The following is a 50,053-nucleotide window of genomic DNA, read 5'->3' as shown; positions in this document are numbered from 1 at the left end:
CGGAATGTCGCGACGTGCGCTGGCGGTGGCGATGCCGGCTCCCATCAATCCGGTGCCCAGCACACCGACTCGCGCGATGTCACGCGGCGGGACAGCTCGCAGGTCGATGCCTGGATTCCGTTCCACCGCATTTCCACGAAAGAACACACCGATCAGGTTCGCCGCGGATGGCGATTGCATGATCTCCAGAGCGGCATCGCGCTCCACCTGCAGCGCCTGAACCAGAGGCAGGTTGATCCCGTCACGAATCGCCTTCAGCGCCACCAGGGGAGCCGGATACTGGCTGCCGGATTTGCCGCGGATGTAACCTTCCGCAACGGAAAACGTGAACGCGACCTGGTCGCCGGTCATCCCCAGCGGCTGACTGCGAAGCTGCCGGGCCTTCTTCCACGCGTCGTCCTGCCGCAGGATATCGATCAGTCGCCGGCCTTCTTCAACAAGCTGCGATTCCGGCACGACATCAAACACCAGGCCCAGTTCCACCGCTTCAGCGCCGCTGACAGTTGCTCCGGTGGTGATCATTCGGATGGCGTGGTGAACTCCGATCAGCCGCGGTAGGCGCTGAGTTCCGCCCCAGCCGGGAATGATGCCCAGCTTGGTTTCCGGAAGAGCGATCCCCGCCTTGCGGTTGGATGACAGCAGTCGCTGGTCCATCGACAACACCAGTTCGGTACCGCCGCCCATGCAGTGACCGTCAATCAGTGCCACGGTGGGAAACGGCAGCCGACTGAAGCGGTCGAACAATTCGTGGCCGCGCCGGACTCCGTGCGTCACCTGTTCAGCGGTTGCATGGACCAGAGCGGCAAGTTCACCGAGATCCGCTCCGGCGATGAACTGCCCCGGTTTGCCGCTGAGAAAGATCAGGCCGCGCACATCGCTGCGTTTTTCCAGTTCCGCGACAACTTCAAACAGTTCACTGATGACGGGTGCCGAAAACGTGTTGACCTTCTGTTGCGGGACATCAAACGTCAGCGTGGCAATGCCGTCATCGGCGGTCGTGAGCTGAAACGCGGCAGCCATGTGGAATCCCTGCGACAGTGCGGCGGTAAAGGTTCAGTGCAGCAGTAAATGTTCATCTGGTGGCGACGTTCTGACGGACAGCAGGCCTTTTCGTCGCCACGGAATTTGTCGCCACACCAATGAAGGCGGCTGCAGGGATCACCCGCAAAGCCCGAGCGTTCCACCTGCAGCCACGAAGCAATAGAAAGCGGAGAGGGGGAGATTCGAACTCCCGGTACCTTGCGGCACGCCGGTTTTCAAGACCGGTGCAATCGGCCACTCTGCCACCTCTCCGGCGAGCGCGACGGAATGCTAAAAGGATGTTTCGTGACTGTCAACAAGTGCCCCGCCGGCAACAGGGACGTAATCGCCAGCAGGTTCCGCGATGACATCCGCCGCATGCAACAACGAACTGCCGGCTGGCGTCAGACGCGACGGCACCGCATCCGACATCCCGCGCGGTGCATCGACTGGCAGCCCCGGCGTCGTCCGATCAGTCGCCGCCGTCGATGACGCGATCGATCATGATCCTGTATTGCCGACATTTGGATCGCAGAGTCGCGCGGGAGATGCCCAGCAGCCGTGCGGCCTGAAGCTGATTGCCGTCAACATGCTGCAGCACTCGGGGAATCACCTGCCGTTCCATCAACTGCTGCGCTTCGCTGAAGATCGACTCACTGGCCGACTGCAGGCGTTCTTCGACGAAGCGACTCCAGTCCGTAATGTCCGCGTGGCCGCCGGAGACTTCGCCGGCGGACTCGGACGACGTCGCGAGACCGCCGGACGAACCCGGTTCCACCGCGCGCACGGAATCCGGCAGGAAAGAAGGCACCAGCACCGGGCCGGTGGCTTCCAGCAGGGCATGTTTTATGACGCTTTGCAGTTCGCGAACATTGCCCGGCCAGTGATATTTTTCCAGCAGCCGCACGGTTTCCGGAGCGAGCCCGGTGATGTCCCGGCCAAGTTCCCTGGCGAACAGCCGGCAAAAATGTTCCGCCAACAGCCGGACGTCGTCACCGCGTTCTCGCAGCGGCGGCAGTTTGATGGTGAACACATTCAGGCGGTAGAACAGATCGCTGCGAAAGCTGCCGGAAGCAATCATCGATTCCAGATCGCGGTTTGTGGCGGCGATCAGCCTGACGTCGGTTTGAATCGATTCGTTCCCGCCGACGCGTTCGAATTTCTGATCCTGCAGAACTCTCAGCACCTTGGTCTGAGTCAGCGGTGTCATGTCGCCGATTTCATCCATGAACAATGTGCCGCCGGAACACTGTTCGAACTTTCCGATGCGTCTTCGTTCGGCGCCGGTGAACGAACCTTTTTCGTGACCGAACAGTTCGCTTTCCAGCAGCGTTTCCGGAATGGCCGCGCAGTTGATTGCCAGGAACGGTTTTGAGGAACGGTGGCTGTAGTTGTAGATCGCCCGGGCGATCACTTCCTTGCCCGTACCGCTTTCTCCCAGAATCAGAACGGTGACATTCTGCGGCGCGACACGTCCGACCGCGCGATAGACCTCCTGCATTGCCGGGCAGTTACCGATCAACAGATCGCCGCTGGTGTCAGCTGTCTGATCGGACGGCAGAGTCGCCGGCGTCCGCATCAGTCTGCTGGTTTCGGCAGCCGATTCCACAAGCGGAATCAGGGTGTCCGGGTCGAGCGGCTTCAGAACGTATTCGAAGGCCCCGGCTCGCATCGCGTCGATGGCGGTGCCGGCGGTCCCGTAGCCGGTCATCAGAATCACGGGAACCCGCGCGTCCGCGGCGTGGATCCTGCGGAACAGTTCCAGTCCCGACATGTCCGGAAGCCGGATGTCAGACAGGACCACATCCGGAGCCTGCGTCTTAAACAATTCGACCGCGCGGTCCGCCGACGATGCGGTGATCAGGTCGAACTCCGGTGCGGGAAACGCATAACGAAAACTGTCAAGGATCAGCGGTTCGTCATCCACCACCAGCAGCCGCGTCGTCTCGCGCTGTTCATTCTTCCGGCCAGTCACGACATGTCCTGTAATGCGTTTCGAATTTCGTTCAGCAGTTGTTTGTCGTCGTACGGTTTGGAAAGGAATCCGCAGCATCCTTCCACGCCCCCGCCGTATTCCGGCCGCTTCAGTCCGCTGCTGGCAATGATGCGCACATCGGGACGCAATCCGCGAAGAGCGCGGATTGTCTCCGGGCCATCGATTTCCGGCATCATCATATCAACGATGACCAGATCGATCTCGGCACTGCGCCGACGGAATGCGGCAATTCCCGCAGCTCCGCCGACGGCTGTCAACACGTTGTAGCCGCGAGTTTCCAGAGTCGCCCGCACGACCAGCAGGATCGATTCTTCGTCATCGATCAGCAGAATTGTCTGGCCGCTGCCTTCCGGGACGCTTTCCGTCTGCAACCGGGACTGCAATTCCGCCGACCTTACCTGCGCCGGAAGGTACACGGTGAACTTTGTTCCCCGGCGCGGCTCGCTGTACACCGACACGTTGCCGTTATGGCTTTTGATGATGCCCAGACATGTCGCCAGTCCCAGACCGGTGCCTCGGCCCTGTTCCTTGGTCGTGAAGAACGGATCGAAAATCTGGTCGACGACGTCCGGAGGAATTCCGGTCCCGGTATCGCTGACGGACACGCAGACATAGTCACCGGGACTCAGACCGACGGCGGACGCGCTTTCGTGCAGCGTCGTGTTGTGAGCCTCAAACGTCAGCGTGCCTCCTTCGGGCATGGCGTCGCGAGCGTTGATCGCAAGGTTCATCAACACCTGGGAAAGTTCCGTCGGATCACCGTTTATCGGCCACAGCGACTGTTCGACGTCCGTGCGAACGGCGACGGACTGAGTCAGAGTGTGTTCCAGGATGCCGCTGGCTTCTTCGATCAGAGTTTTCATGTCGACGACTTCGCGGGGACCGGAGGTTCCGCCGGCGAACGACAGCAGTTGCCGAATCATGGCCGCCCCTCGTTCAGCACTGGAAGTAATCGTGTCCAGCAGACCCAGCCGCTGCTGTTCGCCCGGTTCGCGCCGCAGCAGCCTGGCTCCCATCGTGATTGGTGTCAGCACGTTGTTCAGGTCGTGAGCGATACCGCTGGCCAGAGTTCCAATGCTCTCCAGCCGCTGCGACCGGCGTTCAATCTGTTCGCGCCGCTTCTCTTCCGTGATGTCGATATCAATGACCAGTTGCGACGTCGGCTGACCGGAATCGTCCACGATCAGCGACCGCCGGGATTCAACCGTCAATTCACGTCCGTCGCGGGCATTGATCCGTCGCTCGCCGATCCAGACACCGCTGTTGAGCAACTCCGACAGAATTCCGGATTCATCGCCATCCGACGGCAGCTGCAACAGCGAAGCACCCATCCGGCCAACGGCTTCCGATGCGTCCCAGCCGTACAATTCCCGTGCTCCGTCGTTCCAGCTCTGAATCCGGCCCTGCAGGTCGCGAACATGAATCGCATCTCGGACGCGTGACAGAATCGCCATCTGTTCGCGAGCCCGCGTGCGGCCGGTTTCGCGTTCCGTGACGTCGCGCAGAATGACCGTGAACAGCGGTCTGCCGTCGATCAGAGACCGCGACACGACGGCTTCCGCGGGAAACTCCGTGCCGTCCGCTTTCAGTCCCTGGATGATTCCGCCATCGCTGACGTTTCTGCGGGGCGGCCCGCCGGCAGCGTCGACGTCCATCAGCGGCTCAAGCTCCGCAAGGTACCGTTTCGGAAACAGAATTCGAAACGGCTGGCTCGTGGCATCACGTTCCCGGCGCTGAAACAGGTCTTCGGCGTTGGGATTCAGCATGACGATGCGGTGCTCATGGTCGACTGCGACAACGGCATCCATCGACGCGTCAATCACGGCCTGCAGCCGCGATCGTTCCGTCTGCAGTCTCGCGCCGGCGCGATTGCGTTCTGCGCGCTCCAGATTCGTGAACACTGCGGCCGCCGCGAACGTGCTGAGAGTCAGCAGCAGGCCCAGAGAGATAATCAGAAAGTGCCGGTTTGCCAGGCCGTCTGCGAGCAGCTTCAGCCGCTCCATCTCCAGTTCGCGTGCGGCCAGCATTTCGCCGATCTCACTGCGAATCAGGTCCATCAGCAGCTTTCCGCGATCGGTGGCCACGATCTCGCGGGCTCGCAGGAAGGCTTCCGATTCCGGTGCGTGCATTCGGGCGGCGACCGCTGCTTCCAGAATCGCCTTTTTTTCGCCGACAATCCGCCGCAGTTCGGCAACACGATCCGGATCGACTTCTCCTGTTGCCGCATAGCCATCCAGCGCGTCAAGGTGTTCCACGACACGGCTGAGCCCGACGTGGTACCAGGCCAGGTACCGGTCGTCTCCCATGATCAGAAAACCGCGCTGGCCGGTTTCCGCGTCTTTCATGGCCTCCAGAACCGAACGGACCTCCCGGTGAATCTGAAAATTCCGGAAGATCTCATCGCTGGTTTCGGCGGCATACCAGGCCGTATTGGCCCCCGCAAGAAAAACGACGATGACGCCGGCCGCGGCAATTGTCAGCAGGATGTTGACCCAGTTGACGTAGTATCGAGCTGTTTGGGGCATGGAAGGCATCATTCCAAAGGGCGACGACCGCTGAATCTCCTTCGGCGAAGGAAGCCGCGCCGGCATTATTGGCGTTCGCGTTCGTCGGGTCACCTTTCCGGCACAGGAAATGCGATTCTTTGCGCCGTTGTGGCGTCATTCGCGACAGCTCCTTTCCATCTATCGTCCGCACGGTGCGATTCATGTCGATTCCCTCACCCGGCGAAGCCTTCGAAGCCGCCCGAGACAATTGGCAAACCTGCGACTGGGCCACGGAATTCGGTCCGCTGAAACTGCGAGTCCAGGGGCTCCGATCAGCGCAGGCCGAGCGACTCGCGCTGGCGACAAGCGGCCGGGAATCGTCCGAATGGCGAAAAGCCGCCGGCTGGCTGCAACAGATTGAGAATACAGCCGCGGAAGCCTGCCAACTGGCAAGACGCGCCGTCAAAGCGCATGACGAAGGAGACATCGCGGTGGCCGCGGCATTGATCAAACAGGCCTGCGAACTGGAAGCTCAATGGCATGCGCATCTGATCTGGAAGACTACTCGGGACGCCATTTTATCCGCCGGCAGAAGCTCGCTGCGAGTTCCCACAGAAACCGGTGAATGAGCCGAATCGGATGGTCGCCGAATTGTCAGCCTGCGCGAATGCGTGCCACTTGCATGACTGGAGTCGGGACATTGTTTTCAAGACTCCCGCTGGATGCGTGCCGAAGGGCTTCGCAACAATAATCGGTACATCGTTCCCGGCTGAAATCCACAGCGATTGGCACAACACGTGCAAATCTCCTTATCGGGCGGGTCTTCGACTGCGCATTCCGCGCTGATACAGGCTTGCTCCACACATCTCACGAGCCTCGCGCGTCACGTGCCCGTTCAGATGCTGACTCACAGCAAGACGATATGTCACACTCACGCGGTCAAGGGAGTGATTCCGATGCTGGTCCTCACACGCAAGACGAACGAAGTCATCTGCATTGGTGATAAGGTTCAGGTGGAAGTTCTGGAGGTCCGCGGCAACAAGGTGCGGATCGGCGTGCGTGCCCCGCGTGATGTCCTGGTGCTGAGAAAAGAAGTGACCGACAAACTCCACGACCCACGGCCTGACACGCCGGCAATAACCAGACTCCGCGACCCGGAACCCCTGACAACGCCAGGCTGATCGCTGCCGACGGCAACTCATGTCGCGACCGGTCGGTTGCTCACGACACCCCCGCGCCGTCCCGGACGAACTCAAAAAAAAACCGCCAGCGGCGTGATGGTCGCTGGCGGTAGGAATTGCAATGCGGAGAGGGGGGGATTCGAACCCCCGGACCCCATTTCTGGAGTCACATCATTAGCAATGATGCGCATTCGGCCACTCTGCCACCTCTCCATTTGCGTCCGCGAATGGACGCCGCAGGGATCGTTGAAATCCGTTCCGGCGAGCCAGCGGATCGGAAGTATCTCGACAGTCTCACTTCATTTCAAGTTCGCCGGGCTTCCGGCTGAACGGTGCCGGATCGCTTCACACCGGATGCCGGAAAGCGTCGCGAACCGCGGGAATTCGCATCAGCGGGTGGCCAGTGGCTTCTGTTTTTCGCCGGGCTGTTCGCGAAGAACTCGATTCAATTCGTGAGCGTCGATCGGCTTCAGCAGGAAGCGATCGATCCCGGCCTTCGCGGCGCGCTGACGGGCTTCAACGGTGTTTAGTCCGGTCAAAGCAATCAATCGCGGCGGACGACCGTCGGCCTGCTGCCGTATCTGAGCGGCCGCGGTGAAGCCGTCGATGTCGGGAAGCGTCAGGTCCAGCAGCACCGTGTCCGGCTGTTCCGTATGAGCCATCGCGACGGCCGTTTTTCCGTCGTGAGCCACCAGCACCAGATGACCGTGCATTTCCAGCAGCATCTTTTGAATCTGCGTGGCATCGCGGTTGTCATCGACCAGCAGCACGCGCTGTCCTCCCGAGCGGACCACGTCGGAGGCGGCGGACTTTTCGGCGGCCTGCCGCTGGTCCTGTCTGAATTCGTGTCGCTGCACGCGAATCTCGCCGCTGGACATTTCCGACGTGTACCGGTGCAGCGTTTCAATCAGCACGCGACGATCCAGCGGTTTCGTCAGATAGTCGTCATAACCCGCTTCCAGACACTTTTCGCGGTCTCCCTGCATGGCGTGGGCGGTCAGGGCGATGATCGGCTTGGTGAATCCCATCGACCGGAGTTCGCGAGCGGTCGTGTAGCCGTCCTTCACCGGCATCTGAACATCCATCAGAATGACGTCGACCGCCATGTTCGCTCTGCCGAGTGCGACGACCTGGTCGATGGCCTGCTGGCCGTTGGTCGCGACGCTGACGTCGCCGCCGGCTTCTTCGACAAAGTGCTGAGCCAGATGCCGCACTTCGCTGCGGTCGTCCACGATCAGGACATGAGCCTCCAGGTTCGGCGGCATCGAGAAATGGCCCGACGTGGAGAAGATCCGGCTGTCGTCCAGGTGCGGTTCAATCAGGCGGACGTTTTCCAGCGAACCGGTGTCGATGGTGACCGTGAATGTGCTGCCCCTGTCGATCTGACTGACGGCGGAAATGTCGCCGCCGAGCATTTCCGTCAGGCGGCGGCTGATCGTCAGACCCAGCCCGGTGCCGCCGAACCGCCGATTGATCGATGCGTCCAGTTGAGTAAACGGCTGAAACAGTTTCCGCTGCTGCTCCTTGCTGATTCCGATGCCGGTGTCGGAAATGTCAAACTGCATCTGCTGCTTTTCGGGGCGGCACCGCACCACCAGCTTCACACTTCCGTTATCCGTGAACTTGATGGCGTTGCCGACAAGATTGACCAGGACCTGCCGCAGCCGGATCGCGTCGGTCTGGATGGCATCCGGAATGCTGCCTTCGAATTCCACGATCAGCGGAATCTGCTTTTCCTGAGCACGCACGTCCATCAGCAGCCGCACGTCGCTGATAAGCGAGACCGGAGAAACGCGCTGCCGGTTGACTTCCAGCTTGCCGGCTTCAATCTTGGACAGGTCCAGAATGTCGTTGATGATCTCAATCAGAAAGCGGCCGTTGCGGCGAATGGTTTCGACGCAGTGCAGGTTGTCAGGATTGGTCAGGTGCTTGCTGAGCAGATCGGCGTACCCCAGGATCGCCGTCATGGGAGTGCGAATTTCATGGCTCATGTTCGCCAGAAATTCGCTCTTCGCCTGGTTCGAGGTTTCCGCCGCGCTGCGAGCTTTCAGCAGGGCGGCTTCGACTGTCTTGCGTTCCGTGATGTCGATAACCGTGCCGATCGCGCGGCGGGCGATCCGTCGGCCATCGCGCTTGATGAACAGAGTCCGGCCCTTCATGCGCACCCAGCGAACTTCGCCCTTGGGAGTCACCACGCGGTAGTCCACCGCGCATTCGCCGTTGCTGGCCGCGTGTGTGGAAGAACGAATCGCCTCGGCAACCAGATCGCGATCGTCCGGATGCACCAGGTCCGGCACGTGCCCGGCCTTCAGTCGCACTGGAGCACTGTCCGGCAGACCGAAGATGTCCTTCATTTCCGGCGACCAGACAACCGTATTCGATTTGAAGTTGATGTCGTACGTTCCGAAACCGGCGGCCCGGGCGGCGATTCTCAGCCGTTCCTCGCTGATTCGCAGAGACTGCTCGTCGCGGCGGCGGTCCGAAATGTCAATTCCCGACGGGATCATGTGAGTGACCCGGCCGGCATCGTCAAACATCGGTACCAGTTGAAAGTCGATCGTCATCAGGCGGCCGCCGGCGACGCGGATGTCCACGTCGTACCGCGAAATCTTGCCGGACGCCGCGCGGCGGATCGCGGCTCGCAGCCGTGACTGCACCTGACGGTCGTAACTCCACCAGTATGTGTCGGCGAAGTGTTTTCCCAGAACGTCCTGCGGCTGCACGCCGGCGGCCTTCAGCAACTGGCGGTTGGCTTCCACCAGCGTGCCGTCCACCGTACAGACACCGACGAACGCGAACAGCGAATCCAGCGTCTTGCGAAGAAACTTCTCACTGTCGCCGATCAACTGTTCCTGGCGTTTGCGTTCGGATATATCCTTAACCACGGATGTCACGCCCAGCACCTCACCGGCTTCATCAATCACCGGGTGATAACTGACCAGCCAGGTATGATCGGTTTCCGGATTCGCTCGGGTTCGGCCGGTGATTTCGATGTCCGTCACCGGCTGCCGGGTCCGAATCACCTCCCGATACATCCCTTCGATGGATTCGACCAGATCCGGCGGCAGAATTTCATGCATCAGCCGGCCCGCGTGATCCTGAACCGGAACACCGTTGATGTCTGCCAGCACATTGTTCACGCTGACGTACCGCAGGTCGCAGTCGACAAATCCCAGACCCACGCCCGAATGCTGATACACCGCCTGCAGTTGAGCCAGGCCCCGGCGAGCCTTGCGTTCCGACTGCCGCAGGTCACTGACATCGGAAAACGTGACGATGATTCCCGCCGGCTCGCCGTCCGAATCGCGGTATGGCAGGACTCGCCGCATGAACGACCGGCCGTCCAGAAGTTCCACCGCGTGCTCGATCGCCGTGGACGCTTCCGCCAGCGCCGCGGATTCCGGCAGCGCCGGCATCGTGACGGCGTTGTGAGTCAGGTGCCAGATCGGACGGCCGATGTCCGTCTTGATCAGGTTGTAGACCTGTGTGACGGCCGGAGTAAATCGCTTGATGCACTGTTCGTCATCCAGAAAGATGACCGCGATTTCCGTGCTGCGAAACAGGTTTTCCAGGTCACTTTGAGCCTGGTCCAGGGCCTTGCTGGTGGCCTGTGCCCGGTCGTCAGCGGAAGACGGCGCGACCGCCTTCGCTGTGCCGTTTGCTTCGCGTCCGTTTGCTTCGCATCCGCTGGTGTCGGTTCCGTTCGACTGCGATGCGTTCGGCTGCATTCCATTCGGCCGGGGGGCCGTTGGCGATGTGTCGACCGGCGACGATGATGTTGGCATTCGCGTGCTCCAGGCGATCAAATCACAGTGCCGTCACAAGCTGCGTGAGCCGTGCTGTTCCCGTCCCGATTATGACAGGTCCGGCCGTTTCCCACGAATATTTGTCCGGCGAATTGACCGGAAAAGTTCGCATGACGAGTTGTTTTCGGTCAGCCGGACGGATTCTGTCGGAGTTATTCCCACCGGTTCGGGAGCGGTGGCGTATGGAAACAGCAGCAGACAGAAGCACCCCAACAGAAGAACGATGGAACGCCGCCCCCGCGCGGCACCGCCGAATCGGTTCGCCGAAGGGCCGTGTGAAGAGGCTCGGCAACTGACACCGCACCGGGCTTCGCAGTCCGGCGTGTCGCAGGGGACGTGTGAATTCTGTTCGGCGTGTGCCGCGGAAGTCGGCGGGGCTCGGAGGCCTCACCGATTGCGAAAATTCTTTGAGAAGGCCTGGAATTCACCGGTACAATTTTCGTTTGTCGCGGTTTTTTGCCGGCGGGAGGCGGGCTGGTGCGAAGATCTGAATTCACCGAACGCTGTGTTCGACCGCAGTATCCGACTCTTTTGGCGGAGTGCGGTTCCCGTCGGCGAGCGTTTACGCTGATTGAGCTGCTGGTTGTCATCGCCGTCATTGCGGTCCTGATCGCGCTGTTGCTGCCGGCGGTCCAGCAGGCTCGCGAGGCTGCTCGCCGGACTCAGTGCCGCAACAATCTGAAGCAGTTCGGCATAGCGCTGCACAATTTCCACGACGTGCATCGTCACTTTCCCGCCGCTGCCCTGGCGATGGACACGGACGCTCCGGCCCTGAGTTCCCTGCAACTGACGGCGAACCGGCCGAATCCCGGAACCAGCGCTCACGTCGCTCTGCTGCCGTACATGGATCAGGCCAACGTCTACAGCCGCATTCATTCGTGGCAGGGTTTCGATCCGCTGCCCGTCTCCGACACCCGCCGCCAGCCGTGGTGGACGCGCGACTGGGAGATCGCTCAGGCAAAGCTGTCCGTGTTTCTGTGCCCGTCAGACACCGGCCAGTCGGCGACCGGGCAGTTTCTGGGACTGCATGTTCGCTGCAGTCCGCTGATCGGCGGTTCCGATCCGCTGAAATGCGACCCGCACGGAATCTTCGCCCGTTACGAATCCGGTTATTGGTTCGGTCGCAGCATTCCGGAAGTCGGCCAGACGAATTACCTGCCGTCGGGCGGTGTCCCCGGCGGGCACGTTCCGAATTCCTGGCGAGAATGGCGCGGGATGTTCGGGACCGGAGTGACCACCAGTTTTCGCGACATCACGGACGGAAGCAGCAACACGTTCGCGTTTCTGGAAACGGACGGAGGCCCGCTGTATTCGTATTTCTGGATCGACAACGGAGCGTTCCCGGTGGTCTTTGGATTCGCGAAACGGGGAACTCCGGACTTCCGCGACTTCGCCCGCATCAGCAGTCCTCACGAAGGGGGATTCCAGGCGCTGCTGGGCGACGGTTCCGTGCGTATGCTGTCTCAACACATCGATTCAGCAACACTGTGGCGCCTCTCCGCAATCGCCGACAACGACGTCGTCGGCCAATTCTAAGTCCGCCCGGCAAGGCCTCGGCCCCCCGTCATTCCCGCGCAGGCACCCCCGTCATTCCCGCGACGGCGGGAACCCAGCCGCTGCGCCCCGTCCGCTCCGACAGCGCCCAGTGCGCGGCAGATCAGCCGGCAACTCTGCAGTCGCGCGCTTGACACATTGAGGCTCGATGTCGTGAATTGAGCGTGTTTGCGACATGAACTATTCTCCTGACGGCGATGTATCCGGGGACTGGGAACGTCGCCAATGACCGAATCAATTGCTCACCGGACCGGCGGTCAGTGTGCCGACACGCCGGGCCTGAAACGCATTTCTGCAGCCACCGCAGTATCCGGGTCAACTCAACAAAGAAATCTGATGATGCGTTTGAACTCCCTGCCGGGGCTTGTGTTGTCGAGCCTGTTGCTGTCGCTGCTCACATGCGCCGCAGAGGCCCGGGCTGCTCAGGCGAGTCCCAACATGCTGGTGATCCTGGCGGACGATCTGGGTTACGCCGATCTGGCGTGTTGCGGTTCACGGGACATGAAGACGCCGCACCTTGACCGCTTGTTTTCGCAGGGCATGAAGTTCAGCAACTTCTACGCGAACTGTCCGGTGTGTTCGCCGACTCGCGCGGCGCTGCTGACCGGTCGTTACCAGGAATTTGTCGGCGTGCCCGGAGTCATCCGGACTCATGCTGAGGACAACTGGGGATACCTGGACCCGGCCGCGGTGCTGCTGCCGAAGATCGCTCAGTCGGCTGGATACCACACCGCGATTGTCGGCAAGTGGCATCTGGGGCTGGAATCGCCGAACACTCCCACGGAACGCGGCTTCGACCTGTTCCGCGGATTTCGCGGCGACATGATGGATGACTACTACAACCATCGCCGTCACGCCATCAACTACATGTTTCACAACGAAACGGAAGTCGATCCGGAAGGACACGCCACCGACCTGTTTACCAATTGGGCCGTCGAATACCTGGCCGACCGAAAGGGCACTGAACAGCCGTTTCTGTTGTATCTGGCCTACAACGCTCCTCACACGCCGATTCAGCCGCCGAAGGACTGGGAACAGCGGGTTCTGGATCGCGAGTCAGGCATTGATCCGCAGCGAGCGAAGCTGGTCGCACTGATCGAACACATGGACGACGGCATCGGTCAGGTACTGAAGGCTCTGCACGACAACGGTCATTCGCAGAACACGATCATCGTGTTCACTTCGGACAACGGAGGCCAGCTAGGCGTCGGAGCGAACAACGGACCCCTGCGACGGCAAACAATCCATGTACGAAGGCGGATTGAAAGTGCCGACGGCCGTCGTCTGGCCGGAAACGATCAAGCCCGGCTCCGAAACCGCCTTCGCAGCGATGTCGATGGACATTCTGCCGACGCTGTTCGACGCCGCGAATATTTCCATCAGCCACGAAATCGAAGGCCGCAGTTTTCTGCCGACGCTGACAGCTCAGGACCAGCCCCCACTAAGAAGCCAGTGGTTCTTTACTCGCCGCGAAGGCGGACTGCGATACGGCGGCAAGACGATCGACGCGGTGATCGAACGTCCCTGGAAACTGCTGCAGAATTCTCCCTTCGAACCGCTGGAACTGTACCACCTGGCGGATGATCCCAAAGAACAGCGAAACGTCGCGGACAGTCACCGCGACGTTGTCAATCGGCTGAATTCCGCCATGAGACAGCAACTGCAGCGCGGAGGCCGCGTACCGTGGCAGGCTCCGGAACGGTGAGCGCTGGCGCGAAATTCGGAAAGCCTCGCTGTGCGGTGTTGTGTGCGGCGGTGGGTTTGTGAAGGCGGAGCCTTCCCGGCAGTGCGTTCCTGGGCCGGAGCCCTGCAGCGAGGAATGCGGACGGGATCCCTGGAACGTGGGTTGAAGCGAACGTGATTCGAATAGATCTTTTGAAAGTGGAATGGACATGTTGCATGCCGTGATCATGGCGGGAGGAAGCGGGACTCGCTTCTGGCCGGCCAGTCGCGTTCGGATGCCCAAGCAATTGCTGAAGCTGGCCGGTGACCAGACAATGATTCGGCAAACCGTCGATCGCTGCAGCGGGTTTGTCGACCCGCAGCGGATCTGGGTCGTAACGAATGCCGTTCAGGTTAAGGAAACGCGGCGGCAGTTGCCCGAACTTCGCCCGGATCATGCACTGGTGGAACCCGTCGCTCGCAACACGGCTCCCTGCGTGGGACTGGCGGCCATCTGCGCGCTGCATGAGGATCCGGATGCCACGTTATTCATCATGCCGGCGGACCACGTCATTTCGCCGGTTCCCGTGTTTGAAGCAGCCGCCCGCCGGGCGGTCGAGCTGGTGGACGACAACCCGCAGCGGCTGGTTCTGTTCGGCGTGCCTCCCACAAGTCCGGCCACAGGCTACGGCTATATTCATCGCGGCGAAGCGCTGAACACCGATCAGACGGCGTTTCGAGTGCAGGCGTTCACGGAAAAGCCTCAGCGCGACGTCGCTCAGCAATATGTCGACGCCGGAGACTACTACTGGAACTGCGGAATTTTCTGCTGGAAGGCTCGCACGATTCTGGACCGGTTGCGGGAATTCGAACCGGACATGTTCGATCGTCTGCAGCGTCTGTCGAAGGTCATCGGCACCGAGGAATGGACCACGACGCTGGACGCGGAATTTCCCCAAATGCACAGCATCGCCATCGACTGCGCTGTCCTGGAAAAGGCGGACAGCGTCTGCGTCATCGAATCGCCGTTTGTGTGGGATGATGTCGGAAGCTGGCTGGCCGTGCCTCGACTGGCGGGAACCGACGCGGACGGCAACACGGTCGACGGGAAAGTTCGGACTCTGGACACCAGAAACTGCATCATTCGTTCTTCAGAGGGGCATTTGGTGGCGACGCTGGGGATGGAAGACTGCATCATCATTCACACTCCGGACGCTACACTGGTCGCGCGGCGCGAGGATTCGGAGCGAATCAAAGATCTTCTGGAACTGCTGAAAACCCGGGGCGATACGGAAGTTCTGTAATTTCGCCAGGCATCAGTCCGCGCGGACGAATGACGCATCGGAATGCATTCACTCTGAGAACCCCTGATGAACGACGACCACGCGACATCTGAAACGACCGGCGCCGAACATTCGCGCGACGGCGCATCGGATGCCGACGGTGTGCGATCTGCCTCCGACGCCGCAGAAGCACAGTCCGCGACGGTCGAATCGACGCCGACGGGGACGGAAATCCGCATTTCCGGAATGAACCTGTCAGCCGGCGGTCGACCGCTGCTGGTGGACAGTTCCGCCACGTTTCCCGCCGGGCAGGTGACTCTGATTCTGGGCTGCAGCGGAGTCGGAAAGTCGCTGCTGCTGAGAATCCTGGCGGGCCTGATCGACGCCGAACACTCCGCGATCAACTTTTCGGGAACGATCGATTTCCGCGTGAACGGAGTGTCCGAACGGCGCGACCACGCCGATCAGCCGGTGGCGGTTGTCTTTCAGAGTTTCGCACTGTTCGACGAACTGACTCCTTCGGAAAACGTCGAGATCGCGCTGGACCACTGCCGGCCGCGCGCAGCGGGTGAATCGTCAGCGGCGCGAGCAAGGCAACTGCTGCAGGAACTGGGTGTTCCCATTGATCGAGTCACATCAGTGCTCAGCGGTGGGCAGCAGCAGCGGCTGGCGATCGCTCGCGCGGTCGGCATGGAAACAGATGTCGTGCTGTACGACGAACCGACGTCCGGTCTGGACGCACGCACGGCCGAACAGGTGGCCGACCTGATCCGCGATACGCAGCGAAACTTTCGCCGCACGACCATCATCGTGACTCACGACTATCATTCGCTGCGACGGATCGCTGATCGCGTCGTCGTACTGAACCATCACACGCGAAAACTGGACGAACTCCCCGAAGACAAATGGAACACCCTTCCGGAAATTCTGGGATCGCCGCCGGCCGCCGATGATGCATCCGGAAAGAAAAAGACTGTGCCGCAGCGGATCGCCGGCACTGTCCGTCACGCGCTGGCCGTGACGGGTCACAGTCTGGAACAGGCACTGCTGCTGCCGTGGTCTCTGCTGCCTTTGTGGAAAAGTTTTCGCTGGGGACTGCGCAGCACGTGGCATTATTTTCGGCTGGTGTCCGGCATTTCCGCCTGCGTCTACATCGCGATTGCCGGCATGATCATTGGCTTCGTCGCTCAGGATTTTATCTTCCGTTATCTGCCGTTTCGCCAGTACACCGAACCGCTGCTGATCGAAAACCTGCTGCACGCCACCGGCTTTTCGCTGTACCGATTTCTGGTGCCGATCCTGTGTACGATTCTGATTTCCGCGCGATCCGGCGCCGCCGTGGCCGCGGACGTCGGCAGCAAGGTTTACGGCAATCAGATCGACGCCATGAAGACCATCGGGATGAATCCGGAACGATCGCTGCGGACACCGATTCTGTACGCGTTTCTGCTGGGAGTACCTCTGCTGACGATGCTTAGCTACGCCGTCGCCAGCCTGACCAGCGCCTTCGCATTCTTGTCGACGCACGCGGATTACGGTGTCGCCTACTGGGACGCTCACTTCCACAAGGAACTGCGGCTGCCGGAATCCGTTTTCTACAAAGGCAGCAACTGGCTGATTGCCAAACTGCTGACCTGCGCCGCGGGCATCGCCATGATCGCATGGCATTGCGGGTCGTCGCCAAAGCAGTCCGGTCCGGAAATCAGCAAAGGCGTGACTCAGACGATCCTGTGGTCGACGCTGTTCACGCTGCTGGTGCACTTCGTGTATTCGCTGTTCGAATTCACCGCACCTGTTTGACGTCGACCCACGTGAATTCGCCGTGCGCATCAAGCGGTGCGAATCTGACGACTTTGTCGATTGCGCAAGCCTGCGCTGATTGGCGGATGGTATCCGTCGTTTTGTCGCGTTGAGAAAAAGCGACACGCCGGGAAATGTAAGCTAAGAACCTGTGTCACGCGCGGGTCTCCCCTACCGAACATTCCCGGATCGAATTCATGACGTCATCATGCATCGCCGTCGAACCACGGCCCGACATCGTTCGCCCTTCGGCCGTGATCGACGCGGAACAGGTCGCGACTCACTTCCACGGACGCAGTCCCGTTCATAACAGCGGATTCGCGGTCGCGGCCTTTCTGCTGGGATCGGCGCTGCTGAGTTCCGGAGCCGCCGGGCTGATCAATCAGGTCATCTGGCAGCGAGCTTTGAAGGTATTTCTGGGCGGCAGCGAAACGGTTTGTTCAACCGTCGTCGTGCTGGTGTTCATGGCGGGACTGGGCGCCGGATCGTGGTGGAGCGGACGGCGGTCGGCCGGTCTTCGAAATCCTCTGGCGACATTCGGTCGCATCGAACTGCTGCTCGGAATCGTCAACCTGGGCATCTGCGGAATCCTGGCCGCTGATCTTTCTCACACGGTCTTCGCGGCTCAGAAAGCGGCTCTGTCGCTGGGCGTTCCGCTGCTGCTGATGTATGCCCTGGGAGCCGTCGTGGCCCTGTGCGTACCCTGCTTTCTGATGGGAGCCACGATGCCTCTGGCGGCTGAAGTCTGCCAGCGGAATCTGCGGCTGCAGGATTCGCGGCTGCTGGGCTGGCTGCTGTTCATTAACACTCTGGGAAGCGTTGGCGGAGCTGTCGTGTCCAGCGGCTACATGCTGCCGGAACTGGGTCTGTCACGTTCGCTGATCGCCGCCGCGGCGTTGAACATTTTCGCGGCCGGGCTGCTGTTCGCGGCGGTTCGAGTCGTTGCCCGAAAACCCCTGGCAGCGGAACCCGCTGACCTTTCGAACGCCGAATCACAGCACTCCCGCAACTGCGCGACATGGCGGCCGAGCGAATCCGATCTGCTGGCGCTGGGCCTGGGATTCTGTTCGCTGGCTTATGAAATGCACCTGTTTCGACTGATGCCGCTGAAGCAACAGCCGCTGCCGTTTACCTTTGCGGCTGTGCTGAGCGGTTTTCTGTTTTTCTGGAGCCTTGGTGCCGCGCTGAGTTCCCGGCGTTGCGGAATTTCCATTTCGCGAGGTCTGCAGCTTTGCGCCGCCGGTTGTTTGCTGAGCATCGTGTTTGCCGGCTGGGATTCCTGGTCACCGATTAACGGCGTGCTTTCGCTGATCACTTTTGTCGCCGCACGTTCTCACTTCTTTCTGCCGTGCCTGCTGTTCGGATACCTTTTCAGCCGAGTCACCGAGGAAGCGGCGAAGTCATGGGGCCGCGACGTGGGACGAATCTACGTCTGGAACACCATCGGATCGTGCCTGGGCATCCTGCTGATGACGTTTGTGGGCTACGAAATTCCGTTTTACCTTGCGATCATCGCCATCGCTCTGATTCTGCTCTCGCTGCATGCGTGCGTGCGTGATCACGACGGACGTCTGCCATCGGCGAGATCCGGTCTGGCGTCACTCGGCGCGGCGATGGCCATCGTGGTGGCGTGCCTGGTCACCGACACCAGCCGACTGCTGCCCGGACACCGGTTGTTCTGCGGACGCGACGGAGTGATCGTCGTGCTGGAAAACGGCGACATGATCTGGGACGGCCTGTGGCACTCGTCGATTTCCGACGGCACCAGTCATCTGGGCACTCACAACTGGAACCTTGCTGTCCTGCCGGCGGCCTGTCACACCGAATCCCCCGTCCGCGACGTCTGCGTCATTGGAATCGGGACCGGTATCACCGCCGCGACTCTGGCGAAACTGGATTCCGTCGAACGAGTCGATGCCTACGACATCAGCCGAGTGCTGGAAGACGTCTTCGCCGCCTATCCGGACGGCACGCTGAACATCACCAGCAATCCGAAAATCAACCTGATCTGGCAGGACGCCCGGTCGGGGCTGGAATTGAACCCGACAAAATACGATCTGATTCAGACGCAGCCGCTGTACCTGAAGCAGGCCGGCAGCGGCCTGCTGAATTCCGAGGAATTTCTGCGACTTGTCAGTCGCCGGCTGAAACCCGGCGGAGTCTTCTGCCTGTACTGCAACGGCACTCCGGAACAGGCGTTTCTGGTCAGAGAAACCGCGGACCAGGTCTTCGCCTATCGCGAAACGTTTTTCAACGGGTACCTGGCCATGCTGTCGAACGATCCGATTTCGCTGTCCGAAGAATCACTGCGCCACTGCCTGAACAGCGGCGACCCGATGTGGACCGAAGTCCGCGGCCATGCCGAAACGTCGACCGCCGAAAAAATCGCGGCTCTGCGAGACGTGCCGCGACTTCCGGGATTCGATCGCCAATTGACGGTCACCGACGACTGCCCGATCGTCGAATATCCGGTGACTCTGCAGAAACGCATCGCCGCCCTGAACCTGCCGTTCCAGCTTCCGGCACCGGATTCCAGCCACTCCTCCCGAACTGACGCCACCGGCGGGAAGCAGCACTAAGCCGTTCGGCAGGTACCACATCTTCGCAAACGTTTTGCGGCGCAGCCGTCGGAAAGTATTCGTTCGACGTCCTGCAGCATTCTGTACTGGCCGCGGCGAACGCTGATACTTTTCGCACTTCTTCATGCCGCGAGCCAGAATACCTCAAATTGCCCCGCTCGGGGTATAACGTCGTGCGTCCGGGCTGAGTTTGTCAGCAGTTTCCAATCGCTGCGCGACACGCTTTCTTCGAAGACGTGCTACCCGCGGGAAGAAGCAGGACTGATGCCAAAGTCTGGGCAAACGCGTGTGCCTCGTCCAGGAATTCGTCACCATTCCACGATCCTCGCGCCGTGACGGAACGCTGCGTGAGTTGCTTGTTCCGACTTTCGGTTTTGCGACAATTCGCGGTCACACACTGAAACTCACGGAGAGCGATCACGATGATCGATGCCAAAACGGATTCCGCGACCGACCGACCGACCGGAAACTCCCGGCCGTTTGCTCATCTGCACTGCCACACGCACTACAGCCTGCTGGACGGAGTCAACCGCATTCCGGATCTCGTCAGGCGAGTCAAAGAGTTCGGCATGAACTCAATCGCCATGACGGATCACGGCAACCTGTACGGGGCGATGGAGTTTTATCGCACCTGCCGAGATCACGACATCAATCCGATCATCGGGTATGAGGCGTACGTGGCTCCGGGACGCCGCACCGATCGCAGTGCAAGCCGGCAGAAGGAAGCTCAGTCGCATCTGACGCTGCTGGCGATGAATCGCACGGGGTTCGACAACCTGATCAAAATGGCGTCGGCCGCCTATCTGGAAGGCTTCCACTACAAGCCCCGCATCGACAGAGAACTGCTGGCGGCTCACAGCGACGGCATCATCTGCCTGAGCGGCTGCGCGTCGAGCGAGCTTTCCAAAGCGCTGCTTGCCGACCGGTCCGACGACGCTCGAATGCTGGTCGAATGGTACATGAAGATCTTTGGTGACCGGTTCTATATGGAAATCCAGGACGCCGGGTTTGAAATCCAGAAGCAGTGCCTGGAAATGACAGTGGATCTGGCGAACCAGATGGGACTGCCGCTGGTCGCCACCAACGACGCTCACTATCTGACTCGCGATGATGCCCGCGTCCAGGACGTGCTGCTGTGCGTGAATACTCGCACCACGCGCGACGACCCGAAGCGAATGAAGATGAGCAACGACGGGCTCTACATCTGCAGCCCGGATGAAATGTATGCCACGTTCAGCGGCCTGGAACACGCCGTCGCGCGGTCTCAGGAAATCGCTGACCGAGTCGACATCGAACTGCACGACCGCAAACTGTATCCGGTGTTTCGTCCGCCGGAAGGAAAGTCGGATATCGAGTATCTGAAGGAACTCTGCCATCAGCGAATGCACGAACGCTATGGCGATGAGCTGACTGACGAACACTGGAGTCGCCTGGAATATGAATTGAGCGTTATCGAATCCAAGGGCTATGCCAGCTACTTTCTGATTGTCTGGGACTTTGTGGAATTTGCCCGGCGTAACGGTATTCCCTGCGGTGCGCGAGGTTCCGCGTGCGGAGCGATCGTGGCGTTTCTGCTGCGGCTGGGTGATGTCTGCCCGCTGAAGTATGACCTGCTGTTTGAACGTTTCCTGGATCCCAGCCGCAACGAGCCTCCGGATATTGATATCGATTTCTGCCGCGACCGCCGTCAGATGGTGATTGACTACACCAAGGAAAAATACGGCGAAATGAACGTCGCTCAAATCGGCACGTACGGCACGCTGAAAGCCAAAAACGCCATTCGCGACGTCGGCCGCGCGCTGAATGTGCCGCTGCCGCGAGTCAATGAGCTGGCCAAACTTGTTCCCGACACGCTGAACATCAAGCTGAAGGACGCGCTGAAGGACAGCCCTGATCTGCAGGCCGCATATGACACGGATCCGGTCGCGCGCGAACTGCTGGATTATGCCATGGCCGTCGAGGGACTGGCGCGAAGCACCGGAACTCACGCGGCCGGAGTCGTTGTGGCCGACGTCCCGCTGAACGAAGTCGTGCCACTGCAGAAGATCACCGGCAAGCAGGATATTATCACTCAATGGGATGGTCCGACGATTGAATCCATCGGTCTGCTGAAGATGGACTTTCTCGGCCTGCGAAACCTGACCATCCTGGACAAAGCTGTACAGAATGTTCAGCGCACGCACCCGGATTTTGACCTGGAACACGTCAAGAACAATCTGGAAGACGAAGCCACATTTGCGCTGCTTCAGCGAGGCGAAACAAAGGGCGTGTTCCAGTTGGAATCCGGCGGAATGCGGGATCTGCTGACAAAGATGAAGCCCGACTGTTTCGCCGACATCATCGCCACATCCGCGCTGTATCGGCCCGGTCCGCTGGAAGGCGGCATGGTGATGGAATACGTCGATGTCAAGCACGGCCGCAAGCAGCCGCGAAAGGTGCATCCCGTCGTCGACGAAGTCCTGGCCGAAACCTACGGCGTGATGGTTTACCAGGAACAGGTGATGCGGATCCTGAACCGCGTCGGCAATGTCGAACTGGCCAATGCCTACAAATGCATCAAGGCCATCAGCAAGAAGAAGCAGTCCATTATCGACAGCTTCCACGACGAATACATCGCCGGAGCCGAAGCGAACGGAATCAGCACAAAACTGGCGGACGAACTGTGGAATCTGATCGTGGCGTTCGCCGGCTATGGCTTCAACAAATCACACAGCACCGCTTATGGTCTGATTGCCTACGAAACCGCCTATCTGAAGGCTCACTTCCCCGTGGAGTTCATGGCGGCGCTGCTGAGCTGCGGAATGGAGAGCACCGATCGTATCAGCGAACACGTGGACGACGCCCGCCGGCAGAACATCGAAGTCCTGCCGCCGGATGTGAATCGGTCGGATGTCGAATTCGGCATTCTGGACGGAAAGATCACGTTCGGGATGGGAGCCATCAAGGGCGTCGGAGAATCTGCGCTGCAGGCGATCGTCAATGAACGAACAGCCAGCGGTCAGTTTCGCGATATTTTCGATCTGACCGAGCGCGTGGATTCGAAAGCTCTGACGAAAACCATGCTGGAAACGCTGATTAAGGTCGGTGCGCTCGACAGTCTTCCCGGCAACCGGGCACAGCAGATGGAAGTCGTTGAACGAGCGGTGGCGTCGGCAGCGTCGCGGGCAAAGGACAGAGCCAGTGGTCAGATGAGCCTGTTCGGAGGCGACGATGACGATGCCGGTGAGGAAGAAGATTTTCAGGTGGCTCTGCCGGATGTTCCCGACTGGACTCATTCGCAGAAGCTGGCGTTTGAAAAAGAATCGCTGGGCTTCTATCTGACGTCTCACCCGCTGACTCAGCACAGCAAACGCATTGAGCGCTACGCTCAAACAAAGAATCGCGAACTGGGCGATATGGAAGACGGTGCGGTGGTGACGATCGCCGGCATGATCGGCTCCATCAAAATCGCAACCGCGAAGAAGTCCAACACCAACGGCCAGAACCGGTACGCCAATTTCGATCTGGAAGATGCGACCGCGATTGTCCGCTGCATCGCCTGGCCGGCGGACTATTCGCGGTACGAAGACGTGATCAGAACGGAAAACGTGGTGATTATTCAGGGCAAAGTTGACCGCCGCGGACGCGAACCCAACATTGTCGTGAACCGCATCCTGACGCTCGACCAGGCCGATCGCGAATTTACGACTCAAGTGGCCATCAAGTTTGAACGCGGGCTGCATAACCGGGACGACCTGGAAAACGTCCGCCAGGTTCTGGCACGCTTTCCCGGCCAGACCGACGTGGTGATTCTTGTGGATTCGTTTGAGGAAACCGGTGAATCGCCGGATGGTGAATCGGCACTCGTCGCGGAACCACCCGGTTTTGAAAACGATGCCGGCGGTACCGCCACACTGACAGTTGCCGAGCCCCGCAAGCGGCTGCGTTACATTCTGACGACGGGCCGGGACTGCCAGGTTTCCGTCGGACCGGAATTCCAGCGAGCACTGGCGGAGACGATCGGCGAAGGCTATTTCGAACTCAAAGCCGCGAAAGCCAGTCGGCCAGCGTCCGGATCAATCGGTCGGTGACCGGTCGGCTGTCGACGAAGTGGATCTGACCTTCCCGCAGATCCATGCATTGACAGCCCTGCAGATTGACCGGAGACGGCGGCCCGTCAAATTCGACGAAATGAATTAACGAACGGCATCGGCGTTTCGTTGCGCTTGCGCGTTTCGGAAAATTGTTGTTCAAGCGCTGTTAAGTTTCGAAGACCGGGGCGGATTGCCTGACATCACACAGTATCCCGTGGTGAAAGGACAATCGCATGGCATCGCTCGACGCTCTCCGGAATTCCTATGACGCGATCCGTTGCGATGCGGAACTGTTCGCCGGAGGACTTCGCGACCTGGCGCAGCGCGCCGCCGTGTACCGCCGCCTGTTTCGTGATTCCGGACGAAATCACGTCTTTCCGCTGATCGCCGCACATGGCGCATTGTGGGCGGGCGACCACTTTCGTTTTGGAATGAAGCTGGGAAGCTGCTGTTCCTGGCTGCCCACAACATCTTTGACACTTCGAACCGAACGACTCCGGCAACTGTCGGAATTCGCCGACGCGTTCCGGGACATCAACCGGTGCGTGTGCATCGAAACCTACACGACCTGGCACTTCACTGCGGAATTTGGAAAGCACCCGGATGCCGATCAGCTTGTCCCGCGGGAACTGTTGACAGCATTAAACGGTTGCCACGCAGCCCGGCGCAACGGCCATGAACTGTCGACAGAACAGAAGCGCCATGTCTTTCAGACGTTCTTTCTCAACGAACAGGACACCGTTGTCGGGCCTCGCATTGAAGCCGCGCTGCGGGCGTTCGACTGGCCGATGATGAAATTCATAGCAATACGGCCACTTGTCCGCTTCGCATACTTCGGCCGCCGACGGCTGTTCTTTCGCAATTTTTGCGACCAGCGGGAGCGGGTCACAAATGGACTGCGAGCGTTTGACATCGCAGCGGCAGCCGGCTGGGATCACGTCGAATCGGCTTTGAACGAGTACTGCATTCTTCCGGCATCGTTCTCCTCGAACGCTGACGTGCCGATTGCGGCCGTCGGTCGAATGGCTTTTGCCGGTGCAAATTCACGGTAGTCGTCACGAAGACCGGTCACTGCAGGACAGGCGCCGGTGTTTCCTGCGCCACTGCGGGCTGAACTTTGCTGTGAATCGAACAATCGCGTCAGAATGGCGTCTTACGCGCCAGCGCGAGGTTCGTGCGTCGACTGCGCGGCGGATCGTGGTTTCCAGGTCAGCAGAAAAACGCCGCAGCAGATCATCACCGCGGTGAATCCCCACAGCGGCATGCGCAGTTGAGCAATCCCGGCGGTGCGCTGGTCATACGCTTCCTTTTCCCAGCCGGCGCTCAGCTTGCCGATATCGGTACCCGGTTCGCCGTCGACCACGTACACCATCAGTGACGGCGAATCTCTGTCGAACTGAGCGAACGCTGATTCGCGATTCGTTGTCCGATCATGCAGGCGATATTCAATGGTGACGCACAGAACCAGCAACACGATCAAAAAGGCAATGGAGACTCGAATGGTCATGCGCTGTTCCCCTGAAAGAAGGCGACTGCGGAGTATCACCACGATCCCTGATCAACGACCAACGTTCCTCGGGTGAGTACGATCTCAGACACGCCTGGCACTGCCCTGCTGCCGGTCATTAGAAACTCAGCGGCCCGTTTTGTCGTTCGCGAAGTACCTTCCAAATCGGTTTTGAAGAAAATCGGCCAGGACGACATCTTCCTGTTTCACCAGACCGCGCCGCGGCAGCCGGCCGTTGACATGCAGGTCCAGCACCGCGCAGATTCCGGCGGCGGTGGTGAGTTGAATGGCGGCCCAGTGACGTTCGCCGACGTGCTGGTGATAGATCTTTCGGGCATCACTGACCTGTACAAACTGACCGTCGCGAGTTCCCGATACCGACACGAATGTGATAACGACGTCCTGGTAAGTTACGGGAACGGCGTCTTCCAGAAGTCGTTTCAGTTCCTGCCGCTTATCCGACATCTTCAGGTCTCGGATCAGAAACTGCATCAGGTTTCGGTGACCCGGATAGCGGATCGTGCGGTAGTTCAGTTCGCTGACCCGACCCAGCAGCGTTTCGCACAGGCTGCCCAGCCCGCCCGACGTGTTGAACGCTTCGTAGCGAACACCATCCAGAGAGAATTCCTGCAGACCTTCCAGCGCCAGAACGTCCAGCAACTGCCCGTCATGAATTGCCGAACACGGGTTGCAATACTCGTTGATCAAACCGTCGGTCGACCAGGTCAGATTGTACTTCAGCCGGTTGGTGGGAAACTGAGGCAGCGCTCCGACTCGCATGTGGACCTTGTCCAGCGATTCGAACCCGGCGGCGATGTCATGTGCCACGATGGAAATGAACCCGGGAGCCAGGCCGCACTGCGGCATCACGATGGTTCCGTCGCCGCAGCGTTCGGCCGTTTTTCGCACGGCCAGCGTGGTCTGGACATCTTCGGTCAGATCGAAGTAACTGACACCGGAATCCACGGCGACTTCCGCAACCAGAGGATTCACCGAAAACGCAAGTGCGGAAATCACACTGTCGCGGCCGGTCATCAGGCGCTTCAACTGCTGCGGATCGGAGGCATCGGCGCGAACGGTGGGTACCGGGACGAATTCCGACGTGAGTTTCGTCAGCGCGGATTCGCTGGCGTCCGCAACGACGACGTCGTAGTCACCGGAATCATGCAGGAACGCAGCAATCGCTCGTCCGATTTTTCCGGCGCCAAGAAGAAGGACTCGGTGCATGGCCAGTCCGGCAATCAGCAGGTGACAGCGCGGATTGAAAGGTCATCGATTGTCCGGCCGGCGCGCTGACAGGCCGAGCGGACATGACCAGTTCGTCTGAAGCATGGTCGCCATGCCGGACCGCAAATAGAACGGCCTGGCGGTCTGTGATTGAACGAGAAACTCGGGACTTTATCCGGAAACGGTTTGACCACGAACCCGGTGCCATCCGGCTATGGACTCGTCAGGAACCGGGGATCCGTCTTTCGGATGATGTCATTGATCCCGGTCTGATTGAAGCCGCGGTATCCGTCATTGCGTTCCAGGATTTCCAGATGGGAACCCACAACGCCGGACGCCGCGAATCGATCGGCCTGTTCGGGCGTGATCCAGCCCTGCTGAAGCGCGGCAGCAATGCGGGAGTCTTCGACGGCCCAGACTTCGCCTTCCGTGAAGCACTGCCGCAGGTGCGGAAAATCGGTGAAGGGAGCCATGCAGCGGATTCCGAACTGTTCCAGTTGCCGGCGAGCGTTGTCGAATTCGAACTGGCATTCCAGGTGATGCATGCCGGCTTCGAAAATTGCTTCGCCGTGCAGATAACACCACAGGCCGATCGTTCCGACAGAATCCCGCGGCGGCAGCGGTTCGTGAGCGATGTCGCCGGTAATTTCTTCGGGGCTGAGGTCCACGTCGGCGAAGATCACGATTCCGGTGACCGGCTGTTCCAGAACCTGAGCACCCCAGCCCGCGTCGGCTCCGGCATAGAATCGTTCGCGGCCGTGAAAGCCCAGCAGTTCCAGGATTCCAACCAGATGATGAAACGCGGCGCGGCTGGATCGGTAGGTGTGGTGATCGTGATTTCCCCAGCCGAGTCCCAGCGTCTGCTGCCGCATGTACTGCACACGGGCGGCACGATTGCGAGACTGCCAGTAGGCTCGTTCGGCTTCGAAGAACAGTTCACAGGTCACGTCGACTCCGATCCGGGAAATCATCGACGTCAGCAGTTCGCGAGTCTCACGAAAGGCGGTTTCGCGGTCTTCAAAACGGCGCCGGCGAGTCCGAAGCTGCTCACGACACATCTCCGTCAGCAGTTTGTCATGCGGCGACCGTTCAACGCCTTTTCTGGACGTGCGGCACCCCTGCCGTTCCACGACTCCGAAACTTCGGGAACTGCCGGAACGAACGCTGGCCGTCCGCCACAGGTCCAGAGGTTCTCCTCCGACGTCGCAGGCAAACCGGTGAGCGTTGGCGGTGACAAAATCGCGAACACTGTCGACTCGCAGCAGCAACCGTTCGTGTTCACGAAAGACCACCGGCGGCAACAGAGCCTCCGGATGACGAAACCAGCCGTCGTCGTCGCGAACATACCCGGCTTCTTCAATGCCCGTCACATCGCGCAGTTCGAAGTGGTCGATCCAGTCAACCAGCCGCGTACCCGTTTCGTCGCGCAGCAGGTTCTGAAACTCCGCAGCGGCGGGATTGTCCGCCAGGAATTCATCAACTCGCTCCCGAACCCAGGCCGCAGCGCGAGGCTGAGTTTTCCAGGAATGCTGCTCTGCCATGACTGCGACTCCGGGGGGCGAAGGTTGGGAGTTGAGAGTTGAGAGCTCAGATTTGAGATTTGAGATTTCAGATTTGCCCCGGCCGGTTCCGCGCTGTTCGCGCCGGAGGCAGATTCCTGAACGCGACCGATCCCTCACTTGCCGGCAGGCTTCTTCTGTTCCGGGACAAGTTCCAGCACCACGGGAGTGTCCGGCGGCGGGACACGATCCGTCCACGCTTCGTATGACTGACCGCCGTCGTCGGCGGAACTGGCTTCCCGGACATCAATCGTCGCGGCGGCGAAGTTGGCGACGCAGATCAGATAGCCTTCTTCCGCGGCGTAGCGTTTGTTCCCGGCGTTGTCGACTTCGTACTCATGACTGCCCGCAAACACAAACTCCGCCGTCATCGGTCGCGACTGGCTGGTTTCGTAGAACTTGTTGATCGCTTTGGTGTATTCGGCGTCGTCCCAGAGTTTCAACAGATCCCGCCGCTGGTCCTGCGACATCGGCCCGTACCACAGAATTTCCTTGTTAAACGGATCGTACCTCAGTTCCAGATGCGGCAATTCCACATTCGGCGGCGGCGACGGAAGCGGATGCGAATAGTAGTGATAGATCGAATGTCGCATCCACGTGCGCGCGTCGACGCGACGAAGATTGCCCGCCTTGTCGACCCAGTTCACGAACGTGTTGATCGTTGGTCCTTCGGGCGGCGTAAATTCCGGCGAAAACGCCACCGGCTTTCCCGGTTTCATTCCCAGCGCCAGCAATGCGGAATGAACGACGAACGCCTTCGATCGCACCCACAGAATCGATTCGTGGTGCTTAGTGCCTTCGGGACAGCACAGCATCTCCAGAGGACAGTCGTTGCAGGCGATCTGAGTCCTGAGCAGCACTCGCTTTTTCTTCAGGTCAAGGAACACTGTCTGTTCGGGATTCAGAGCCTTGCCGCTATCGAGCAGTTCCTGCAGTTCATCCGGCAGCGGCGCCAGCGGAATGGGCTCCTGCGGCCCTCCGGGAAGCGGCTTTTCCGCGACAGGAACGACCTTCGCGTCCTGTTTCGGGGATTGAGCTCCTGCGGTTCCTGCAAGCGACGCAGCCGCGATGATTGCGATCAGAAACCGGTATTGAGCGATCGACATGGGGTTGCATCTCGTTGAAAAGCGACAGCGTCGGGTCTGACACAACAAACTGCGGCGAACGCGCGGGCAAAGTGTCGTCATCACGCAACCGGCATCTTCACCATCTGCAGCCCGCCTTACAACATCGGTCGAGCCAGAACGGCGACGATGATCGCCGCGAGTCCGGACAGTCCCGCCAGCGCTGTCATGGGAGTCACATATTTTAGACCTTCGGCTTCGGTCATGCCGCTCATTTTCGTGATGACCCAAAACCCGCTGTCGTTCATCCAGGACACCGGTTTTGAACCGCAGCCGACGGCCAGAGCCACGTACAGCGGATGGACTCCCGCAGCACCGCCGGCGACCAGACTTCCGAAGATTCCCGCTGACGTGATCATGGCCACCGTGGCCGAACCCTGTGCCGTTCGAACGGCGGTCGTTACCAGAAACGCGGCCACCACCACCATCACCGGCGACGTGCCGGGAAGTTCCTGAAGCATTTCCGCAACGCTGGTCTGATTCATCATCCGCCCGAACGAACCGCCGGCCGCCGTGACCAGAATGATCGTTCCGGCGCTGGCGACGGCGGCTTGCAGAGACGCCGAAAGCTGGACTCTGGACGGTCTTCGCGTGAAGACGTAGATCACGACGCCGACACACGCCGCGATCAGCAGAGCCAGGTTCTTTTCTCCCAGCACGCCGACCGCCTCCCGAACTCGAATTCCCGCCGGATCGTTCAGCAGCCATGCGGAAACGTTCCAGCCGGCAATCGTCCACGGTTTCTGCGCACTGACGGCCTGGTCCGTGAGTGCTTCGGCCGTGATCAGCAACACGGGCAGGATGATTGGCATCAGCGATAGCAGCAGCCCGGGAGACGGTCGCACTTCTTCGTTCGGTTCCGCAGCGGATGTCGTCGATGGCTCGCTGTCGTCGCGCAGCGGGAGTTCGCAGCGGCGGTTGATCCATGCGGCATAGCCCAGCCCCGCCGACGCGCTGAACAGGCCGACCAGCATGCCTCCAAACAGCATCTGCGGAAAGCCCACACCGAACGCTTCCATGACAAACAGCGGGCCGGGAGTCGGCGGGACCAGAGAATGCGCCATCGTGGCTCCGGTGACGATTGACAGCACGTACAGCAGATAGTTCTTCCCCGTTCGACGCCGCAGAGCCTTTCCCAGAGGAATCATCAGCAGGAACACAGTGTCGAAAAACACCGGGATTCCCAGTAGAAACCCACTGAACAGAAAAGCGGCCGGCGCTTTCCGTTCGCCGACAAGTTCCAGCGACCAGCGCACGATGCGATCCGCCGCTCCGCTGTCCAGCAGACATCGGCCGATGATCGACGCGGCCACAATCAGTATTGCCAGCTTGCCACAGTAATCACCCAGCGCTGACGTGACTCGGGAAATGAAACTCGAACCCGCCAGCTTGCTTCCGGCGGATATGTTGCTTTCGCTGCTGAGAATCAGACGAGTTCCAGGCGCGCGCAGCGAACTCACGAACTGCGAGTCTCGCGATTCGTCAACGGTCAGCGAATAGACGTCGTCACGACCGGCGCCCGGCGCGTCGTGGCCAGTCGAATCAGAATTGACTTGCGCGTCGCGGATCACGCCGGCTCGCTGCAGTTCAAAGCCCGGTCCCGGATCAACGAACAGAACCCACGGCCCGGACGTCGGCAAAGCTTCCGACGTGGCGACGGTGCTGCCGTCATCGCTGATCGTGACATCGTGAATCGCGTCGGGCACAACGACGGAACGAGTCAGCAGTCGCGACGGAGTCAGCATGGCCACAGCGAGAGCCGCCAGAATCAACGCGACAAATGCGTGCAGCCGCAGACCCAGAATCCCGACGATCACAATCGCCAGCCCGATCGCCAGAATCAGCAGCGTTGCCATGATGAATGACCGAGGAAATGAAACAGGGGGCGGGCTCGCCCTGGCTTGACCAGGCGTTTGCGGTGCAGCATTTCCGGCGCATGGAAGCCGGTGATGGCCACAAGCTGTGAATTGCCGACGCTCCTTATACCTGAATTGCCCCACAGGTTTTAGGCGATCGGCCGATCAGCACGCGACGATCCGCGGTGCGCAGGTTTTCATCACAAAGCGTGGGCGCGAAGCCCGGCCGGCTCAACGCTGCAGCACACGGACTCGCGGCTGTGCCATTCGTGATGGATTCCGCGCATCAGCATGGCGCTGTCGAAGACTGCGGAACCGGCGGGAAAGTGGTCGCGGCGATCAAAAAACGACGACGTCAAACGACTGATGGCAAGCGGCTGGACGTTCCAGTTCACAGTTCGCAGTTCCAGTCCGTCGAACCGGCCGTTTGGCTTTGCGGGTGAATAGCCGACGGAGCCGTCTTCGAAGAATCGCGAGCACGCGGCCACATCGGGAAAGATCGAACCGTCGGGCAGTTCGCTCGCCGTGACCCCGTCAACCGACACGTGAGCATTGCCGTCGCGGCTGGTCATGGAAACACGATACCTGCCATCTTTTTCGCGCACATCGAATTTCGCGTGGTGGTGAATTCCGGGAAAGATGCGTCCGCCAGCCAGCGCGTTCAGCAGCGACGACGTGTCTCGGCGCGGAATGTACACGCCGCGCTGAATCATTCCGTCGGCAACCCATTCGACGGCAATTCGGTGAGCGGCATTCTCCGAGGAAATTCCCAGGAACGCCGGCAGTCGTTTCGGACGAATGTGCTTCAGCCGAATCAGGCAGATTCCCGCGACGCCGAACCCGTTGACAACCTGCGGCCGAAACGGAGCCGGGCAGATTCGCCGCAGGACGTCCGGGTCGACTCGATAATTGACCAGAATGCGACGGTCGATCAGACCGCGAATCGCCGGCATGCGCATCAGCATTGCTCCCGAAACAGGCACGTTGTCCGGAGACATAACCGCAGCGAATCGTCGCCGATAACAACCGGCGTGCTGATTGCCCGCGAACGGAAGTCCAAACGAGAATTCCGGCGCGGCAGGTCAGACGCCGAAATGTCGTTCACTCAGCGAACGCGTCACTGACTGCCTGTGTTATTCTGCCTCTGACGGCTTCGACGGAGAAAAATCTCTCTCCCGCATCGCGGGCGAGGGGATAATGCGTAACTCACACGGAGGACTTGAACGACGGTGGGGTTCAACTGCGATTAGAAACGACTCAAACCCCGCAGATTACCGGCGCACTTACAGGAGCATTTGCGTGTCGATGGAGAAGGCGGAAGCGATCGTGATTCGGCTGGCGGATTTCAGCGAATCCAGCCGAGTCGTCACGCTGTTCAGCAAAGAATTCGGGAAGATCTCGGCTCTGGCGAAAGGTGCCAAACGGCTCAAGGGCTCGTTCGATGCTGCTCTTGACCTGCTTTCCCAATGTCGAATAGTGTTCATTCGCAAGTCGTCCGCCAGTCTGGACTTACTGACGGAAGCACGGCTTGCAAAACGCTTTCGACCGGCCTCCGGAAGCCTAACGTCTTTGTACGGCGGGTATTACGTGGCCGATCTGTTATGCAAGCTGACCGAGGACTACGACCCGTCTCCGGAACTGTTCGATCTGGCTGTCCGAACTCTGGATGACCTTGCCGACGAACAGCTTGATTCGGCCACGACCCTGGTGCAGTTTGAAGTCAGCCTGCTGCAATGCATCGGCGTGCTGGCAAACCTGTTCGAATGCAGTATCTGCGGAAAACCGATCGACGTGCAGGACAACGTTGCTTTCTGGGTCAGCCAGGGCGGCGTCATTTGTGGAACCTGCCGGCGACCGGAATTCTCCGGAAAATCGATTTCCGGTTCATCGATCGCGATCCTTCGACAAATGACGTCAGACGAATCTGTTTCCACCGATCGTCCGGCACTTACCAAACAGCAGACCGGCGAGTGTCACCGCTTTGCGGTATCCGCCATCACCGGGATTCTGGGAAAGCAGCCCGGAACACTTCGGTATCTTGACTTCTAAATGCTCCATCGCACGACGCCATTTTGCCGGACGGATTCGGCAATCGGTGGCAGCCGGCAACGGTTGTCGCGGATTGCTGCCGGCCTGGTGCGCTGCGCTGTGCCGCTGATGCTTCTGGCGATGCTGGCGTCAACATCGGGCTGCCGGTCCTGGCGGGCGGAGGACCGCGAAGGTCTGTTCGCCATGTCAAATCCGCTGACGACCAACGGGATTCGCGGGCCGCTGGAACGAGCACTGCAGCGGGAATCCAACTCGCTGGAAGAAGGCGAGAAGTACTCAGTCGAAGGCCGGCGCGAAGTCGACCTGGCTCGCCGGCAGTTTGAAGCCGGAGACTACGCTTCCGCGGCGAAGGCTTATCGACGCATCGCGAAAAAGTACAAGGAATCATCGATCGGCGAGGAAGCCCAGTATCGGCTGGGAGAATGCCACGTCGCGATGCACCACTACGCGAAAGCTCAGGACGCCTACGATCAGTTGTTTGAAGACTATCCTTCGACACGGTACGTCGAACCCGTCACGCGTCAATTGTTCACGATCGCTCAGACGTGGCTGGAAATCGCTGAACCGAAAACTCGCAGCACCATTCGCACCGTCAGCGCGGAATCCGAAGTGGGCTCCGTGCCCGAACCGCCGCCTTCGCGCGACCCGACGCTGAAGTTCCGAATCCTGCCCAACTTCTTCAACAAGTCGCGGCCGGTGTTTGATACTCAGGGACGAGCGCTCGCAGCGCTGAAGTCGATCTGGCTGAATGACCCCACCGGTCCGCTGGCCGACGACGCGCTGATGATGACGGCGTCGTACTACCTTAAAAAGGGAACCACGTCGACGCGGATCGCTACTTCCAGATTCTTCGTGAAGAGTATTCCGACAGCCCTCACCTGGAAGACGCCTTCGTGCTGGGCTCTCACGTCAAGCTGATGTCGTACCAGGGACCGTATTACGACGGAACCTCACTGTCCGGAGCCGAAAAGCTGACGGAACAGACACTGCAGTTGTTTCCGGATCTGGAGGATCGGCAACGACTGAAGGAAGAACTCGGCAAGCTGTACCTGCTGAAAGCTCAGCGAGCCTGGGCGCAGGTGGAATACTGGAACAAGAAAGACAATCCGCGAGCCGTCGCGGTGGCGTGTCTGAACGTTATTCGCGAATACCCGGATACTCGCTATGCCGAAGCGGCTCGCAGAAATCTGGCAATCATCGATCGCCGGCTCCTGTCGGACTTGCCCGAAATGGATCGCATCCTGGATTCGCTCCCGAAACCTGATCCGCCTGCAGGAAGTTCCGGTCATCGAGTAAAGTCAGTCAGTGACTCAGGCGGACCCGGTCGTGTGCAGTTCTAGTGCTGCGTCAGGCAAAAATTGATGCGTCGTGTGCCACTGGCGGTGCCAGTGCGTCTGCAACCTTTTACACACTTGCACAGCCAGATGGCACACATCAAAACACGTTGGCCAGGACACAAGTAATATTTCAGGCGTGGTTCGAGGAATGCAGACTCTCGCCCTCCCGGACATCTGAAATCTGAAATTTGACATCTGAAATCTGAAACCTCAGCGTCCCACCTTCGCTCCCCGTCGTTCGCGGGAACTTTCCTTCATGTCACGGATGAATCGAGCAGTGTTGACATTCGCTCTGCTTGCGGCGGCGACAGCGCTGCTGGCCGGCTGTGGCTACATGCTCGGCCCGTCCGCGGTGCAGGGAGTCCGGACGATTCATGTACCCGTGTTCCAGACCGATTCCTTCCGACGGAATCTGGACTATCTGCTGACGGAAGCCGTCCAGCGCGAAATTCAGTCTCGCACCAGCTACCGTCTGGCGGATGAAAATTCCGCCGACACGATTCTGGAAGGACGCATCGTCGACATTCGTAAGGACGTGCTGAGCGAAACCAGGTTCGACGATCCTCGCGAACTGCAATTGACGCTGGGAGCGAAAGTCACGTGGATTGACCGTCGAACCGGTCGAATCCTGCAGCAGCACACGTTTCCGATCAGTCAGACTCTGGCGCAGCAGTCATCACAGGTCAGCTTCGCCCCGGAACTGGGTCATTCCCTGGCAACGGCTCAGCAGCAATCCGTCACTCGACTCGCGTCACAGATCGTGGACCTGACGGAAGCTCCCTGGTGAGCACCGCGACCGCGCGTTCGGGAGACTGCACAGCTCCGTGAGCACGTCCGCGCGTTGACCGCGCTGCGTTGTCGGAACGTCGAGTGTGCGGTCTGCCCTCTCCCGGGCATCGCTCCGCTGGCCCGACCTCTCCCTGCCGCTGCGCGGGGAGAGGTGCATGCGCGGACGCGCAGCTTCCACGGCACCCCTCCCGGCCGAAGGCCACCGGGGAGGGGTCGAACGAGCGAAGCAAGTTCGGGGGAGGGAACTCCGCGCAGGGCGTGCTGCGCTGGCAGGCCGTCGCATGCGCGTTCGCTCTCCGGCACATAGGTCCGCTCGTGCGACCTCCCCCTGCCGCTGCTCGGAAGGACGCGGGTGCGCGGGCGCTTCGCCGACAGAAGTCGATATCCCGTCAGCAACGCATTTCGTCATCCGGGACGTTCGTGTAAGAATTTGCGTGTCGTCGCGGCTATAATCGACGGCTGGTGACCGTTCCGGTGGTTCCATTTGAAAGTCGATTGATGTCACGTTCCAGCCGTCGCCAGTTTTTGAATACAACTTCCGTCGCCGCCGCTGCAACGGCACTTGGAGCCTGGACGGGCGTGTCCGGGACCGTTCAGCCGCCTTCGCCGAATTCGAGGCCGAAGATCGCCGTGATCGGATGCGGCGGACAGGGAACTGGTGACGGTCACCGGGCACTTGACTTCGCCGACATCGCTGCCGTCTGCGACGTGGATTCGGACCACGCGGAACGAGCGAAGCTGCAGTACGCCGAATTAATGTCGAAGAAGGGTACGACTGTCGACATTGATGTCTGCGACGATTACCGAGCCATCATCGACCGCAATGACATTGACGCCATCGTCTGCGGGACTGTCGATCACTGGCACGTGAAGATCTCCGCCGAGGCACTGCGGTCCGGCAAGGACGCGTATTGCGAAAAGCCGCTGACGCTGACGATTGACGAAGGCCGCGTGATTTCCAAAGCCGTTGAAGACACCGGCCGCGTGCTGCAGGTGGGAACTCAGCAGCGTTCCGACGAACGTTTTCTGCAGGCAGTTGCCATCGCACACTCCGGCCGATTGGGACAGATCACGAAGGTCACCGTCGGCATCAATCACAATCCGTTCAGCAAGCCGCTGCCGGTTGTTGATCCGCCGAAGACGCTGAACTGGGACCGCTGGAAAGGGCCAACCGCGGATGTTCCGTACCGGTTCTTGAAAGACGGCAAGGCCGGTCAGGAGCTTGTGCGAAACCTGGGCGACGGCGGCATTGACGCGTCGAACTGTCACGCGGAATTCCGCTGGTGGCTGGAATACAGCGGCGGAAAAATGACCGACTGGGGTGCTCACCACGTCGATATCGCTCAGTGGATCATCGACCAGAACGGTCCCGGCCAGGGTCCGACAACGCTGAAACCGGTGATGGTCGAAACCACAGTTCCGTTCGACGAAATGGGCAACCCGACACTGGACGACCGCTACAACGCTCCCCATCGGTTTACCGTTCACGCTCAGTTTCCCAATGGCGCGCTGATGGAAATCACCAGCGAAGGCCGCAACGGAATTCTGGTGGAGGGCACTCAGGGACGCATCTTCGTCAATCGCGGCACAATTTCCGGGAAACCGATCGAAGATCTCGCGGACAATCCGCTGCCTGGCGACTGGCTGGAAGATCTGTACCGCGGCAGGCTGGTCGGTCACATGCAGAACTTTTTCGACTGCATCGCCAGCCGAGCGAAACCGGCGTCGGACGTGTGGACTCACGTGGCCGCGATCAACACCTGCCATCTGAGCAATATCGCCATTCGCCTGAACCGGGAAATCACCTGGGACGCCGCCACACAGACCATTCCCAACGACGCGCTGGCCAACGGTATGCAGTCGCGTCCGAGCCGCAGGGGTTACGAAATTGAAGTGTGAGCCGTTCATACCGGCCGCGGCGGACACTGATGCGTTTCGCGACTCTTGCCGCCGCGAGTCTGGAAGCCTCGTCGTTCCCCGCTCGCGGCATAGTCGCGATCGACTCAGCCGTCGCGGAATGCTGGCTCGCACCGGAACGGCTGTGATCGGTGCTGTCGCGAGTTCCCTGGCCCTGGCCGGCGATGACGTCCGTAACGACAATCGCGACGCAGACGCCACGGAGTCCGCGGACGGTATCATCCGGCATTTCGATCCGGTCACCTGCCGGATTCAGCATCGTGCGACGTTGACCAACGGTACCTGCGACCTGACTTCAATCGAACTGTGGCTGCCCGTTCCGCAGGACGGCTACGGTCAGAAAGTGACATCGCTGGTCACGGAGCCCGATCGGGCGAAAATTCAACCGGACACAACCGGGACGCTGAACGTTGCCCGGCTGCAAACGGCAAGCGGGCTGCCGGCTCACAATCAGTCAATGGATTTTGCTGTGAGCTACCAGGTAACTTCGTCGGCCACCGTGACGGATCACTCGAAGGTGCCGCAGCATTCGTTCGACGACTATGACGTCGATGAAGACTACCGCCGGTTTACTCGCGCCGAAACGAAGATTGAAGTTCGCGATGAGCAGATCCGGACGCAGGCGAACGCGTTGAAGGCAATACATTCACGGCCATACGATCTGGCTCGCGCGGCGTATGACTGGGTTATCGACAGAACTCGCTACCAGTTGGTCAACGGCCTGCAGGGAGCGTCCTCTTGCCTGAAAGAACAATGCGGCGAATGCTGCGACTATAGCGCACTGTTCGTCGCCGTGTGCCGTGCCGCCGGAGTTCCCGCGCGCCCCGTCATCGGGTTCTGGGGCGACGAGGTGGATGGCTGGCACGTGTGGGCCGAATTCATGATCCCCGGCGGGACGTGGATCCCGGTCGATCCCGCGCTGGGAGACCAGTCGCCGCGAAGTCGGCGGCATTACTTCGGCAGTCTTGACAACCGCCGAGTCGCGCTGGGCAGAACCTTCGATGTCAAACTGAACCGAACTCGAAAGGAAGTCGAAGTCCTGCAGTTGGGCGCCGCCTTTTGGCAGGCCTCCGTCGTGGGAACCGCTCCCGCGACAAGATACACGGTGACCGGCAAACGAGTCGACGCGCAGGATCGCTGACGATCGAACATACGTCGGGATCAGCGATTGCTACAGCGCTTGCGGCAGAACCAGAATTCTGTCCAGGCGAGTTGGGATCGGCCGCAGCGACCGCTTCATGAGCGTCGCCAGTTCCCGCGACTTGCCGGTTCTGGAAAGTGATTCCGATTCACCGACGATCTGGGCTTCGATCGGGTCAATATCGATTCCGATGTGCGCCTCCAGAACCTCCAGGTACTGATTCACCAGGAGATCGCGCTGCTCATCGGTGCCATTCTGGTCCGTGCGATCCGCCTGAACCAGCAGAGCATGAACCAACAGCAGAACTTCGCCTCGCACGCCCTGTTCAGCGACTCGTGACTGAAGCGAATTCAACTGATCGGCGGAGGGCACGTTTCCTTCACGAATACAGTCCTCAATCAGCAGATTGTCGCGCAGCCGGTTCAGCGACTTGCGGAAGCCGTCTCCGGAATCACGTGGAACCTGCAGTTGCTGCAGGGTCTCGCGGCATTCCTGCGTCTTTGACATCTGAAACTGAATCCATGCCAGATTCAGCAGCCGGTAGTCGCGAAACCTGTCTTCGGCCGACGGCGACGACCAGCGCTGCACCAGTTGATCCCAGGTGGCTGCGACGTCCCGGGTTTCCTGTTCGGAGTGAAGTGACTGCTGGGGCAGCCGAGTGGCCATGCCCTGTCGTGGTGCAGCAAAGAATTCATGCACCTGGCAGGTTTCGGCGTAAAGACGAAGAAACCGGCAATCGTCGTTGCCGCCCGCATCGACAAAAGGGGCCACCGCCTGTTCTGCACCGGCGAAGTCCGCCAGCCCGATCCGGCAGCGGGACAGCATCGCGGCAATTGCCGAATCTGACGGTGCCCCGGCGGCAAGGTCCTGCAGGATAGGTTCCGCCTGCGCGAACTGACCTTCGGCCATCATGGTGGCAGCCAGTTCCCGGGACGAGGAATAAGAGGCAGGTGCATTCGAGAGCGCGTGTCCGGGAATCTGATTCAGTGCGAGTTGTCCGGCCACGGCCAGCGTAGACAGGCACACAGTCACGGCGGCGAACGCCGGCCACGACCAGTGAAATCGTTTTTTCGGCAACAGTCGTCGAAATCCGGCTGCCAGTTCCGTGCTGATTTCCGGACGCTTTTGCGGATCCAAGCTCAGTCCGGACAACAGCAGCTCGATGACGGATTCGGGCAGTCGTCTGCGAGCCGCCAGGATCTGTTCATCGCCGACGCCGTTTCGCTGACGTTCCAGCAGAATCTTTGCGGCCGCAATCTGCGGCGTTTCCTTCGGCAGAACGCCAAACGGCGGATATCCCGTCGCCATGAACCACAGCGAGGCACACAATCCGAACACATCCGTCGCGGGAGTGCAGTCAGGCCAGTCAACCGGCGCGGATGTCAGCCTCATAAGCTGCTCCGACGCCATGAATGGAATGGTGCCGCCGATGGGACCGGCGTGTTCGTCGTCCTGCTGCGAGGCGAGATTGAAGTCCAGCAGGCTGACGGAAAGATCGGGCATCACAAGGATGTTTCCCGGTTTGACATCGCAATGCAGCACATTTCGGCCGTGGGCGAAGGCCAGGGCATCGGCCAGTGCCGCCCCCCAGTGCAGCAGCACCGTCGAAAACGGAGCGGAATCCGGCAGAATACCGGTACTGGATGCGACCGGTTTCCGGCCTGCAACTGCGTCGGCGTGCTGGTTCCTCGGCGTGTCGCTTCTGCTGTTGTCGGTCTGCAGGATCTTTCGCAGATGCGAGCACCGCAAATCGCCCGGAGGAAGGTCGGGACACCGCCAGGCAATTTTTTCCTGCAGACGTTTTCCTTCTTCCGCATCGTAGCTCTCGGGGACTTCCAGGCGGGCGCTGGCCAGTTCCGCCATACAGCTCAGATCATACAGCGTGGTCCGTGTCAGAAACGGCATGCAGATCGCGGAGAGACCGGTTTCCTCATCGCGATCAATTCCATGAATCGGCGCGATGCCGGGATGTTCCAGTTTACCCAGCAGATCCGCTTCGCGTTCGCCTCGAAGGCAGACTTTGACGACGACCAGCCGGGAACCGAGTTCCGCCTGCCGTGCCAGAAAGACCCGCGAAAGCGCTCCACTGCCGAGCGATTCCACCAGGTCGAATTTTCCGAGATAGCATTCTCCAGGCTTCGGCCAGGACGATTCCGGAATCTCGTCGACCATCGACGGATGATCGTGCAGGAATCGGTCAAATCGGATGACGTGCAGCAATGACTGCCCGAGTGAACCGAAGCCGTTGGCGAACTCAGAAGCGCTGCCTGCCTGGCCGTTTTCGCACCTGCGGCAGTATTCCTCGTAGGCCAGATCGAGGACACAACTGCGGAATTCCCGGAGTTCCGGACACTGCTGCAGAATCTGTTTTGTGGAAAACTCCACGTCGTCGCCGGCTGTAACGATTTTCGTTACCAACGCATTCGCCTGCTCCGCAGAAACGATGCCACCGTGAGGCAGTGGTTCCGGCGTGCCGGTCGCGACGTGCATGGGAATGGTCCGCTCAGAGTTGCATTGAGATCAGCAAAGCGTTGACGCTGCTGGTAACCGATTTCGTGTGAGGCGCTTCCATCTGCAGAGTGACTTCCATTGGTTCCAGCACGGGTTGCAAAACCGTGTCCGTCCAACATCCAAAACAATGCGATACCAACATGCCGCGAAAACCGGCGTCGACTGCAGACAGGCTACCGTGGCCGCGATGATATTGCACGAACTTAGGCGTGCGACAGATGAGTTACTACCAGTCTGCAAGCCGCCATGCGCCAGCCCCGGTTCAGTTCACAGAGAAACCGGGGCTAGCGCCCTGCGGCTTCCAGGAAAATCTACACCTGCCGATCGCCTTACAATTGGGGCCCGCAGTGAATTTCGTTCGACTCGGCTGGTAACCGCACGTCGCGTGGCCGAACTGTCCGGACGCAGGTCCCGGGCAGACGGGCAGGGACGGAACTCCGTTTACCAGTCAGTCGAGTCGTCGTCCGTACTGTGTTCTTCGCTCTGAGTCTCGCCTTCATAGGGACTAAGACCGCTGGTTGGGAACTCTTTCCGGACAATCCGACGAAGTACTCGACGAACGTGACGTTCCGAGACTCCCGCAAACGCGGCGATCTCCTGGTGACTCGCGCCGGCAATCTTCATTTCCACCATTCGGCGATGAGTCGACTGAGGCTGATCTGTGAGAAGATCTCGGCACTCTTTGGCCACAGCATTCTGACTGGGTGTTGGTTCCGCGAAACTTCGCCGATAGTCAAACCCCGATTCAATGTGACCGGGCTTGCCCTGTGAGTTGCGTTCCGGGCGAGCGGCTGTTCTTCGACCGGCGTCAATGACTTTATTGGACGCCATTCTGGTCAGGTAGCCAACCAGGTCTCCTGACGAACCAAAGCTTGAAACGACGGATAGGTGGCCGAAGAAAGAGGCCCAAACGGATTGAGCGAAATCCATCGAATCGTAGCGATCCCGCAATTTCGCATTGATGCGCCGTCGCACGGCTCGCCTGATGCAGGGACCGTATTCGTCAACCAGCGTCTCGGCCGCTCCCGGAGTCCCGTCGCGAACCTGCTTCAGAAGCTCACGAAAGCGGTCGTCAACAGAAGCTTCCGACAAGCGGTCTTCATCCGCCGGTTCGGACCGGCGGTCCGCTGGGTTGGGGCTGTCTGAGGGCACATTTCTGGTCATTGCACGACCCCAATGCAGATGCGATGTTCCCGTTTATTCTCCCACTGCGCGCCGAATTAACGCTCTGACGTTTGATCGGCGATACGGCCCTGTTTCGGTGCATGCCTGCCCGATTTTCAAACAGGCTAGTTCGTCAGCGTAACCGGTTTCGGGGATTAGTCAAAGCAGGAATGTCCCGCTCCCCAAGGGTATTCGTATACTTCTCAGTGATGGAATGCGCAGTTGGCAACATTCATCACCAAGCCGGATCAATTGTCCACCGGGCCGACTGCTTTTTGGGCATGTGACGAAAAGGCGGTGACGAACATCAGTCGCCGTCGTCCTCGGCGACATCTGCAACGTCGACATCGCCGGCGTCGTCCGCTTCGTCGAGTTCGACATCTTCGCTCAGCTTTTCAGCCGGCTTCGTTTCTACCTCCGCATCCTCATCCATATCAACCGGCGGCGCGGTCACATCGCCCTGAGAAATTGGTTGACCATCGGCGTCAAGCGGCTCCTTGACGGGCTGAATGAAGTAACGGCGTTTGCCTTTACTAAGCAATTGCTCCAGCTTCTCTTCGGCCTGATCTCGATCGTGATACAGGAAGCGGCCTTCTTCGCGCATTGTGCTGCTGTAGATGACCCAGACCAGCCGACGGCGCGTGGGAGTATCCTTGGTTTTCCGCGTGCGGGAGGTCGCCTTTTTGCGGGTCGACTTCTTCTTTTTCTTGGCGGGCTTGGCGGCCTTGGTGGAGGCGGTCGATTTCCTGGAGGCCTTTTTCTTCGCCGGAGCAGTCTTTTCGAGCGCCTCAGCCGCTTCGACTTCGCGGCGCATGTTCAAACGGCTTTTTGCCATGATTCCTGAACCTGTCAGCCTCGGCGGTCGTTGATCTCAGGCCGAAGCCGAATCTTTCCTGAGCGTATTGAAACGGCGTTCATCGTCCCGCGGCGTTCCGGTGAATCGCGAATCCGGCGGGCGTCAGCGGGGCGGAGAAGATAGCAGGCCGGCGCCGGCAATTCCACTGTCGAACCACCGCAGATCAAGACTTCCGAAAGGCGACAGCCGCGGCACGGTATCAGCGAGTCCGTCCATCGAAGTAATACGCGATGTCATAGAAACACCGCGACTCGTCACCGCGTTCCAAGTCCCCGAATCGCCCGTTTCATATGAACCGAATGACAGCTCATCATTCGACATTCTTTCGAAGAAACGGGCGATGCCGGATAGCCGCACCCCGAATCACGCCTTGTTCCGGGGCCAATCGTGCGGTCTCCCGCCGGGCGCGGTCCGGCCGGCCAACGGTGCGGTCAATACAGTGGAATGGGCTGGTCCGCCGGTTCCTGAATGCGTGCAGCCGCCTTTCCCGCGACTGAACCACCGGCCGGTTGGGCCGCGGGAGAACGTCCGACCTGCATCGAATGCGGCGTTACCGGACCCGGCAGCATGCTTCTCGAATCATCGACGACTCCGGCATCGAGGCGACTACCAGGAACGTCACCGGCATCCAATTCGAGCAATGGCGACGACCGTCGAGCCGCAATTTCGGCCGCGTTTGGCCCGAACACCTGAATTCCGGTTGCCGCGTCGGTCGACTGCTGCAGCGGCCGGAGAGCGCGTTCTTCAGACATATTTAGCGGCGGCGAAGTCAACGGCTGCGCGTTCAACGGCTGCGCGTTCAGCGGCTGGATACCGCGTCCGGCGTCCTTCGGAAATCCGAACGGCTGTCGAACCGGGGCTCCCGGCGTAAGCTCGCGCCGATACACAGCATCTGACACTACCCTTTGCGGCCGCGCGCTGCCGTCAACGAATTGCCGGTGCTCTGCGGGACTCACCGGGGCCTTATCTCGAGCTTCGCTGGGAACTTCGTACAGCGGCCTGACCACGTCGCCGCTGCCGGACGGCTGCGATCCAACCGTCAGATTCCCGGGAGGCAGCCCCTGCAGCATCGCCTGAGCAACCTGTTCTCGCAGCGAGCCCCGCAGAGCAATCGGGTGACCGCTGTTATCGGTGAGTTCAATCTCATCAACAACCCAGAATCCGTGTTCCTTCACAAGAGTCGTCGTGATCTGACGATTTGGCGACCTGCTGGCAACGACCGTCGCGCGGTCCAGGGTCACGTGAGTACTCTGGACGGGGCCGGCCAGAGCAAACAGGTCGATGTCGCTGCGCTGCGGAACGGACTGCATGTTGCTCCACACCAGTCGGTTGAAGTTATTGGAGCTGGCCATGCGGACCGCGTCAAAGTTCTGTTCGTACCAGCCGGAAGCAAACTCCACCAGCGGTGTCATCAGGCTCAGTTGAGTCTTCAGAGACAGCAGTTGGCCGCTGGTGTCCGGGTATTGCACATCGTCGATTTTCAGCGTTCCGTTTTCGTTGATCAGCAGGCAATTCAGAATCGTGCCGTCAGCGGCGCGAAATTCCAGATCGGTGCGCTGGCCCTGCATGTTGCTGTTGGTGAGCTGCAGATCGGACGTCGGCAGTGCGGGAATCGGCAGCATTCCCGCGACGTCGGGACGAATCCGCTTCCAGGTGGCCTGACTAAACTCCGTCGTCGAAATCTGTGCCAGGACATCGACATCAACTTCCTGCAGCGCTCCCAGAAACAGCGTCGCGCGCGTGGGAGCCGTGAAGATCGACGACAGGTTTCTCTGCCGCTGCGTGCCGCGTTCGTACAGCACAACTTCGCGAACCACAAAAGGCCGGCTGGAACCGGAAGGAGCCGCCGGATCAGATCCCGGCTGCTCCACCAGATCAAAGCGAACCACGTCGAGTGCCGACGGCATCATCACGGTCAGATTGTCCGAAAACGCGCGCAGGTCGAATTCTTCCGGCGGAGAATCAGCAGTCGGCAGTTTCACCATCGTCAGATCGGCAAATTGCAGCGACCCGTCGTACAGCGGCCGTTCGGTCACTCGCTGCAATCCCTCACGATCCTGTGCGGCGTACGCCGACAGGAACCTGGTGACGCATGCAATTGCGTTAGCCTGACGACGAATCGAACCGGGATGTTCCTTTTCCCGGCGGCTGATCAGTTCGATGTCGTCGATCAGCCAGGTATCGTCTTCGCGAATCATACTGACCAGCAGATATCCCTGTTTCGCGGGAAGCTTCACGACGGCATCGTCGACGTTAAGCTGAGCTTCCGGCTTGCGAGCCATGCCGTCTTCGTAATTCGCTGCGATCCGCGATGCCAGAGCCGTCATCCATTCCGCGGGAAGGTCGGTCAGCGAGTGTTTCAGTTCCGGTGAGACCATCGACAGGATCTGTTCGCGGGAACCGTCGCTCCAGATGTCCAGGAACTCGCGCAGCGTCAGCAGCAGGTCCATGACTTCCGTGGTCGATTTCGTAATGCGAGTTCCCTTGGTGCGCTGGCGCATCATGACGTCGTCCACGACCCAGCGTTCCTTTTCCGGGTCGCGAACGATGATGAATTGATACTTGCCGCCCGCTTCCTCCTTGACGGTGACCTTGCGGACGTTTTCGGATTCTTCTTCAACGCTGACCACCTTCAGATCCTGCGTCGGCAGGTGGACAACCTGCAGGTCCGTCAGCGCGTCGCGGGATCGCATCGCCTTTTCTTCGAAGCGTGTCGACGCGATCCGCCGCAGAGCCGCTTCGTTGTCCTCATCGATCGCGGCGGAAAACTCCTCCACGATGTTCTGTTCCAGCATCGACGTTGCGCATCCGGAATGCACCAGAATGCCGGCCGCGATGAAAAACGCTGCGGAAACCCGGCGGTGCAGGTCGCGGTCAGATCGTTTTTGGTCAGAGTGCAGACCACTGGCGGGCAGTTGGAGGAAAGGCATCATCGGCGGGCCGTCCTGAGATTCGAAGGTCAGAATCCGGCTTGTCGCAGCTTTCGAAAGACAGGTCAACGCGGCGTCGGCACCGCAGCGTGAGTCTTCGTGACCGCACCGCCGGCATTGACCAATCACCAGCAATTCCTGCCCCGTCGGCAGCAAAAAAGGCCGAAAGGAGGCCACAAGACACCACCAAACCTGCTCCAACCGGAAGAATCACAAACGGCGAATGGAGTCCCGATTCCCAGAACAAAACCAAAAACCACCGACCACTTTTCTGGCTCCCGACGGCGCCAGCGACGTGGTCTCGCACAGAGGCACGAAGGCACAGTGGAAAATCGGGCACGGCTCCGTGCCTCCGTGGCTCTGTGTGAGAATTGAATTTCGCCCGTGAGCCCTGATCCAGCGAGCAAACCGCCGGCGCATGCTTGAACCACCGACCACTTTTCCGACTTCCGACCGCGACAGTGACGTGGTCCCTCTCACAGAGGCACGAAGGCACAGAGGAAAGTCCGGCAACGGCTCCGTGCCTCTGTGTGAAAATTGAATTCACCGCGACGCGAAAGGATCTCGGGCTGGGTGTCTGTGCCCGAACGGCTTGCGGTAGCGGTTATCACGGTAGGCACCGCGGATGATGCCGCGAAGTTCGCCTACGCTGTTCAGTCGTGAGCAGTGAGTCGCTAAGCTATGAGGCAGGACGCTCGCCGCTGACGATGGCGACATCGTGCGTCCTCCCGCCGCAACCATCCCGCGGACCCCGCAGACATGCCAAAACCAGTCGTTACGTTGCTTCTTATTGCGTGTTCGATTTCTCTGCCTGCGCTCGCCCAGGAATCTTCACCGGCAGAATCCGCCGCCGACAATGCGGCCCGTGAACGCTTCTTCGAGACGACGATCCGTCCACTGCTGCATGCGAAGTGTGTGAAGTGTCACGGAGAGAACAAGCAGGAATCCGGCCTGCGTCTGGATTCCTTGGAAGGATTGCTGCAGGGCGGCGATTCCGGTGCGGCGGCGACTCCCGGGCAGCCGACCGAAAGCCTGTTGCTGCAGGCAGTGAGGTACGAGTCTCTGCAGATGCCTCCCGACGATCCGCTGACCGCCGAGCAGATCGCGAATCTGGAACGCTGGATCGCCGACGGCGCGGCGTGGCCGGTTGTAGACGGAAAATCCGTGCGACTTGAAGGAGCCGCGTTTACCGAAGAGGAACGCGGCTTCTGGAGTCTTCAGCCGGTCGTACAGCCGACAGTTCCGGATGCCGGATCGGGCTGGAGTCGCACGGACGTCGATTCGTTCGTCGCCGCGCGGCTGCAGCACAGCGGAATTGTTCCGGCGCCGCGCGCGACACCGCGGGAACTCGTCCGACGCCTCTACTTTGACGTCCTGGGAGTCCCGCCGACGCCGGAAGAAGTCGCCGAACTTTCCGACGCGAACTTCGACACCGTCTGGCCGCAACTGGTCGATCGGCTGCTGGCGGATCCGCGTTACGGCGAACACTGGGGACGACACTGGCTGGACGTGGTGCGGTATGCGGAATCCGACGGTTTTCGCGCCGACTTCTACCGGCCGACGGCCTGGCGATACCGAGACTACGTCGTCAATTCCTTCAACGACGACAAGCCGTACGACGAATTCGTCCGCGAACAAATTGCCGGTGACGAAATCGCGCCGGACCGAGCCGATGCGCTGGTGGCGACCGGGTTTCTGCGGACGTACTTGTACGAATACAACCAGCGAGACGCCCGGACTCAGTGGCAGGACATTCTGAACCAGATCACTGACGTCACCGGTGAAGCGTTTCTGGGAGTGGGAATCGCGTGTGCTCGCTGCCACGACCACAAGTTCGATCCGATCCTGCAGGCGGATTATTTCCGGATGCAGGCGGCTTTTGGTTCCGTGATTCCGCGTGACGACATTCCCGCCGCGGACCGCGATGCGCGAGACCGCTACGACGCCGAATACGCCGCGTGGCTGGCCAAAGGCACCGAAATTCGCGCAGAAATCGACGCTGTGTGGAAGCCATATCTGCAGAAGGCGTGGAACATTGCGGTTCCCAAGTTCACGGAAGACATCCAGGCTCTGTACGCGAAAGCCCCCGCCGACCGAACGCCGCTGGAACAACAGATCTCCGACCTGGTCAAACGCCAGGTGGACTTCGAAATCGAACGGATGAAGTTCAGCGACAATGACAAGAAAAAGCTGGAAGAACTGGAAGCCAGGCTGAAGGAAGTCGCGGGCGATGCGCCGCTGAAGCTGCCAACCGCGTTCACGATCGCAGACGTCAGCGCGGTGCCTGCGCAGATCCATCTGGCGGCAGACCCCAAACGCCGCGTCATTCCGGCGGGCGGATTTACGATCATCACGCCGCAGCCGTTCGATCCAAAGCCGCTGGCCGATTCCACGGGACAAAGAACCGCGCTGGCCGACTGGATCGTTCGGCCTGACAACCCGCTGACGTCCCGCGTGATCGTGAACCGAATCTGGCAGCAGCATTTCGGCACCGGCATCGTCGAAACCGCCAGCGACTTCGGTTCACTCGGCGGCGAACCGACTCACCCGGAACTCCTGGACTGGCTGGCTTCCAGCCTCGTGCAAAACGGCTGGAGAATTAAGTGGCTGCATCGGCAGATTCTGAACTCCGCCACCTGGCAGATGTCGTCGTTTCATCCGGACGCGCAGGCAGCGGAACACATCGATCCCGGCAACCGCCTTCGCTGGCGTTTTCGCATCCGCCGGCTGGCGGCCGAGCAGATTCGTGACGCGATGCTGTCTGTTTCCGGCGAGCTGTTGTCAGAACAGGGAGGGCCGTCGGTGGAACAAACCAGCCTGCGTCGGTCGCTGGATCTGAGGGCGATCCGCAATCGTCCGGAACGGCTGCTGAAGTCGCTGGACGGAGTCGACGGGCTGAACAGCATTCCGAAGCGTTCGGTCACAACCACGCCGACTCAGGCACTGCAGTTGATGAACGGCGAATGGGCGCGTGCTCGCGCAGCCGCAATGGCCGGACGAGTGCTCGACGAAACCAACAGCGACGATCCTGCTGTCGTCATCGCACGAGCGTTCCAACTGGCGTACGACCGACCGCCGACCGCTGATGAAACATCGCTGGCCACGGAAATGCTCGCACAGTTAAGAACCGCGTCGGGTTCGTCCGATGCGAACGCCGACGCGAACGCCGATGCGGCGGCACCTCTGGAATCGCCGCTGGCCGACCTGTGCCACGTCCTGCTGAATTCGAATGAGTTTGTCTACGTTGACTAAGGCATCACGCATGACCATCCACAGATTTCAATCGCGCCGGGAAATGCTGCTGACAGCCGGAGCCGGATTTGGAGCACTTCCGCTGGCCGCATTGCTTGCCGAAAGCGCGGCCGGAGAAACCAACACGGCGGCTCTGCAGGCTCACCGCCGCGTTCAGGCCAAAAGCGTCATCTTTCTGTTCATGGAAGGCGGGCCGAGCCACGTTGACCTGTTCGATCCGAAACCGCTGATGAATAAGCTGGCCGGTCAGCCTCTGCCCGATTCGTACGAAACGCCGATCCTGGCGATGGGTGAAGCGAAGGCTCCGATTCTGGCATCGAAGCGCCGCTGGGCTCAGCACGGCGACAGCGGCCTGTGGATTTCCGACTGGCTGCCTCACACCGCGAAATGCGCCGACGATCTGGCCGTGATTCGAAGCTGCTGGAGCAACGGAATCAACCACGCCGGCGGAGTTTGTTCGATGAACACTGGTTCGCCGATCGCCGGCCGGCCGTCGCTGGGAGCGTGGGTGAACTACGGGCTGGGAACCGAAAACAGCAACCTTCCCGCGTTTGTCGTCATGCAGGACACCGCCACCGAAGTCGTCAACGGCTCGCGCAACTGGGGCACCGGATTCATGCCCGCTGTATATCAGGGAGTTCAGTTCAACGCGACGGGCGAACCGGTGTCTGACCTGTCTCGTCCGGAACACGAATCCGCCGACCGGCAGCGGCGAAAACTGAAAGCGCTGGAAATTCTGAACCGCCGACATGCCGAACGACGGCCTCAGCAGTCGGAACTGGACGCACGCATCAAAGGTTACGAACTGGCGTTTCGAATGCAGGCGTCGGCTCCGGAAGCCGTGGATCTGTCCACGGAAACCGAAGAAACACAAAAACTGTACGGCCTGGACGACAAGCACTGCGCGACGTTCGGGCGCCAGTGCCTGCTGGCCCGGCGACTCGTCGAACGCGGCGTGCGGTTCGTCCAGCTCTATCACGGTGCCGGCAGCAAATGGGATTCACACTCCGCCATCGAAAAGAATCACGGAGCCATGTGCCGGCAGAGCGACCTGCCCGTGGCGGGACTGATGCAGGACCTGAAGCGACGCGGCCTGCTGGAATCCACCGTGGTCATCTGGGGCGGCGAATTCGGACGGACTCCGATGAGCGAACAGGGTGACGGCCGTGACCACAACCCCAGCGGCTTCACGATGTGGATGGCCGGCGGCGGAATCAAAGGCGGGCAAACCATCGGCGCGACGGACGATCTGGGCCTGCACGCCATCGAAAACCGCCTTCACGTCCACGACCTGCACGCAACCGTGATGTGGCTGCTGGGACTGAACCACCGCGACATCGTCTACTACGACAAAGGCCGTCCCGAACGCATCGACCAGAACGACGGACAACCGT

The 50,053-nt window shown here is 60.2% G+C and carries 31 protein-coding genes and 2 tRNA genes; 17 read left to right on the top strand and 16 right to left on the bottom strand.

Translation table 11 applies throughout. The features are described from left to right. From R3C19_25060 to R3C19_25045, 4 genes are all read right to left on the bottom strand, one after another. Nucleotides 1-1,020, bottom strand: a 1,020-nt coding sequence (locus R3C19_25060) for an enoyl-CoA hydratase-related protein (GenBank protein MEZ6063632.1), incomplete at its 3' end; no start/stop codon positions are given. A gap of 188 nt (nt 1,021-1,208) precedes the next feature. Then, nucleotides 1,209-1,293, bottom strand: a tRNA-Ser gene (locus R3C19_25055). 199 nt (nt 1,294-1,492) lie between these two features. After that, nucleotides 1,493-2,995 carry a sigma-54 dependent transcriptional regulator gene (locus tag R3C19_25050; GenBank protein MEZ6063631.1) on the bottom strand — a complete coding sequence of 501 codons (1,503 nt, stop codon included), beginning with the start codon at nt 2,993-2,995 and terminating at the stop codon, nt 1,493-1,495. Then, nucleotides 2,992-5,541 carry a PAS domain S-box protein gene (locus R3C19_25045; protein MEZ6063630.1) on the bottom strand — a complete coding sequence of 850 codons (2,550 nt, stop codon included), beginning with the start codon at nt 5,539-5,541 and terminating at the stop codon, nt 2,992-2,994. The genes R3C19_25050 and R3C19_25045 overlap by 4 nt, the downstream gene beginning before the upstream one ends. A gap of 182 nt (nt 5,542-5,723) precedes the next feature. Here R3C19_25045 and R3C19_25040 point away from each other — a divergent pair, with 182 nt between their 5' ends. Both R3C19_25040 and csrA read left to right on the top strand, forming a co-directional pair. Then, complete coding sequence (locus R3C19_25040; GenBank protein ID MEZ6063629.1) at nt 5,724-6,131, top strand: hypothetical protein; 408 nt, start codon at nt 5,724-5,726, stop codon at nt 6,129-6,131. Nucleotides 6,132-6,458: 327 nt separating this feature from the next. After that, nucleotides 6,459-6,683, top strand: a complete 225-nt coding sequence (gene csrA, locus R3C19_25035; GenBank protein MEZ6063628.1) for a carbon storage regulator CsrA — start codon at nt 6,459-6,461, stop codon at nt 6,681-6,683. Between the two features lie 124 nt (nt 6,684-6,807). On the opposite strand, the gene R3C19_25030 is transcribed toward csrA, so the two are convergent. Together R3C19_25030 and R3C19_25025 are read right to left on the bottom strand one after the other, a co-directional pair. Then, a tRNA-Ser gene (locus R3C19_25030) sits at nt 6,808-6,896 on the bottom strand. Between the two features lie 176 nt (nt 6,897-7,072). Next, nucleotides 7,073-10,468: a response regulator gene (locus R3C19_25025; protein ID MEZ6063627.1), complete on the bottom strand. Its 3,396-nt coding sequence runs from the start codon at nt 10,466-10,468 to the stop codon at nt 7,073-7,075. A gap of 498 nt (nt 10,469-10,966) precedes the next feature. On the opposite strand from R3C19_25025, the gene R3C19_25020 reads away from it, so the two are divergent. From R3C19_25020 to R3C19_24990, 7 genes are all read left to right on the top strand, one after another. Beyond that, a complete protein-coding gene (locus tag R3C19_25020) occupies nt 10,967-12,025 on the top strand; it encodes a DUF1559 domain-containing protein (GenBank protein ID MEZ6063626.1) in 1,059 nt (352 codons plus the stop codon). A gap of 243 nt (nt 12,026-12,268) precedes the next feature. Continuing rightward, on the top strand, nt 12,269-13,627 hold the full coding sequence (locus R3C19_25015) for a sulfatase-like hydrolase/transferase (GenBank protein MEZ6063625.1): 1,359 nt from the start codon (nt 12,269-12,271) through the stop codon (nt 13,625-13,627). Between the two features lie 308 nt (nt 13,628-13,935). Then, on the top strand, nt 13,936-15,009 hold the full coding sequence (locus tag R3C19_25010) for a mannose-1-phosphate guanylyltransferase (protein ID MEZ6063624.1): 1,074 nt from the start codon (nt 13,936-13,938) through the stop codon (nt 15,007-15,009). Nucleotides 15,010-15,075: 66 nt separating this feature from the next. Beyond that, a complete protein-coding gene (locus tag R3C19_25005; protein ID MEZ6063623.1) occupies nt 15,076-16,788 on the top strand; it encodes an ABC transporter permease in 1,713 nt (570 codons plus the stop codon). A gap of 197 nt (nt 16,789-16,985) precedes the next feature. Continuing rightward, the gene (locus R3C19_25000) at nt 16,986-19,367 is read left to right on the top strand and encodes a hypothetical protein (GenBank protein MEZ6063622.1); all 2,382 of its coding nucleotides are present in this window, start codon (nt 16,986-16,988) and stop codon (nt 19,365-19,367) included. Between the two features lie 422 nt (nt 19,368-19,789). Then, nucleotides 19,790-23,437 carry a DNA polymerase III subunit alpha gene (gene dnaE / locus R3C19_24995; protein ID MEZ6063621.1) on the top strand — a complete coding sequence of 1,216 codons (3,648 nt, stop codon included), beginning with the start codon at nt 19,790-19,792 and terminating at the stop codon, nt 23,435-23,437. A 236-nt stretch (nt 23,438-23,673) separates the two neighbouring features. Further along, nucleotides 23,674-24,492, top strand: coding sequence for a hypothetical protein (locus R3C19_24990; protein MEZ6063620.1), 819 nt, complete (start codon nt 23,674-23,676; stop codon nt 24,490-24,492). A gap of 101 nt (nt 24,493-24,593) precedes the next feature. Here R3C19_24990 and R3C19_24985 read toward each other — a convergent pair whose 3' ends face one another. The 6 genes from R3C19_24985 to R3C19_24960 all read right to left on the bottom strand — a co-directional run bounded on the left by R3C19_24985 (nt 24,594) and on the right by R3C19_24960 (nt 31,711). After that, nucleotides 24,594-24,947 carry a hypothetical protein gene (locus R3C19_24985; protein ID MEZ6063619.1) on the bottom strand — a complete coding sequence of 118 codons (354 nt, stop codon included), beginning with the start codon at nt 24,945-24,947 and terminating at the stop codon, nt 24,594-24,596. Nucleotides 24,948-25,073: 126 nt separating this feature from the next. Beyond that, entirely contained in the window at nt 25,074-26,174 is a 1,101-nt protein-coding gene (locus tag R3C19_24980) for a saccharopine dehydrogenase C-terminal domain-containing protein (GenBank protein MEZ6063618.1), read from the bottom strand. Nucleotides 26,175-26,386: 212 nt separating this feature from the next. Continuing rightward, a complete protein-coding gene (locus R3C19_24975; GenBank protein ID MEZ6063617.1) occupies nt 26,387-27,715 on the bottom strand; it encodes a hypothetical protein in 1,329 nt (442 codons plus the stop codon). A 134-nt stretch (nt 27,716-27,849) separates the two neighbouring features. Beyond that, nucleotides 27,850-28,839 carry a YdjY domain-containing protein gene (locus tag R3C19_24970; GenBank protein MEZ6063616.1) on the bottom strand — a complete coding sequence of 330 codons (990 nt, stop codon included), beginning with the start codon at nt 28,837-28,839 and terminating at the stop codon, nt 27,850-27,852. 116 nt (nt 28,840-28,955) lie between these two features. Beyond that, a complete protein-coding gene (locus R3C19_24965; protein ID MEZ6063615.1) occupies nt 28,956-30,713 on the bottom strand; it encodes an SLC13 family permease in 1,758 nt (585 codons plus the stop codon). Between the two features lie 200 nt (nt 30,714-30,913). Continuing rightward, entirely contained in the window at nt 30,914-31,711 is a 798-nt protein-coding gene (locus tag R3C19_24960) for a DUF2071 domain-containing protein (GenBank protein ID MEZ6063614.1), read from the bottom strand. A gap of 307 nt (nt 31,712-32,018) precedes the next feature. Here R3C19_24960 and recO point away from each other — a divergent pair, with 307 nt between their 5' ends. The 6 genes from recO (at nt 32,019) to R3C19_24930 (ending at nt 37,946) form a co-directional block, all read left to right on the top strand. Further along, nucleotides 32,019-32,762, top strand: a complete 744-nt coding sequence (gene recO / locus R3C19_24955; GenBank protein ID MEZ6063613.1) for a DNA repair protein RecO — start codon at nt 32,019-32,021, stop codon at nt 32,760-32,762. Nucleotides 32,763-32,870: 108 nt separating this feature from the next. Then, nucleotides 32,871-33,680, top strand: coding sequence for a tetratricopeptide repeat protein (locus R3C19_24950; protein ID MEZ6063612.1), 810 nt, complete (start codon nt 32,871-32,873; stop codon nt 33,678-33,680). Further along, nucleotides 33,656-34,102, top strand: a complete 447-nt coding sequence (locus R3C19_24945; protein ID MEZ6063611.1) for a hypothetical protein — start codon at nt 33,656-33,658, stop codon at nt 34,100-34,102. Before R3C19_24950 ends, R3C19_24945 begins: the two co-directional genes overlap by 25 nt. 253 nt (nt 34,103-34,355) lie before the next feature. After that, the gene (locus tag R3C19_24940; GenBank protein ID MEZ6063610.1) at nt 34,356-34,886 is read left to right on the top strand and encodes an LptE family protein; all 531 of its coding nucleotides are present in this window, start codon (nt 34,356-34,358) and stop codon (nt 34,884-34,886) included. A 500-nt stretch (nt 34,887-35,386) separates the two neighbouring features. Beyond that, nucleotides 35,387-36,787 carry a Gfo/Idh/MocA family oxidoreductase gene (locus R3C19_24935; protein ID MEZ6063609.1) on the top strand — a complete coding sequence of 467 codons (1,401 nt, stop codon included), beginning with the start codon at nt 35,387-35,389 and terminating at the stop codon, nt 36,785-36,787. 118 nt (nt 36,788-36,905) lie between these two features. Then, a complete protein-coding gene (locus tag R3C19_24930) occupies nt 36,906-37,946 on the top strand; it encodes a transglutaminase-like domain-containing protein (protein ID MEZ6063608.1) in 1,041 nt (346 codons plus the stop codon). 30 nt (nt 37,947-37,976) lie between these two features. Here R3C19_24930 and R3C19_24925 read toward each other — a convergent pair whose 3' ends face one another. The 4 genes from R3C19_24925 to R3C19_24910 form a co-directional block, all read right to left on the bottom strand. Continuing rightward, on the bottom strand, nt 37,977-40,436 hold the full coding sequence (locus R3C19_24925; GenBank protein MEZ6063607.1) for a protein kinase: 2,460 nt from the start codon (nt 40,434-40,436) through the stop codon (nt 37,977-37,979). 462 nt (nt 40,437-40,898) lie between these two features. Next, a complete protein-coding gene (locus R3C19_24920; GenBank protein MEZ6063606.1) occupies nt 40,899-41,549 on the bottom strand; it encodes a sigma-70 family RNA polymerase sigma factor in 651 nt (216 codons plus the stop codon). A gap of 379 nt (nt 41,550-41,928) precedes the next feature. Beyond that, a complete protein-coding gene (locus tag R3C19_24915) occupies nt 41,929-42,456 on the bottom strand; it encodes a hypothetical protein (GenBank protein ID MEZ6063605.1) in 528 nt (175 codons plus the stop codon). A 452-nt stretch (nt 42,457-42,908) separates the two neighbouring features. Further along, nucleotides 42,909-45,410, bottom strand: a complete 2,502-nt coding sequence (locus R3C19_24910) for a hypothetical protein (GenBank protein ID MEZ6063604.1) — start codon at nt 45,408-45,410, stop codon at nt 42,909-42,911. Between the two features lie 756 nt (nt 45,411-46,166). On the opposite strand from R3C19_24910, the gene R3C19_24905 reads away from it, so the two are divergent. Then, entirely contained in the window at nt 46,167-48,659 is a 2,493-nt protein-coding gene (locus R3C19_24905) for a PSD1 and planctomycete cytochrome C domain-containing protein (protein MEZ6063603.1), read from the top strand. A 10-nt stretch (nt 48,660-48,669) separates the two neighbouring features. Next, nucleotides 48,670-50,053, top strand: a 1,384-nt coding sequence (locus R3C19_24900) for a DUF1501 domain-containing protein (GenBank protein ID MEZ6063602.1), incomplete at its 3' end; no start/stop codon positions are given.

The sequence above is a fragment of the Planctomycetaceae bacterium genome, assembly GCA_041398785.1.
Taxonomy (GTDB): domain Bacteria; phylum Planctomycetota; class Planctomycetia; order Planctomycetales; family Planctomycetaceae; genus JAWKUA01.
This window is presented reverse-complemented; position numbering and strand designations above follow the sequence as displayed.

What these genes read in the sequence shown, in the direction of transcription:
- R3C19_25045 (MEZ6063630.1), bottom strand. Translation starts at nt 5,541, where the DNA reads ATGCCCCAAACAGCTCGATACTACGTCAACTGGGTCAACATCCTGCTG.
- R3C19_25040 (MEZ6063629.1), top strand. Translation starts at nt 5,724, where the DNA reads ATGTCGATTCCCTCACCCGGCGAAGCCTTCGAAGCCGCCCGAGACAAT.
- csrA (MEZ6063628.1), top strand. Translation starts at nt 6,459, where the DNA reads ATGCTGGTCCTCACACGCAAGACGAACGAAGTCATCTGCATTGGTGAT.
- R3C19_25025 (MEZ6063627.1), bottom strand. Translation starts at nt 10,468, where the DNA reads ATGCCAACATCATCGTCGCCGGTCGACACATCGCCAACGGCCCCCCGG.
- R3C19_25015 (MEZ6063625.1), top strand. Translation starts at nt 12,269, where the DNA reads ATGACCGAATCAATTGCTCACCGGACCGGCGGTCAGTGTGCCGACACG.
- R3C19_25010 (MEZ6063624.1), top strand. Translation starts at nt 13,936, where the DNA reads ATGTTGCATGCCGTGATCATGGCGGGAGGAAGCGGGACTCGCTTCTGG.
- R3C19_25005 (MEZ6063623.1), top strand. Translation starts at nt 15,076, where the DNA reads ATGAACGACGACCACGCGACATCTGAAACGACCGGCGCCGAACATTCG.
- R3C19_25000 (MEZ6063622.1), top strand. Translation starts at nt 16,986, where the DNA reads ATGACGTCATCATGCATCGCCGTCGAACCACGGCCCGACATCGTTCGC.
- dnaE (MEZ6063621.1), top strand. Translation starts at nt 19,790, where the DNA reads ATGATCGATGCCAAAACGGATTCCGCGACCGACCGACCGACCGGAAAC.
- R3C19_24990 (MEZ6063620.1), top strand. Translation starts at nt 23,674, where the DNA reads ATGGCATCGCTCGACGCTCTCCGGAATTCCTATGACGCGATCCGTTGC.
- R3C19_24985 (MEZ6063619.1), bottom strand. Translation starts at nt 24,947, where the DNA reads ATGACCATTCGAGTCTCCATTGCCTTTTTGATCGTGTTGCTGGTTCTG.
- R3C19_24980 (MEZ6063618.1), bottom strand. Translation starts at nt 26,174, where the DNA reads ATGCACCGAGTCCTTCTTCTTGGCGCCGGAAAAATCGGACGAGCGATT.
- R3C19_24975 (MEZ6063617.1), bottom strand. Translation starts at nt 27,715, where the DNA reads ATGGCAGAGCAGCATTCCTGGAAAACTCAGCCTCGCGCTGCGGCCTGG.
- R3C19_24970 (MEZ6063616.1), bottom strand. Translation starts at nt 28,839, where the DNA reads ATGTCGATCGCTCAATACCGGTTTCTGATCGCAATCATCGCGGCTGCG.
- R3C19_24965 (MEZ6063615.1), bottom strand. Translation starts at nt 30,713, where the DNA reads ATGGCAACGCTGCTGATTCTGGCGATCGGGCTGGCGATTGTGATCGTC.
- R3C19_24960 (MEZ6063614.1), bottom strand. Translation starts at nt 31,711, where the DNA reads ATGTCTCCGGACAACGTGCCTGTTTCGGGAGCAATGCTGATGCGCATG.
- recO (MEZ6063613.1), top strand. Translation starts at nt 32,019, where the DNA reads ATGGAGAAGGCGGAAGCGATCGTGATTCGGCTGGCGGATTTCAGCGAA.
- R3C19_24950 (MEZ6063612.1), top strand. Translation starts at nt 32,871, where the DNA reads ATGCTTCTGGCGATGCTGGCGTCAACATCGGGCTGCCGGTCCTGGCGG.
- R3C19_24940 (MEZ6063610.1), top strand. Translation starts at nt 34,356, where the DNA reads ATGTCACGGATGAATCGAGCAGTGTTGACATTCGCTCTGCTTGCGGCG.
- R3C19_24935 (MEZ6063609.1), top strand. Translation starts at nt 35,387, where the DNA reads ATGTCACGTTCCAGCCGTCGCCAGTTTTTGAATACAACTTCCGTCGCC.
- R3C19_24930 (MEZ6063608.1), top strand. Translation starts at nt 36,906, where the DNA reads ATGCTGGCTCGCACCGGAACGGCTGTGATCGGTGCTGTCGCGAGTTCC.
- R3C19_24925 (MEZ6063607.1), bottom strand. Translation starts at nt 40,436, where the DNA reads ATGCACGTCGCGACCGGCACGCCGGAACCACTGCCTCACGGTGGCATC.
- R3C19_24915 (MEZ6063605.1), bottom strand. Translation starts at nt 42,456, where the DNA reads ATGGCAAAAAGCCGTTTGAACATGCGCCGCGAAGTCGAAGCGGCTGAG.
- R3C19_24910 (MEZ6063604.1), bottom strand. Translation starts at nt 45,410, where the DNA reads ATGATGCCTTTCCTCCAACTGCCCGCCAGTGGTCTGCACTCTGACCAA.
- R3C19_24905 (MEZ6063603.1), top strand. Translation starts at nt 46,167, where the DNA reads ATGCCAAAACCAGTCGTTACGTTGCTTCTTATTGCGTGTTCGATTTCT.